The organism is Streptomyces sp. NPDC001373 (genome assembly GCF_042895815.1).
In the GTDB taxonomy this organism is placed as follows: Bacteria; Actinomycetota; Actinomycetes; order Streptomycetales; family Streptomycetaceae; genus Streptomyces.
Genome location: NZ_JBIAWQ010000004.1, coordinates 1 through 54,537, shown reverse-complemented (window position 1 = coordinate 54,537; position 54,537 = coordinate 1). Strand labels below are relative to the sequence as shown.

Here is a 54,537-nt window from a genome sequence, read left to right as displayed (position 1 = left end):
TGGTGGAACCACTGCTGGCGCTGCTGCGCCGAGCCGTGGGTCCAGGACTCCGGGGTGACCCGGCCCTGGAACTTCTCCTGGATCCGGTCGTCCCCCACCGCGGCCGCCGCGTCCAGCCCGTCGCGGATGTCCTGGTCGGTGAGGTTCGTGATCAGAGGCCGCCCCGTGGACTCGTCCGGGGTCCGCGTCGCGTTGTGCGCCCACACTCCGGCGTAGCAGTCGGCCTGGAGCTCGACCTTCACCGCATTGCTGTTCGCGCCCGTCTGCCCGTTCTGGGCCCGCGCCAGCGTGCCCGTCAGGTTCTGGACGTGGTGCCCGTACTCGTGGGCGATGACGTACGCCTGCGCGAAGGGGCCGCCGTGCGCCCCGAAGGTGGTCCGCAGCTCCTCGAAGAAGCCCAGGTCCAGGTAGACCTGCCGGTCCGCCGGGCAGTAGAAGGGCCCGACCGCCTGGGTGGCCGCCCCGCAGGCGGTGTTCACCCTGCCGGTGAAGAAGACCGTCGAGGCGGGGGTGTACGTCCCGCCGCGCCGCCCGAACTCCTGCCTCCAGTAGTCCTGTGTGCTGTTCACCACGGCGACGAGCCGGCAGTCCTCCCGGGCGTTGGCGTCGCTGCCCTTCTTGCAGGACTGCTGGACCCGGGCGGCCGAGGAGGCCGTCGAGACCGGCTCCGGACTCCCGGCGGACAGCCCCAGCTGGTCCGGCCCCACCCCGAAGATCAGGCCCAGGACCAGGGCGATCAGTCCGACGACCCCGCCGCCGACGGTGGCCCGGCCGCCCGGGACGCGGCTGCTGCGCACGTCCTTCACCTCGGACGTGTCCAGATCGGCGTCGTCGTCGAACTGCATGCCCCACCGTCCTCCACGCGTGGCCAACCCCTTCATCCTGATACGTGCCCGGCCCGCCCAGGGCGGGCCTTCGGCCGGACGGGTGAGGGGCGGGCCCCGAAAAGTGGTTGCGCACCCCCGTTAGAATGGCTTCATGGCAAATCTCCTCGCGGATTAGCGGCGTCGAAGAACGCGCGTCCCGCCCCGCCTTCCGCCGTCCATACCGCCCTGGAGTATTTCCGTGATCACCGCCACCGGCATCGAGCTGCGCGCCGGCGCCCGCGTCCTCATCGAGTCCGCTTCCTTCCGCATCGCCAAGGGCGACCGCATCGGCCTCGTCGGCCGCAACGGAGCGGGCAAGACCACCCTCACCAAGTGCCTGGCCGGCGAGGGCCAGCCCGCCGCCGGCAGCATCGCCCGCTCCGGCGAGGTCGGCTACCTCCCGCAGGACCCGCGCACCGGCGACCTCGACGTCCTGGCCCGCGACCGGATCCTCTCCGCCCGAGGCCTCGACGTCCTGATCAAGAAGATGCGGATGAACGAGGAGCGCATCGCCAACGGCTCCGGCGCCACCCGCGAGAAGGCCCTGCGCCAGTACGAGCGCCAGGAGACCGAGTTCCTCACCAAGGGCGGGTACGCCGCCGAGTCCGAGGCCGCGACCATCTCGGCCGCCCTCAGCCTCCCGGACCGGGTCCTCGGCCAGCCGCTGCACACCCTCTCCGGCGGTCAGCGCCGCCGCGTCGAGCTCGCCCGCATCCTCTTCTCGGACGCCGACACCCTGCTCCTCGACGAGCCCACGAACCACCTCGACGCCGACTCGATCATCTGGCTGCGCGACTACCTGAAGAACTACCGCGGCGGCTTCGTCGTGATCTCCCACGACGTCGACCTGGTCGAGACCGTGGTCAACAAGGTCTTCTACCTCGACGCCAACCGCTCGGTCATCGACATCTACAACATGGGCTGGAAGCTCTACCAGCAGCAGCGCGAGGCCGACGAGAAGCGCCGCAAGCGCGAGCGCCAGAACGCCGAGAAGAAGGCAGCCGCCCTCAACTCGCAGGCCGACAAGATGCGCGCCAAGGCGACCAAGACCGTCGCCGCCCAGAACATGGCCAAGCGCGCCGAGCGCCTGCTCTCCGGCCTGGAGGCGGTCCGCGTCTCCGACAAGGTCGCCAAGCTGCGCTTCCCGGACCCGGCGCCCTGCGGCAAGACGCCGCTGACCGCCGAGGGCCTGTCGAAGTCGTACGGCTCCCTGGAGATCTTCACCGACGTCGACCTCGCCATCGACAAGGGTTCCCGCGTGGTCATCCTCGGCCTCAACGGCGCGGGCAAGACCACCCTGCTGCGCCTGCTCGCGGGCGCCGAGCAGCCCGACACGGGCCAGGTCACCCCCGGCCACGGCCTCAAGCTCGGCTACTACGCACAGGAGCACGAGACGCTCGACCCGGACCGCACGGTCCTGGAGAACATGCGCTCCTCCGCCCCCGACCTGGACCTGGTCGACGTGCGCAAGACGCTCGGCTCCTTCCTGTTCTCCGGCGACGACGTGGACAAGCCGGCGGGCGTGCTCTCCGGCGGCGAGAAGACCCGTCTGGCCCTGGCCACCCTGGTCGTCTCCTCGGCGAACGTGCTGCTCCTCGACGAGCCCACCAACAACCTCGACCCGGCCAGCCGCGAGGAGATCCTCGGCGCGCTGCGCACGTACAAGGGTGCGGTCATCCTCGTCACCCACGACGAGGGCGCCGTGGAGGCCCTGGAGCCGGAGCGGATCATCCTGCTCCCGGACGGGGTCGAGGACCTGTGGGGCCCGGACTACCGGGACCTGGTCGCCCTCGCCTGAGACCCCGCCGCCGGGTTGATCCAGTCCCGTATGGATCATTCGGCGCAGACGTGATCCATCATCTGAGTGAGACGGTCTCGTACCGCCGCCCTCTGTACAGCGACCCCGGCCGCATCCTCACGGATACGGATCCGGGGTCGACTGCTTCCGGCACCCCGCCCCTGACCTGGTGATTCCTCTCGGTGACGGAGGAATGTGACGGAGGTCATGCAGCGGAAGAGGAGATTCCGTTCTGCTCGGGTGTCCACGGGCTGAGAAATGCCGTCCGACCGACCTTGCTGAATGGGTGGCCAGGAAGCCGGGGAGGGGTGATCATGAGAAGCACAGAGCGCACTTCCCATGAGGAGGCACGGGTGGCCGAGACTCTGAAGAAGGGCAGCCGGGTGACCGGCGCCGCGCGCGACAAGCTCGCGGCAGACCTGAAGAAGAAGTACGACTCCGGTGCGAGTATCCGGGCGCTGGCCGAAGAGACCGGCCGGTCCTACGGATTCGTCCACCGGATGCTCAGCGAGTCCGGAGTCACGCTGCGTGGTCGCGGTGGCGCGACGCGCGGCAAGAAGGCGGCCGCGGCCTGACCCTGGCCCACAGGCCGGGGGCGGTGCCGAGGACCGTCCGACAGATCTGTTCCGTTCCATGTTGTCCGAAGCTGTACCGCTGCTGTTCCGTACATGGTTCCTTCGGTGACCCCCGGTCGGCCCCCAGGCCGGCTGGGTGGTTACTGTGCAGTCACTTAGGCCGGGCGTCCGGCCCTGACTGCACACCGGAGGCACCAGATGGCTCTGCTCGACAAGGATGGCGTACGGCTCACCATCGACGACACGGTCGCCACGGTGACGCTGACCAATCCGGCCAAGCGAAACGCTCAATCCCCCGCGCTCTGGCGGGCGTTGGCGGAGGCCGGACGGTCGCTGCCCGGCACGGTCCGGGTCGTCGTGCTGCGCGGCGAGGGCAAGTCCTTCTCCGCGGGGCTCGACCGGCAGGCGTTCACCCCCGAGGGTTTCGAGGGCGAGCCGTCCTTCCTCGATCTGGCGCGCGGTTCCGACGAACTGCTCGACTCCACGATCGCCGAGTACCAGGAGGCCTTCACCTGGTGGCGCCGCAATGACATCGTCTCCATCGCCGCCGTGCAGGGGCACGCCATCGGCGCCGGCTTCCAGCTCGCACTCGCGTGCGACCTGCGGGTCGTCGCGGACGACGTGCAGTTCGCCATGCGCGAGACCAGCCTGGGCCTGGTCCCCGACCTGGCCGGCACCCAGCCGCTGACCGCCCTGGTCGGCTACGCCCGCGCGCTCGAGATCTGCGCGACGGGCCGCTTCGTGCACGCCGAGGAGGCCGAGCGGGTGGGCCTGGCGAACCTGGTCGTCCCTGCCGACGAGCTCGACGCCGCCGTCCAGGACCTCACCACCGCCCTGCTGGCCCCGCCGCGCGACGCGGTCATCGAGACCAAGGCCCTGCTGCGTACGGCCGGCTCGCGCCCCTACGACGACCAGCGCGCCGCCGAACGCGCCGCCCAGGCCCGCCGCCTGCGCGACCTGGCGGGCCTGTCGGACTGATGCCCCCGGGGGCTCCGCGCCGGACCCCGTCGCGCTCGATCGCCGCGCGGGCCGGATCGCGCGCAGCGGGGTTCCGGCCCCGCCGGCGTTCGAGGCGCGGGGTGGCGGGAGCCGGCCCCCGCGGTCAGAAGCCGTGGCGGGAGCCGCCGTCCACCGGGAGCATCACACCCGTGAGGTAGGAGGCCGCCGGCGAGAGGAGGAACGCCGCCGTGCGGCCGAACTCCTCCGGCGTGCCGTAACGCCGCAGCGGGATCCGGGACTCGTGCAGGGAGCGCGCGGCGGCCGCGTCGCCGGACAGCGCGTCCAGCTCCCGCACCCGGTCGGTGTCGATCCGGGCCGGCAGCAGACCGATCACGCGGATCCCGCGCGGCCCCAGGTCCACGGAGAGGGACTTCGCGAAGCCCGCCAGCCCCGGCCGCAGGCCGTTCGAGATGGTCAGGCCGGGGATCGGCTCGTGCACCGAGCCCGACAGGACGAAGCCGATGACCCCGCCCTCGCCCAGCTCCGCGGCCGCCGCCCGGGCCAGCCGGACCGCGCCCAGGAAGACCGACTCGAACGCTGCCGTCCACTGCTCGTCGGTGTTGTCCGCCGCGACGCCCGGCGCCGGTCCGCCGACGCTGATGAGGATGCCGTCGAGCCGCCCGAAGCGCGCCTTGGCCTCGGCCACCAGTCGCCCGGCGGACCCGGGGTCGGAGTTGTCCGCCGCCAGGCCCACCGCGTCCGGCCCCAGTCCGGCGGCCGCGGCCGCCGCCCGCTCCTCGTCCCGGCCGGTCAGCAGCACCTTCGCGCCCTCGGCGGCCAGTTCTCGCGCGGAGGCGAAGCCCAGGCCGCGGGTGGCACCGGTGACGATGTAGACACGGTCCTTCAGTCCAAGATCCATACGGCCAACCTACGCCGAAGCGGGCTCCGGCGACACGGCCCCGGCCGAGGCCGCCGCGGCCGCCTCGCGGTCGCGCCGCTCCCGGCGGACCAGCACCATCCATCCCACCGGCACGGCCGCCGCGAACAGCCACCACTGCACGGCGTACGCCATGTGCGGGCCGATCGAGTCGTGGTCGGGCTCCGCCACCGCCTCGGGGCCGCCGCTCCGCGGCAGCGGGGAGGTGAGCTCCAGGTAGCCGCCGAGGACCTGCTTGCCCAGGGCGGCGGCCTGCTGTTCGCTGTTGACCAGCATCACCTGGCGGTCGGGCAGGCCCTTGCGGTCCTTGATCCCGCTGTCCCCGCTGGTCTCGTCCGCCTTGAGCCGTCCGGCGACCGTCACCTCGCCCGAGGGTGCGGCCGGCACCGGCGGGTAGGCGGTCGGGTCGTCCCCGCCCGGCACCCAGCCCCGGTTGACCAGCACCACCCGTCCGTCGCCCAGCACCAGCGGGGTCACGACCTGGAAGCCGACCTTGTCGTTGTTCGAGGTGCGCATCCGGACCACGACCTCGTGCGCTGAGTCGTACGTACCGGTGGCCGTGACGGCGCGCCAGTAGTCGGACCGCGGGACGGTGTGGCCGGGCGAGGTGACCTCGGTCACCGGCACGGGCTTCGCGGAGAGGTTCTTCGCGATCAGCTCGTTCTGGGCGACCCGGTGCTCATGGCGGTGGAACTGCCAGAACCCCAGTTTGATCATCACGGGGATGAGGACGAGGGCGATGAGGGTGAGGCACACCCACTGCCGGGTCAGCACAAAGCGGTACACGCCCACGACGGTACCCGCAGGGCGGGGGACCCCGGCAGCCGGGTGGCCTTCCGGGGTCCGGGGAGGAAGGAGGGGGGACGGTCAGACGCGGTCGACGATGCCCACCTTCCCCTCCGCGCGGGCGCAGTGCCCGCCGCAGAACCACTGCCCCTCGACCTCGACGCCCTGCCCGATGATCTGGACCCGGCAGTGCTCGCAGATGGGCGCCATCCGGTGGATGGCGCAGGAGAAGCAGTCGAAGACGTGCACCGCGCCCTGCGCGTGCACCTCGAAGGACATGCCGTAGTCGTTTCCGCAGACCTCACAACGTGCCATGCGCCGCATGCTTCGCGGGCCGGCGGCCCCGAACAAGATCCACGGGGGTGAGTCGCCGACCTGGCACCCGCCCGGAGCAACGCCCGCCGCTACTGCTCCCCGGAGGGTGCCACGTCCCGCAGCAGCTGCGTGAAGGCCGCCTCGTCCACCACCGGGGTGCCGAAGGACCTGGCCTTGACCGTCTTGGAGGTGGCCGAGTCGGGGTCGTTGGTCACGAGCAGGCTGGTGAGCCGCGACACGCTCGTCGCGACGTGCAGCCCGGCCTCCACGGCCCGGTCCTCCAGCAGCTCCCGGTCCACCGAGGTGTCACCGGAGAAGGCGACCCGCATGCCCTGCTTCAGCGGCTTGCCGTCCTCGAACCGCCCCGGGTTGGGGTACGGGGAGGGCGGCAGCTTCCGCGAGGCGCGCCAGCTGCCCCCGTACGAGGCCTGGTAGCCGACCCGGGGCGTGGCGGGGGTGTCCGACCACTCCGTCAGCGGGCGGCACTCCAGCAGGGGGAGGCGCACGCCGTCCCGCGCGGCCGCGTGCAGCGACGGGCGGAAGGCCTCCGCGAGCACACGGGCGTCGTCGAGCGCGTGGTGGGCGCGCTGCTGGACCACGCCGTAGTGCGCGGCGAGGGACTCCAGCTTGTGGTTGGGCAGCGGGAGGTCCAGTTCCTTCGACAGGGCGATGGTGCACAGCCGTTGCCGCACCGGCGCGGCCGACGAGGCCCGCGCGTACTCCCGGGCGATCATCTGCCAGTCGAAGATGGCGTTGTGCGCGACGAGGACACGGTCCGCGAGCCGCTCGGCGAACTCCCCGGCGATGTCCTCGAAGAGGGGCGCGTCCGCCAGCATCTCGCTGGTCAGGCCGTGGATCCAGACCGGGCCGGGGTCCCGGCGCGGGTTGACGAGGCTGTACCAGTGGTCCTCGACGTTGCCCTGCGCGTCGAGCCGGTAGACGGCCGCGGAGACTATCCGGTCGTCGCGAGCGAGCCCGGTCGTCTCCACGTCGACGACCGCGTACCCCTGGGGGTACGCGGTCGGCCACGTCGTGTCTGCGGTCGTACGGTCGTCGAGCATGGTCATAGAGGATACGGGCAGACACTGACGGTCGTGGCCCGCCGCCGGCGGCTCCCGGGCGGGACGTGAGCTCCGCCACCTCCGGCCCGCGGACCCGGCCTGGCTCAGGGCTCCCGGAGCAGGGATTCCGTCAGGGCCCGTACCGACAGCAGGAACAGCCGCTCCGGGTCCGCCGGGCGGGCCAGGGCGCGGGCCAGGTCCGGGTCGTCGGCGGCGGAGCCGGGGGGAGGGTCCCACAGCTCGCCCTCGCCGGGGGACTGGACGGGGGAGCGCTCGCGGTTGCGTTCCACCAGGACGAAGCCCACCACCTGGAACTGGACGGCGCGCACGGCGTCGGCTGCGCGGGCCCCGCGCAGCCCCGCCGCCCGCACCTCGGCGACCAGCGCGCGCTGGGCCGGCAGGAACATCCGCTCGGTCAGGCCGCGTTCGTGGACCATGCCGATCAGGTGCGGCCGCTCCCGCAGCTCGCGGCGCATGCTGCGGGCGACGGACACGATGCGCTCGGCGGGGGTGGCGCCGGCGGGCCGGATGGCGCCCATGTCCCGGACGGTCCGCTCGACGAGCGCGTCGAGGAGCTGCTCGCGGTTGCCCACGTGCCAGTAGATCGAGGTGACGGCCGTCCCGAGCTCGGCGGCCAGCCCGCGCATGGTGAGGGCGTCCGGGCCGCGCCGTCTGACCAGCGCGGCGGCGGCCTCCAGTACCGCCTCGCGGGTGAGCGGGCTCCTCGCCATCGGCGTCCTCCCCGGGTACCGGTGATCCGACGTATCGTCAGATGTCTTGTGTGCAGCCCTCTTTACCCTTCATCGGCGGCGGTGTAACTGTGTTACAGAACCCCTCCCCCGGCCCCGTCCGGGGGGACCCTCAGAAGGGTGGTGCGGAACATGGCACGCGTACGGTACGGAGCGCGCACCGAGGCGGAGACCGCAGCGTCGCGCGAGAAGAGCTCGAACCTCCCCGACATCTGGTCCACCGGAGTCGTGGCCGTCTGGGAGACCGACCCGGACGCGGTGGCGGCCGTCCTGCCGCCACCGCTGAAGCCCGGCGAACGGCCGCTCGTACGGGCCGGCATCAGCAAGGTCGACCTGCCCGGCTACCCGCTCGGCGCCGGCTCGGTGGCCGTTGCCGCCCGGCACGACGGGGTCGAGGGCTGGTACCCGCTGGTCATGCCGATGACCCACGAGCGCGCCCTCACCGGCGGCCGCGAGGTCTTCGGCGAGCCGAAGAAGCTGGGCGAGGTCACCGTCGAACGCGAGGGACTGGTCGTGCGGGCCTCCCTCGCCCGGCACGGCATCGCCTTCGTGGAGGTCCGCGGGGCGGTGGACCGTGAGCTGCCGGTGCCCGAGCCGGCGCAGAAGACCGACTTCTACTTCAAGTTCCTCCCGGCCGTCGACGGCTCGGGCTTCGAGGACGACCCGGTCCTCGTGCACTGCACGCGCAACGAGAAGATCCGCAGGCTGGAGCACCTCACCGGTGACGTGGTCCTGCGCGAGTCGATGTTCGACCCGGTCGCCGACCTTCCCGTACGCCGCCTCGTGGAGCTCACCATCGGGGAGAAGACCACCGACCAGAAGGGCCGGGCCGTCGTGCGGGTCAGCGCGCAGGCGCTGATCCCGTACCTCCACCAGCGCTACGACGATCCGCAGCAGGTCTTCGACGGCCCGCCCGAGGGGAGTGCGTGAGATGCGGCTCGAACCCGGACAGGTGGCCGTCGTCACCGGCGCCGCGAGCGGGATCGGCCTGGCCCTGGCCCGCCGCTTCGCCGCCGAGGGGCTCAGGGTGGTCCTCGCCGACGTCGAGGAGGGCGCCCTGCGCAAGGCCGCCGAGGACCTGCGGGCGGAGGGCGCCGAGGTGCTGGCCCGGAAGGTCGACGTCGGCGACCGCGACTCCGTCGTCGCCCTCGCCGACGCCGCCTACGAGGCCTTCGGCGCGGTCCACGTGCTGTGCAACAACGCGGGCGTCGGGTCGGGCGCCGAGGGCCGGATGTGGGAGCACGAGCCCAACGACTGGAAGTGGGCCTTCTCCGTCAACGTCTGGGGTGTCTTCCACGGCATCCAGGCCTTCGTCCCCCGCATGATCGCGGGCGGCGCCCCCGGACACGTCGTCAACACCTCCTCCGGCGACGGCGGCATCGCCCCGCTGCCCACCGCCTCCGTGTACGCCGTCACCAAGGCCGCCGTGGTCACCATGACCGAGTCCCTCTACGCCCATCTCAAGGCGGAGGGCGCGGCCGTCAGCGCCTCGGTCCTCTTCCCCGGACCGCACATGCTGCGCACCGGACTGTGGGAGTCGCACCGCAACCGCCCCGAGCGCTACGCGAAGGAACGCCCGCGCAGGTCCCCGTACCGGACCCTGGACCAGTACGAGTCCGCCATGCGCGCGGCCGGGCACGAGGTGCGCTTCACCCCGGTCGAGGACGTCGCCGGGCACGTCGTCGACGGCATCCGCGCCGACCGCTTCTGGATGCTCCCGGCCGGCGAGCACAGCGACCGGCAGATCCGCGCCCGGTCGCAGTCGATGCTCGACCGCGCCAACCCCGCCTACCTGGAGAGCTTCATCCTCGACTGAGGAGCGACAGCGTGAACGCGTACGAAGACCCGTACCTGATCATCTCCTCCGACTGCCACGCCGGACTGCCCACCGAGCAGTACCGCCCCTACCTCGACTCCCGCTTCCACCGCGCCTTCGACGAGTTCCTCGGCCTGCGCGACGCCCGCCGCGAGGAGGCCACCCGCCTCGGCATCCGCAACGAGGCCTTCGCCGAGAAGTGGTTCCACGACCACGAGGAAGGGCTGAGGGGCGGCTGGGACTCCGCCCAGCGCCTGAAGGAGCTCGACGGCGACGGGGTCGCCGCCGAGGTCGTCTTCCCCGACGCCGACGCCGTGGACAGTCGGACCGCCGCCCCCTTCGGCGTGGGCCTTGGCCTCTCCGGCGACCAGGACCCCGAACTCGGCATGGCGGGCGCGCAGGCCCACAACCGCTGGCTCGCCGAGTTCGTCTCCCGCGCCCCCGAGCGGCACTGCGGCGTCGCGCTGCTGCCCGTCACCGCCGAAGCGGACAAGGTGGTCGCCGAGATCCACCGGGCGAAGGAGTCCGGCCTCGGCGCCCTGATGATCCCCTCGATGTGGGTGGACAAGGCCCCGTACCACGACCGCCGCTACGACCCGGTCTGGGCGGCGGCGGCCGAGACCGGCATGCCCGTCGTCACCCATTCGGGCGCCGCCCCGCGCCACGAGTACGGTGACCACCTCGGCATCTACGTCTCCGAGGTCACCTGGTGGCCCGCCCGCCCGCTGTGGTTCCTGCTGTGGTCCGGGGCCTTCGAACGCCACCCGGGCCTGAAGTTCGGCGTCGCCGAGTCGGGCTGCTGGTGGCTGCCGAACCAGTTGTGGTTCATGGACCGCCTCTACCTCGGCGCGCACGGCGGCAAGAAGCTCTCGCCCTTCGCCGAGCTGAAGCGCCCGCCGAGCGAGTACCTCGACCGCCAGGTCTTCGTCTGCGCCACCAACACCAAGCGGCGCGAGCTGGCCCAGCGCTACGAGATCGGCGTGGACAACGTCCTGTGGGGTTCGGACTTCCCGCACCCCGAGGGCACCTGGCCCGACACACGCGGCTGGCTGGCGAGGACCTTCCACGACATCCCCGTCGACGAGACCCGGCGGATGCTGGGCCTGGCGGCGGCCGAGGTCTTCGGCTTCGACACGGCGAAACTCGCCCCGCTCGCCCGCCGCATCGGCCCCACCCCGGCCGAGCTGGGCCAGAGCGCGGACCAGGCGGCGGTGGAGGCCTCCTGGGCCCGCTCCCGCGAGACCGGCCGGCACTGGCTCACCGGCGAGGACTTCCCGGTCCTGGGGGTCTCGTCATGACCGAGGACCGCTACACGGTCATCTCGGCGGACTGCCACGCGGGCGCCGACCTGCTGGACTACAAGCCGTACCTGGCCCAGCGTCACCACGACGCGTTCGACGCCTGGGCCGCCACGTACGTCAACCCGTACGAGGACCTCCTCGCGGACACCGCCGACCGCAACTGGAACTCCGCGCGCAGGCTCGCCGAGCTGGAGGCCGACGGCATCGTCGCGGAGGTCGTCTTCCCGAACACCGTCCCGCCGTTCTTCCCCAAGGCCTCCCTGATGGCCCAGCCCCCCTCGGCGGCCGAGTACGAACTGCGCTGGGCCGGGCTCCAGGCCCACAACCGCTGGCTGGCCGACTTCTGCGCGGACGCCCCGGGCCGGCGGGCGGGGGTGGCGCAGATCCTCCTCAACGACGTGGACGCGGCGGTGAGGGAGATCCGGCGCGCCCGGGAGGCCGGGCTCACGGGCGGCATCCTGCTGCCCGGCGTCCCGCCCGGCTCGACCGTGCCCGAGCTGTACTCGGAGGCGTACGACCCGATCTGGGCGGTCTGCGACGAACTGGACGTCCCGGTCAACCACCACGGCGGCTCGGCGTCACCGCCGCTGGGCGACGAACCCGCCGCCCGCGCCGTCTTCATGGTGGAGACCACCTGGTTCTCGCACCGGGCCCTGTGGCACCTGGTCTTCGGCGGCGCCTTCCGCCGCCACCCGGGCCTGAAGCTGGTCCTGACGGAACAGGGGTCGGGCTGGATCCCGGGCGTGCTCCGGATGCTGGACTACTACCACGGCCGCCTGGTCGCGGCCTCGGGCACGGCGGAGTCCAAGTTCGGTGCGGGGCTCGCCGACTCCATGGGCAAGGGTCCCAGCGAGGTCTGGCGGGACAACTGCTTCGTGGGGGCCAGCTTCATGCGCCCCCACGAGGTCCCGCTGCGGGAGCGGATCGGCCTCGACAAGATCATGTGGGGCAGCGACTACCCCCACGACGAGGGCACCGCCCCGTACTCCCGCGAGGGCCTGCGCATCGCGTACGCGGGGCTGCCGAGGGAGGAGGTCGCGGCGATGGCCGGCGGCAACGCCGCCCGGGTGTACGGCTTCGACCTGACCCTGCTGGACGCGGTCGCGGCGAAGTGCGGTCCGCTGGTCTCGGAGATCGCCGAACCCCTGTCGGAGGTCCCGCCGGACGCCACCAGCCCGGCCTTCGCCCCAGGGGGTTCGGTCCGGGTCTGGTGACGCGGCGGTCCCGCCGGGGCGGACCGGCGGGGGTCCGGCCGCCCCATCCGCCCCGGCGGGATCCGGTCCGGGCCGTCCGCGACGGGGTGCCCGTCCGCCGCACCGCAGGGCCGCCCGCCGCCCGGAGGGCGGCGGTTTCCGCCCCTGCCCGCGCACTGCCCCTTGTACCCGGGGTAACCGCGTCGGATACTGATCGGTAACAACCCCTAGCGGCACCCCTGAACCCGCCCTAAGGTGCGCCCATGCCCAATCTGCCCGATGTCGTGCTGTGGTCCATACCCGCCTTCGTGCTGCTCACCGTCATCGAGGTGGTCAGCTACCGGCTCCATCCCGACGAGGACGCCGCCGGCTACGACGCCAAGGACGCGGTCACCAGCGTCACCATGGGGCTCGGCAGCATCGGCTTCGACCTGCTCTGGAAGATCCCGGTCGTCGCGGTGTTCACCGCCGTCTACGAACTGACCCCGCTGCGGGTGCCGTTCCTGTGGTGGACCGCCCTGCTGATGCTCCTCGTCCAGGACTTCCTCTACTACTGGCAGCACCGGCTCCACCACGTCATCCGCATCCTGTGGGCCTGCCACGTGGTCCACCACAGCAGCCGGAACTTCAACCTCACCACCGCCCTGCGCCAGCCCTGGACCAGCGCGACCACCTGGTGGTTCTACCTGCCGATGGTCGCCCTCGGCGTGCACCCCGCCGCGGTCCCGTTCTGCTACGGCATCAACCTGCTCTACCAGTTCTGGGTGCACACCGAGCGCATCGGGAAGCTGCCGCGCCCCTACGAGTACGTCTTCAACACCCCCTCCCACCACCGCGTCCACCACGCCTCCCAGGGCGGCTACCTGGACCGCAACTTCGGCGGCATCCTGATCGTCTGGGACCGGATGTTCGGCTCCTGGGTCGGAGAGACGGACCGGCCCGTCTACGGGCTCACCAAGAACATCAACACCTTCAACCCCCTGCGCGTCGCCACCCACGAGTACGCCGCCATCGCCCGCGACGTCCGCGCCGCCCGCAGCTGGCGCGAGCGTGCCGGGCGGGTGTTCCGCGGTCCCGGCTGGCAGCCCGCCCCGGCCGCCGCCCCGCAGCCGGAGAAGGCCCCGGAGCCCGCCGCGTGAGCGCCGTCCAGTCCCGTACGTCCGCACCCGCCGGTGCCGGCACCGGCGGGCGGATCCTGCTCGGCGCCTTCGTCCTGGCCTCCGCCGTCGACCTCGGGGCGCTGCTCGCCGGCTGGCACCCCGGGCACGTGGTCGCCAAGCCGCTGCTGATGCCGCTGCTCGTCGCGTACGTGCTCACCCTCCGCGCACCCCGGCTGCTCGTCGCCGCGCTGCTGTTCGGCTGGGGCGGGGACCTCGCCCTGCTGTTCGACGCCGAGCCGGCCTTCCTCGTCGGCATGGGCTCCTTCGCCGCCGGGCACGTCTGTTACCTCATGCTTTTCCATGAACGCAGTCTGTTCGGCCGGGGCCGGACGAGCCCCGCGCTCGGGGGCGCGTACGCCGTGGCGCTCGTCGGGACCGTCGCGCTGCTGTGGGGGGACCTGCCGACGGGGCTGCGCGTCCCCGTCGCCGGCTACAGCCTGCTGCTGGCCTCCATGGCCTACCGCTCCAGCGCGCTCGGCCGGGTCGCGGGAGTGGGCGGGGCGCTGTTCCTGCTGTCCGACACCCTCATCGCGACCGGGGTGGCCGAGTGGCCGCAGCTCCCGCGCCCCGACTTCTGGATCATGGCGACGTACCTGGCGGCCCAGTACCTGCTGGCCTCGGGCACACTCGGCCGGAGGCAGGCGTACGGTAGGGAAGTCATACAAGACTGAACTACCCCGGAGGGCTGCACCACCATGCGCGCCACCGTCATCCACGCCCCGCACGACATCCGCGTGGAGGAGGTGCCCGACGCTGCGATCCAGCGCCCCGAGGACGCCGTCGTCCGCGTCCTGCGCGCCTGCATCTGCGGCAGCGACCTGTGGGCCTACCGCGGCGAGGCCCAGCGCCAGCCGGGCCAGCGGATCGGGCACGAGTTCCTCGGCGTCGTCGAGGAGACCGGCTCCGCCGTCTCCGGCCTGAAGGCCGGCGACCTGGTCGTGGCCCCGTTCATGTGGTCCGACGGCACCTGCGACTACTGCTCCGAGGGCCTGTACACCTCCTGCGTGCACGGCGGCTTCTGGGGCTCGGTCGGTTTCGACGGCGGCCAGGGCGAGGCCGTGCGGGTCCCGCACGCCGACGGCACCCTGGTGAAGCTGCCCGCCGCGGCCGCCTCCGACGACCACCTGCTGACCGGCCTGCTCGCGCTCTCCGACGTCATGGGCACCGGCCACCACGCGGCCCTGGGCGCGGGCGTCCGCGCGGGCTCCACCGTCGCCGTCGTCGGCGACGGCGCGGTCGGCCTGTGCGGGGTGCTCGCGGCCAGGCGCCTCGGCGCCGAGCGGATCATCGCCCTGGGCCGCCACAGCGCCCGCACCGACATAGCGAAGCTCTTCGGCGCCACCGACGTGGTCGCCGAGCGCGGCGAGGCCGCCGAGGCGGCGGTCCGCGAGCTGACCGGAGGCCAGGGCGCGCACGCGGTCATCGAGGCGGTGGGCACCGAGCAGTCCATGCGCACGGCCGTGAACATCACCCGCGACGGCGGCGCCATCGGCTACGTCGGCGTCCCGCACGGCAGCGGCACCGGCCTGGACCTTGGTGTGATGTTCGACCGCAACATCACCCTGCGCGGCGGTGTGGCGCCGGTGCGCGCGTACATCCCGGAGCTGCTGGAGGACGTGCTGAGCGGCGCCATCGACCCGGCGCCCGTCTTCGACCGGGCCGTGTCCCTGGACGAGGTCCCCGACGGCTACCGCGCGATGGACGACCGCAGCGCCCTCAAGGTCCTGATCAAGCCCTGACGGCGGGGGGGGCGGACGCGTGAGGGGCCGGGCGGGTGATCCCCGCCCGGCCCCTCGCCGTGGCGCCCCTGCCGTTACGGCTTGACGGCCTTCAGGGCGTCGACCACGCCCGCGCCGTAGAAGCCGGTCTGGCCCCACTTGGCCTCGCAGGTGGTGGCGTCGATCAGGTTGCCCGTGCCGTCGTAGATCTTGTCGGGGCAGGCGGTCTTCGTCGCCTGGGCCTTGAGCATCGCCTGGAGCTGGGACGGCGTGGCCCCCGGGTGCGCGCTCTTGAGCAGGGCCGCGACGCCCGCGACGTGCGGGGTGGCCATCGAGGTGCCCTGCTTGTAACCGTAGCCGCCGCCCGGCAGGGTGGACAGCACGCGGCCGTTGGCGTCGGGGGTGGCCGGGACCTGCCACTTGTCGCCGCCGGGGGCGGCCACGTCGACGACCCCGAGGCCGTAGCTGGAGTAGTAGGAGCGGAAGCCCTTGTCGCCGGTCGCGCTGACGGTGACCACGCCCGGCAGCTGCGCGGGCAGGTCCAGGCAGACCTTCGGGTCTATGGTGCGCGGCGACGGGGTGGCGTCGTCCGGACTGGTGTCGTCGGTGATCGAGTCGGCGGCCAGGTCCCAGTTCTCGTTGCCGGCGGCGGCCACGTTCAGCACGCCCTTGCGCTCGGCGTACCTGCCGGCCCGGGTGAGGGCCTCGACCAGCGCCTTCTGGTCGTCGTCCGTCTTGCAGTTGAAGTACCAGGGGTCGACGTAATAGCTGTTGTTGGTGACCGCGATCCCCTTCTCGGCGGCGAACATGAACCCGCAGACGACCGCCTCGGTGTAGAAGAGGCTGGTCCCGGGCTCGCTCACCTTGATCGCGGCGACCTTGACGCCGGGCGCGACCCCGCTGACGCCAACCCCGTTGCGCGCGGCGGCGATGGTGCCCGCCACGTGCGTGCCGTGGTCGCTGCCGTCGGGGTACGGCCGCCAGGCGCCGTCGGTGGTGTCCGCGACGCCGCCGACGCAGTTGGCGGACTGCCCCTTGGAGAAGTTCGGGGCGAGGTCGGGGTGGGTGTCGTCCACGCCCGTGTCGATGACGCCGACGGTGACGTCCCGGCTGCCCGCGTTGACCTTCTGGGCCTGGTCGGCCCTGATCGCCCGCAGGTCCCACTGGTTCGCTTCCAGGGGCTCCTGGCCCGGCTCGGCCCGGGCCGCGGCCCGCGCGGCGTCGGCGTCGCTCAGCCTCTGGGTCGTGCCCTCCTCGGTGGTCTGCACGGTCTGGAGGGGGGCCGTACGGGTGGCTCCCACGGACACGAACAGGTTCCGCTGGGCCCGCAGCTGCCCGGCGAAGTCCGGGTTCTGGGAATGTGCGACGACGACGCCGATCTGTTCATAGGACGTCACCACCGTCCCGCCGGCCTGCTCGATGGCCTTTTTGGCCTGCCGGGCCGTCCCGTACGCGGTCAGGTTCGCCACGTACGAGAGCGCGGGGCCGGTGGCGGTGGCCTTCGCGGCCGTCGCCGGGCCCGCCGTGTCGCCCAGCGGTGCGGCCGAGGCAGCCACCGAGGGCAGGAAGGCGAGTGAGGCCGAGAGCGCCAGGCCGACCGGAACGGCGAGGGCCCGCCGACGGCCGGATCCCAGATGAGCCATGGGTTCTCCACATCATCCGTGAATGAGCAGCCCGCACGCGGTCGCGTCGGACGCGTTCATGACACGCGAACCTAGCGTCGACGTTCCCCTTTGCGCCATCAGTTCGACGAATCAGCCGTTCGAAAAGCGGAACCGCCGAAGAAACGGCGGGTGTTGAACCGTCCCGGCACGGCGGCCGTGCCGTTGACCGGGGGGCTCAGCACCACCGCCCCCCACACGGAGGTTGTTTTGACCGTCCCCACCGCACCCGCGTCACAAGGAGAACCCCCCGTGACCACGCAAGCAGCGCCGCCGCCGGGCGGCGCGGGACCCGCCCCGGCACAGGTGTCGGCCGAAGAGTTCGCGCGCGTCCAGCAGAGCCCCGAGTTCGCCGAACTGCGCAGCTCCTACCGCTCCTTCGCCTTCCCGCTCACCGTGGCCTTCATCGCCTGGTACCTGCTCTACGTCCTGCTGTCCAACTACGCGGGCGGCCTCATGGGGACCAGGCTCTTCGGCAACGTCAACGTCGCCCTCGTGCTCGGCCTCGCCCAGTTCGCGACGACCTTCCTCATCGCCTGGCTGTACTCGCGGCACGCCGCCGCCCGGCTCGACCCCAAGGCACGGGCCATCAAGAACCGGCTGGAGGGCGGAGCGTGAACGCCGTCCCGCACCTGACGACCGCCGCCGGCGCCACCGAGCACCGCCCGCTGATCATCACCCTGTTCGGGCTGTTCGTCGTCGCCACCCTCGTCATCACCGTCTGGGCCGGCCGCCAGACCAAGGACGCCGCCGACTTCTACGCGGGCGGCCGCCAGTTCACCGGCTTCCAGAACGGCCTCGCCATCTCCGGCGACTACATGTCCGCCGCGTCCTTCCTCGGCATCGCCGGAGCCATCGCCCTCTTCGGCTACGACGGCTTCCTCTACTCCATCGGCTTCCTCGTCGCCTGGCTCGTGGCCCTGCTGCTGGTCGCCGAGCCGCTGCGCAACTCCGGCCGCTACACCATGGGCGACGTGCTCGCGTACCGGATGCGCCAGCGGCCCGTCCGCACCGCCGCCGGCACCTCCACCATCGTGGTCTCGATCTTCTACCTGCTCGCCCAGATGGCCGGCGCCGGCGTGCTCGTCTCCCTGCTCCTGGGCATCACCGCCGATGGCGGCAAGATCGCCGTGGTCGCCCTGGTCGGCGTCCTGATGATCGTCTACGTGACGATCGGCGGCATGAAGGGCACCACCTGGGTCCAGATGGTCAAGGCCGTCCTGCTGATCGCGGGCGCCATGCTGATCACCTTCCTGGTGCTGCTGAAGTTCGACTTCAACGTCTCCGCCCTGCTCGGCCAGGCCGCCGAGCACAGCGGCCAGGGGACGAAATTCCTGGAGCCCGGACTCAAGTACGGCAAGGACCCGCTCACCAAGCTGGACTTCCTCTCCCTCGGCCTCGCCCTGGTCCTGGGCACCGCCGGCCTGCCGCACATCCTGATCCGCTTCTACACGGTGCCCACCGCGAAGGCCGCCCGTAAGTCCGTGAACTGGGCCATCGGCATCATCGGCGCCTTCTACCTGATGACGATCGCCCTCGGGTTCGGCGCCGCCGCCCTGCTCGACCGCGACGCCATCATCAAGTCCAACAAGGCCGGCAACACCGCCGCCCCGCTGCTCGCCCAGGCCGTCGGCGGCGGACCCGACTCCACCGGCGGCGCCGTCCTCCTCGCGGTGATCTCCGCAGTGGCCTTCGCCACCATCCTCGCCGTGGTCGCGGGCCTCACCCTGGCCTCCTCCTCGTCCTTCGCGCACGACATCTACGTCAACGTCATCCGCCGGGGGCAGGCCACCGAGAAGGAGGAGGTGCGCGCCGCCCGCCTCTCCACCGTGGTCATCGGCGCCGTCGCGATCTTCCTCGGGGCCCTGGCCCGCGACATGAACGTCGCCGGCCTGGTCGCCCTCGCCTTCGCGGTCGCCGCCTCCGCCAACCTTCCGACGATCCTCTACAGCCTCTTCTGGAAGCGCTTCACCACCCAGGGCGCGCTGTGGTCCATCTACGGAGGCCTGGTCTCGGCGGTCGGCCTGGTGCTCTTCTCCCCGGTCGTCTCCGGCAAGCCCACCTCGATGTTCAAGGACGCCGACTTCTACTGGTTCCCGCTGGAGAACCCGGGCATCATCTCCATCCCGCTCGGCTTCCTCCTCGGGTGGCTGGGAACCGTCCTGTCCAAGGAGGAGGCGGACCCCGGGAAGTTCGCCGAGCTGGAGGTGCGCTCCCTCACCGGAACAGGGGCGCACTGAGACCGTCCGAACACCGTACGTGGCCGCGTCGTACTTCCGTACGACGCGGTCGTGTTACGTCTCGTTCATTCGGGCACCCCTCGGGGACACACAGGTCGCGTAGGCTCAATTCCACAGAACCGCTAGATCCGGACAGGGGAGGGGGCCCACAGTGCTTCTCGACACGTACGGCCGCGTGGCCACTGACCTGCGCGTCTCACTCACCGACCGGTGCAACCTGCGCTGTACCTACTGCATGCCCGAAGAGGGCCTGCAGTGGCTGGGGAAGTCCGATCTGCTCAGCGACGACGAGATCGTCCGGCTGATCCGCATCGCCGTCACGCACCTGGGCATCACCGAGGTCCGCTTCACCGGCGGCGAGCCGCTGCTGCGGCCCGGCCTGGTCGGGATCGTCGAGCGGTGCGCGGCCCTCGAGCCCCGCCCCAGGATGTCGCTGACCACCAACGGCATCGGCCTCAAGCGCACCGCGCAGGCCCTCAAGGCCGCCGGCCTGGACCGAGTGAACGTCTCACTCGACACTCTGCGCCCCGAGGTGTTCAAGGCCCTCACGCGGCGCGACCGCCACCACGACGTCATCGAGGGCATGGCCGCCGCCCGCGAGGCCGGCCTGACCCCCGTCAAGGTCAACGCGGTCCTGATGCCCGGCCTCAACGACGACGAGGCCCCCGACCTGCTCGCCTGGGCCGTGGAGAACGCCTACGAGCTCCGCTTCATCGAGCAGATGCCGCTCGACGCCCAGCACGGCTGGAAGCGCGACGGCATGATCACCGCCGGGGACATCCTCCAGTCCCTGCGCACCCGCTTCACCCTCACCGAGGAGGGCGCCGACGAGCGCGGCTCCGCCCCCGCCGAGCGCTGGCTGGTCGACGGCGGCCCGGCCACCGTCGGGGTCATCGCCTCCGTCACCCGCCCCTTCTGCGGCGCCTGCGACCGCACCCGGCTCACCGCCGACGGGCAGGTCCGTACGTGCCTGTTCGCCACCGAGGAGTCCGACCTGCGTTCCGCGCTGCGCTCGGGCGCCCCGGACGAGGAGATCGCCCGCCTGTGGAAGGTGGCGATGTGGGGCAAGAAGGCCGGCTCCGGCCTCGACGACCCGTCGTTCCTCCAGCCCGACCGCCCGATGTCGGCGATCGGCGGCTGACCGTCCCCCACGCACGCCGCCGACGGCCCTCCCGCAGCCGGGAGGGCCGTCGGCGTTCAGCGCTCCGAGCCCTCCGGCTGCACCCACGCGTCGAGCTCCACGACATCCTTGAGGAACCCGCGGACGTCCAGGAATCGGGACAGGTGCGCCCGGTGCTCCTCGCACGCCAGCCACGTCTTGCGCCGCTCCGGCGTGTGCAGCTTCGGGTTGTTCCAGGCGAGGACCCAGACCGCCGCGTCACGGCAGCCCTTGGCGGAACAGGTGGGGGTTTCGGTTTCACCGCTGGGGGATTCGAGGGGAGTCACGGCTCAACCCTAGTCACCGTCCGGACGCGCCCGACGGAAGGGCGACGCCGGGCAGCCACGGGGGGAGCTGCCCGGCGTCGGTCCGTCGCTCCGACGGGGGATGCGGAGCGCGTAGGCAGTATGTCACGCAGGACCGGGTGGGGTGCACCGGAACTTCATGATTGATCTGAGGTTTTCCTGAGGTTCTCCGCCTCCAGTGCGGGGCGCACAGGGGCGGGTACGAAGTGCGAGGGCAGCGAGGGCGTCGACTCGCGCCCGGCGTTCGCGATGACCACCGCGATGTAGGGGAGCAGGAGGCCCGCCGCCAGCGTCACGAGGGCCACATGGCGTTCCACGTTCCACAGGATCACCGTGGCGACCACCGACAGGGTCCTGATCCCCATCGAGATCACGTACCGGCGCTGGCGCCCCCGTACGTCCTCGGCGAGCCCCATACGGGCCCCGGTGATCCGGAAGACCTCGGCCCCGTTCCGCTTCGTCCGCTGCATGCCCCCACGGTACGCCGCCCCCGACCCTGGGGGGAGGGAGGGGGTGCCGCCCGGAGCGCACCGCCCGACATGCGCGGCCCGCCCCCCGGGCCGACACTGGCCCCACACGCGCACCCGCGCCGCGAGGAGGGCTTTCGACATGTCTTGGTTGTGGGCGATCATCGTCGGTTTCGTGCTGGGCCTCATAGCCCGGGCCGTCCTGCCGGGCAAACAGCACCAGCCGCTCTGGCTGACCACGGTCTTCGGCATCATCGGCGGCGTCCTCGGCAACGCCGTGGCGACGTGGATCGGTGTCCACGACACCCGCGGCATCGACTGGACCCGGCACCTGCTCCAGATCGCCGGAGCCGTCGCCATCGTCGCGCTGGGGGAGATGGTCTACCTGTCGCTGCGCGGCGGCAAGCGCCACACGGTGTAGCCCATGACGAAGGGGCCGGCCCGGACACGACGTCCGGACCGGCCCCTCGCCGTGGTGCCGTCAGGCGCCGGTCACCTCGACCGCCGCCAGGTTCTTCTTGCCGCGGCGCAGCACCAGCCAGCGCCCGTGCAGCAGGTCCGACGCGGCCGGGACCGCGTCCTCGGCGGTGACCTTCACGTTGTTCACGTAGGCGCCGCCCTCCTTCACGGTCCGGCGGGCGGCGGACTTGCTGGCGACCAGGCCGGTCTCCGCGAACAGGTCCACCACGAGGCCGACCTCCGCCACCTTCGCGTGCGGCAGCTCGGACAGGGCCGCGGCCAGCGTGGCCGCGTCCAGGTCCGCCAGCTCGCCCTGGCCGAACAGCGCCTTCGAGGCGGCGATCACGGCCGCGCACTGGTCCGCGCCGTGCACCAGCGTGGTCAGCTCCTCCGCGAGCGCCCGCTGGGCGGCCCGCGCCTGCGGGCGCTCGGCGGTCTGCGCCTCCAGCTCCTCCAGCTCCTCACGGGACCTGAAGGAAAGGATCCGCATGTAGGTGGAGATGTCCCGGTCGTCCACGTTCAGCCAGAACTGGTAGAAGGCGTACGGGGTGGTCATCTCCGGGTCGAGCCAGACGGCCCCGCTCTCGGACTTGCCGAACTTGGTGCCGTCCGCCTTGACCATCAGCGGGGTGGCCAGCGCGTGCACCTGGGCCTGCGGCTCCAGGCGGTGGATCAGGTCGAGGCCGGCCGTCAGGTTGCCCCACTGGTCCGAGCCGCCCTGCTGGAGGACGCAGCCGTAGCGGCGGTACAGCTCCAGGAAGTCCATGCCCTGGAGCAGCTGGTAGCTGAACTCGGTGTAGCTGATGCCCTGGTCGGACTCCAGGCGCTTGGCGACCGAGTCCTTCGTCAGCATCTTGTTGACGCGGAAGTGCTTGCCGATGTCCCGCAGGAACTCGATCGCGGACATGCCCGCGGTCCAGTCCAGGTTGTTCACCATGACCGCGGCGTTCTCGCCCTCGAAGGACAGGAACGGCTCGATCTGGGTGCGCAGGCGCGTCACCCAGTTCGCGACGGTCTCCGGGTCGTTCAGCGTCCGCTCGGCCGTCGGGCGCGGGTCGCCGATCTGCCCGGTCGCCCCGCCGACCAGCGCCAGCGGGCGGTGGCCCGCCTGCTGGAGCCGGCGCACGGTCAGCACCTGCACCAGGTGTCCCACGTGCAGCGAGGCCGCCGTCGGGTCGAAGCCGCAATAGAACGTGACGGGACCGTCCGCGAAGGCCTTGCGCAGCGCTTCTTCATCGGTGGACTGGGCGAACAGCCCGCGCCACTTCAGTTCGTCGACGATGTCCGTCACGGTCTCTCGACTCCTTACGAAATGTGGAAATGCCGTGCTCAGTCTAGGTGCGTCAGACGCCCTTGCTGACCGAACTCATGTTGAAGTCCGGGATGCGGACGGCGGGCATCGCGGCCCGTGTGAACCAGTCGCCCCACTCGCGCGGCAGGGTCTTCTCGGTGCGTCCCGCCTCGGAGGCCCGCGACAGCAGGTCCACCGGGGACTCGTTGAACCGGAAGTTGTTCACCTCGCCCGTGACCTGCCCGTTCTCCACCAGGTAGACCCCGTCCCGGGTCAGGCCCGTCAGCAGCAGCGTCGCCGGGTCGACCTCGCGGATGTACCAGAGGCAGGTCAGCAGCAGGCCCCGCTCGGTGCCCGCCACCATCTCCTCCAGCGACTTCTCCCCGCCGCCCTCCAGGATCAGGTTCCCGAAGGCCGGGGAGAGCGGCAGCCCGGTCAGTGCGGCGCTGTGCCGGGTCGTGGTCAGCCGGGCCAGCTCGCCGCCGCTGATCCACTCGGTCGCCGGGACCGGCAGGCCGTTGTCGAAGACCGAGGCGTCGTCGCCCGAGCTGTGCGCGATCACGAACGGCGCCGACTCCAGGCCCGGCGCGTCGGGGTCGCTGCGCAGGGTCAGGGGCAGCTGCGAGAGCCGCTCGCCGATCCGGGTGCCGCCGCCGGGCTTGGAGAAGACCGTCCGGCCCTCCGCCGCGTCCCGGGCCGCCGCCGACCACATCTGGTAGATCAGCAGGTCGGCCACGGCCGTCGGCGGCAGCAGGGTCTCGTACCGACCGGCGGGCAGCTCGACCCTGCGCTCGGCCCAGCCGAGGCGGACGGCGAGCTCCGCGTCCAGGACGGTCGGGTCCACGTCCTTGAAGTCGCGGGTGGCGCGGCCGGCCCAGGCGGAGCGCAACCGGCCGTCGGCGGTCGCAGTCGACTTGGCGTTGAGCTCCAGGGTGCCGTTCGGCTGGTCGTGGCGCAGCCGCAGGCCCGTCGAGGTGCCGACGTACGTGGAGACCAGCTCGTGGTTCGCGAAGCCGTAGAGCTCCCGGCCGCCCGCACGGGCGCGGGCGAAGGCCTCGCCGAGGGCCGGGGCGAAGTCCGCGAACACGGCCGAGGAGGTCTCGTCCGGGGCGTCCGCGAAGTCCGGCGAGGCCGGGGTGCCGGTCACCAGCGGCTGGGCGTCCTCGGCGGGACCGGCGGCCCGCGCGGCCGCCTCGGCGGCCCGTACGAGCGGCTCCAGGTCGGCGGCGGTGACGGCGGAGCGCGAGACGACCCCCGAGGCCGTCCCCTGCCCGCCGTCGACGGTGGCGATGACGGTGAGGTTCCGGCCGCGGGTGACGCCGTTGGTGGTCAGTGCGTTGCCGGCCCAGCGCAGGTTGGCGCTGGACTCCTCGTCGGCGATCACGACACAGCCGTCGGCGGTGGACAGTTCCAGGGCCCGCTCGACGATCTCGTGGGGCTTCGTACGGCTCATCGGCCGGCCTCCTGCGTGGTGTTCAGGATGTTCACGTCGCGGAAGAGGGCCGACGGGCAGCCGTGGGAGACCGCCGCGACCTGGCCCGGCTGGGCCTTCCCGCAGTTGAAGGCGCCGCCCAGGACGTAGGTCTGCGGACCGCCGACCTTCTCCATCGAGCCCCAGAAGTCGGTGGTCGTGGCCTGGTAGGCGACGTCGCGCAGCTGCCCGGCCAGCCGGCCGTTCTCGATCCGGAAGAAGCGCTGCCCGGTGAACTGGAAGTTGTAGCGCTGCATGTCGATCGACCAGGAACGGTCGCCGACCACGTAGATCCCGCGCTCCACCCCGCCGATCAGGTCCTCGGTGGACAGCCCGCCCGGATCCGGCCGGAGCGAGACGTTCGCCATCCGCTGGACCGGGACGTGGCCGGGGGAGTCGGCGAAGGCGCAGCCGTTGGAGCGGCCGAGGCCGGTCAGCTTCGCGATCCGCCGGTCGGTCTGGTAGCCGGCCAGCACCCCGTCCTTGACCAGGTCCCAGCTCTGGGCCTCGACGCCCTCGTCGTCGTAGCCGATGGTGGCCAGGCCGTGCTCGGCGGTGCGGTCACCGGTCACGTTCATGATCGACGAACCGTACTTGAGCGAGCCCAGCCGGTCGAAGGTGGCGAAGGAGGTGCCCGCGTACGCCGCCTCGTAGCCCAGGGCCCGGTCGAGCTCGGTGGCGTGGCCGATGGACTCGTGGATGGTGAGCCAGAGGTTGGACGGGTCCACGACCAGGTCGTACCGGCCCGCCCGCACGCTGGGGGCGCGCATCTTCTCGGCCAGCAGGCCGGGGATCTGCTCCAGCTCGGTGTTCCAGTCCCAGCCGGTGCCGGTCAGGTACTCCCAGCCGCGCCCGGCGGGCGGGGCGATGGTGCGCATGGAGTCGAACTCGCCGGTGGTGGCGTCGACGGCGACGGCGGTCAGCTGGGGGTGGACGCGCACCCGCTGCTGGGTGGTCGTGGTGCCCGCGGTGTCGGCGTAGAACTTGTTCTCGTGGACGGCGAGCAGCGAGGCGTCCACGTGCGCCACGCCCTCGGCGGCCAGCAGCCGGGAGCTCCAGTCGGCGAGCAGGGCCGACTTCTCGGCGTCCGGCACCTGGAAGGGGTCCACGTCGTAGGCGGAGATCCAGGTCTTGTCGGCGTGTACCGGCTCGTCGGCGAGCTCGACCCGCTCGCCGGAACCCGCGGCCTTGATGACCTGGGCCGACAGCTTCGCCATGGCCACGGCCTGCGAGGCCACCTTGGCCGCGCCGTCCATGGTCAGGTCCACGCCTGACGCGAAGCCCCAGCTGCCGCCGTGCACCACCCGCACCGCGTAGCCGAGGTCGGTGGTGTCGGAGCCGCCGGAGGGCTTGGCGTCCCGCAGCCGCCAGGAGGCGCTGCGGATCCGCTCCAGGCGGAAGTCGGCATGGTCGGCGCCCAGCGCGCGCGCTCGCGCGAGCGCCGCGTCGGCGAGCGCCCGCAAGGGCAGCGCGGTGAAGGCCGCGTCGATGGAATGGGCCACGGAGGTCCTCCCGGGGTCGGGGACGGTCTGCTCGATCATGTCGCGATCGGTCCTCAGGTGACCACAGGTTTCTGTAGGTATTCGACAGAGCGTGCCGCAAGGCCCTGTCGGAGCCCGATTCTCCGGATGTCGTACGGGGCCTATAGGTTTTGCTACTCAGACAGCTAAGCGAAAGGGTGGTCCGTTGAGCCGCTCGGTTCTCGTCACCGGAGGAAACCGGGGCATCGGCCTCGCCATCGCCCGCGCCTTCGCCCAGGCCGGCGACAAGGTCGCTATCACGTACCGCTCGGGAGAGCCGCCGCAGGAGCTCGCCGACCTGGGCGTGCTGGCCGTGCGCTGCGACATCACCGACTCCGAGCAGGTGGAGCAGGCCTACAAGGAGATCGAGGCCAAGCACGGCAACGTCGAGGTACTGGTGGCGAACGCCGGCATCACCAAAGACACGCTGCTGATGCGGATGTCCGAGGAGGACTTCGCCTCCGTCGTCGACACCAACCTCACGGGCACCTTCCGTGTCGTGAAGCGGGCCAACCGTGGCATGCTGCGGGCCAAGAAGGGCCGCGTGGTCCTGATCTCCTCGGTCGTCGGCCTGCTGGGCGGCGCCGGCCAGGCCAACTACGCCGCCTCGAAGGCGGCGCTGGTGGGCTTCGCCCGCTCGCTCGCCCGCGAGCTCGGCTCCCGCAACATCACCTTCAACGTCGTCGCCCCCGGTTTCGTGGACACCGACATGACGAAGGTGCTCAGCGACGAGCAGCGCGCGGGCATCCTGGCGCAGGTGCCGCTGGCGCGCTACGCGCAGCCCGAGGAGATCGCGGCCGCCGTGAGCTTCCTGGCGTCCGACGACGCCGCGTACATCACCGGAGCCGTCATTCCCGTTGACGGCGGATTGGGCATGGGTCACTGATCACCATGAGCGGAATTCTCGAGGGCAAGCGGATCCTCATCACCGGCGTGCTGATGGAGTCCTCCATCGCCTTCCACGCCGCCAAGCTGGCCCAGGAGCAGGGCGCCGAGGTCATCCTCAGCGCCTGGCCGCGCCCGTCGCTGACCGAGCGCATCGCCAAGAAGCTGCCCAAGCCGGTCAAGGTGATCGAGCTCGACGTCACCAACGACGAGCACCTGGCCCGCCTGGAGGGCCTCGTCCGCGAGGAGCTCGGCGGCCTCGACGGAGTCGTGCACTCCATCGGCTTCGCCCCGCAGGACGCGCTCGGCGGCAACTTCCTGAACACGCCGTTCGAGTCGGTCGCCACCGCGATGCACGTCTCGGCGTTCTCGCTGAAGTCGCTGACCATGGCCTGCAAGCCGCTGTTCCCGGCGGAGGGCGCGGCCGTCGTCGGCCTGACCTTCGACGCGCAGTTCGCCTGGCCGCAGTACGACTGGATGGGCCCGGCCAAGGCCGCGCTGGAGGCCACCAGCCGCTACCTCGCCCGTGACCTGGGCAAGGAGAACGTCCGCTGCAACCTGGTCTCGGCCGGTCCGATCGGCTCGATGGCCGCCAAGTCCATCCCGGGCTTCGGCGAGCTGGCGGACACCTGGAACCAGCGCTCCATGCTGGCGTGGGACATGAGCGACCCGGAGCCGGCGGGCAAGGGCGTCGTGGCCCTGCTGTCGGACTGGTTCCCGAAGACCACGGGCGAGATCGTCCACGTGGACGGCGGCCTGCACGCGATGGGCGCCTGACCTTCCCGGCCGGACCCCCGCGTCCGTACGGCGGTGGCCGCGCCTCCCTCCGGGGAGGCGCGGCCACCGCCGTTTCCGCCTGCCGCGGCACGGGCCGTGCGGGTGTCCTCGATCAGACGTTCGCCGTCCGACCGGATCTTTCCGAGTCGAAAACCGGGACACATGCCTGCAAACTGACCTGGCCGGGATCTTCCCGGCAGGTTCGGGGAGGAGGTGCGGGAGTGCGCGCGAGGCCGAGCCGAGCGGTATCGCTCCTGGTCACCTCGGTGGCCCTGACCGGACTCCTGATCCCGGGAGCCCTCGCGCAGCCCGGCGGGCCGGGGCCCGCCCCCGGGCCCGAGGCGGCGGCCCCGGCCGCCGTGGACCTCGCCGAGATCCCCGCCGAACCACCCGTACGGCCCGAACGGCCCGCCGCACGCGAGCTCTACGGCTCCGACTGCGACACCGAGATCGACGGCTCGCAGGTGATCGCGTACTGCCACAACGGCTACCCCGAGACCGACCTGCTCCGGCTGCATGTGGAGTGCGAGCGCTGGTGGGACATCGACGGGGACAGCGCCCTCGTGCCCCTGGACCCGGCCGGCCGCATCCGGCTGACCGGCCGCTGCTGGAAAGAGGTCCGCACGGCCTGGGTCAGCCACCAGCGCCCCTGAGGGGCGGTCAGCGGGTGCTCTTGCCGCGGCAGGCGAACGGGTAGCCCGCCGCCTCCGAGGCGGCCGCGTCGCCGTCCCCGCGCCGGATCGCCGCGATCAGGCGGGCGTGGTCCAGGTGGTCGGCCGGGTGCAGCTCGGTGCCCACGTCGGCCCGCAGCCACTCCGCCACCAGGTCGCCCAGGTCCGCGTAGAGCTCGATCAGCACCTCGTTGTGCGAGGCCGTCACCACGGCCATGTGCAGGGCGACGTCCGTGCTCACGAACACCTCCGCGTCCCCGCTCGCCCAGGCCTCCTCGCGCCGCGCCAGCAGTGACTCCAGCTGGACCAGGTCCCGCTCCGTGCGCCGCTCCGCCGCCAGCCGGGCCGCCGAGGACTCCAGCGTCGAGCGCAGCTCCGCGATGTGCCGGGGGTCGGCCCCCGCGAAGCGCCGGTGCATCACCCCGGCCAGCTCGCTCGTGGCGAGCACGTACGTACCCGACCCCTGGCGGATGTCCAGGAGTCCGTTGTGCGCGAGGGCCCGGACGGCCTCCCGCACGGTGTTGCGGGCGACGCCCAGCAGCTCCACCAGCTCGGGCTCGGTGGGGATCCGGCTCCCGACCGGCCACTCGCCGGAGGTGATCTGGTTCCTGAGCTGGGCGATCACCTGGTCGACGAGCGCGGAGCGCCGGGGCGAGGTCAGCGGCATGCGGGCGGGGCCTCTCGAGTACTGCTGGACGGGCTGCGGGACGGCATCAAGTGTGACAGCACCGAACTGGACAACCAATCATCCCATGATTCTATGATGACGGGATGCGCGACGAAGACCTCCAGACCCTGAGCCGCCCGGCGACCCCGCGCGGCTCCGCCGGACACCCCTCCACCGCCCGGGCCGGCACCCCCGCCGACCCCAGGTGGCTCGGCCCCGTGCTCGTCGTCGGAATCGTGCTGGCCGCCCTCAACCTGCGGCCCGCCATCACCAGCCTCGGCGCCCTCTTCGAGGAGGCTCGCGCCGGCCTCCACATGAGCGGCGCCGTCGCCGGACTGATCACCTCCGTCCCCGCGCTCTGCTTCGCCGTCTTCGGCGTCACCGCGCCCCGGCTCTCCCGCCGCTTCGGCCCGGCCGCCGTGGTCTGCGCCGGCATGGCCGCCGTCGCCGCCGGCCTGGTGATCCGCCCCTTCGCGGACAGCGCCGCCGCCTTCCTCGCCGCCAGCGCCCTGTCCCTGGCCGGCATAGCCCTGACCAACGTGCTGCTCCCGGTCATCGTCAAACGCTGGTTCCCGGACCGCGTCGGCACCATGACCGGCCTCTATTCCATGGCCCTCGCCGCCGGCACCTCGCTCGCCGCCGCCGCGACCGTCCCGCTGACCTCCGCCCTCGGCGGGGGCTGGCGCACCGGCCTGCTGGTCTGGGCCGCCCTCGCCGTGGCCGCCGTACTGCCCTGGCTGCCCGTCGCCGCCGCCGGCCGCCGCGAGAAGGCCGCGGCGCCCGCCGCGGCGGCGCGCGAGGACGCCGGCCCCTCGGTCGTGCGCAGCCGCACCGCCTGGGTCCTCGCCTGCTACTTCGGCCTCCAGGCCACCGGCGCCTACGTCACCATGGGCTGGCTCCCGCAGATCTTCCGCGACGCCGGGGTCTCCGCCTCCACGGCCGGCGTGCTCCTCGCCGTCACCATGGTCATGGGCGTCCCCCTGGCCTTCGTCATCCCCGGTCTCGCCGCACGGATGCGCCACCAGGGCCCCATCGCCGCCGTCCTCGGCCTCTTCGGCCTCGCCGGCTACCTCGGCCTCCACCTCGCCCCCGCCGGCGGAGCCTGGGCCTGGGCCCTCCTGCTCGGCATCTCCAACTGCGCCTTCCCCCTCGTGATCACGATGATCGGACTGCGCGCCAAGTCCCCGGCCGGCGTCGTCAAGCTCTCCGCCTTCGCCCAGAGCACCGGCTACCTGATCTCCATCCCCGGCCCGCTGGTCATCGGCACCCTCTACCAGCACAGCGGCGGCTGGGACCTGCCCCTCGCCCTCATGGCCGGCCTCCTCGTCCCGCAGATCGCCCTCGGCGTCCTCGCCGGCCGGGACCGCACGATCGAGGACGAATGCGGCATGCGAGACTGAGCGCCATGTCGCCCGTACTCGAACCCAACCCCCAGGACAGCCACAAGAAGCTCGGCCTCGTGCTGGGAGCCATGGCCCTCGTGACCGTGATCGTGGCCGTCATCGCCACCCTCGCCTCCCCCTGACGCGCCGCCCGCCGGCCCGGCCGGGCCCCCGATGGTGGGGTTGACCCCACCATCCCCTAGGGGGTCAGGATCAGGGTCGGCTGGGGTGTGCCCCGGATGGGAACCGCCGCACCGGATCCATAGATTCGAAGCAGCGAGACAGTCCCAGCCGAAGAACCCGGAGGCGGCCATGCCGGCCACCACGCCCACCCCGTCCCTCCCCGCCCGGCCCCGCCGCCGCGGCGCGTACGTCCACACCAGCGCCCGGCTGCACTGGTGGACCCTGGCCCTGCCCGCCCTCGCCTTCGGCCTGCTCCTGCTGCTGCTCGCCGGCTCCGGCCAGGCCCAGGCGGCGACCGGCCAGCCCTCCGGACTGGTCCAGGTCACCCAGCAGCTGCTCCGCGCCGTCGTCTGACCCGTGCCGCACGCGCCGTCGGACGATACGCGCGCGCCGGAGCACGCCCTCCCGAGCGGGGGACGGCCCCCTCAACACCCTGCGCCCCGTGGCCCGTTTCGTGCGAAGCTGGGCCCATGAGCGCCGACACACCCCGCAGGATCGCCCTCCTCCGGCACGCCAAGGCCGACTGGCCCCAGGTGGCCGACCACGACCGCCCGCTGGCGGACCGCGGCCGCAGGGACGCGCCGGCCGCCGGGCGGAAGCTGGCCGAGACCGGCATCACCTTCGACCTGGCCCTCTGCTCCACCGCCGTACGCACCCGGGAGACCTGGAAGCTCGCCGTCCAGGAACTCCCGCACCGTCCCCGGACCGTCTACGAGGAGCGGGTCTACGACGCCTCACCGGGCGAGCTCATCGCCCTGCTGAACGAGACCCCCGACGAGGTCGGCGACCTCCTCGTCATCGGCCACAACCCCGGCATGCACGCCCTGGCCGAGATCCTCTCCGGGCGCGCGGAGGGCGACACCCAGACCCGGATGAACCGCACGGGCTTCCCTACCGCCGCCCTGGCCGTCGTCTCCTTCACCGGCTCCTGGAAGTCCGTCGAGCCCGGAGCGGGCACCCTGCTGGACTACTGGACCCCCAAGGAGCACTGAGCGTCGCGGCCCCGGGGGCGCACCCCGGGCCCGCGCACGTCCTCAGCCCATCGGGCAGCGGGCCGGCAGCTCCGCGAAACCCGCGTCCCGGGCCTCCCACAGCTCCGGGTAGAACCGCCGGTACACCGACGCCCGCAGATGGGCCGTCCCGCTGCTGCCGCCCGTCCCCGGCCGCCCGCCGATCTGCCGCTCCACCAGCAGCGCGTGGCAGGCCCGCCACTCCGTCCACACCTCGTCGTGGTCGACCAGGGCCTCCGCCAGCTCGGCCAGCTCCGCGAACTCCACCGGGTCGCCGTCCAGCGGCCCCGCCCCCAGCCGCGCGTACGCCTCCCAGCGCTCCTCGCGCGTCCCGACCGCGAACCCGGCCTTGGCCAGCAGCGCCACGAAGGCCTCCCACAGCGTGGGCTCCGCCAGCCGCGCGTGCAGCCGCTCCCGCTCCTCGGGAGCCAGCCCCGCGATGGCCCGCCGCCCGTACTCCCCGCGCACCCAGTCGGCCCCGCACAGCCCCGCCACCTCCACGTACTGCGCCGACTGCTGGCCGCTGCTGCTGCCCAGCACGCCCCGGAAGGCGTGGAACTCGCGCGGCGGCATCGCCCGCAGCGGATGGAGCGCGGCGATCAGGGCCCGGGTCACGGACACGCTGCGCCCCAGCCGGGCCCGGGCGGCCCGCGGATCGCCCTCCAGCATCCGGTCGCGGGCGTCCGCCAGGTCCCGCAGCAGCTGCCCGAACCACAGCTCCTGCACCTGGTGGACCGTGATGAACAGCAGCTCGTCGTCGACCCCGTCGGCCAGCGGCACCTGGAGCGCCAGCAGCTCCGGCAGGCGGAGGTAGTTCGAGTAGGTGACGGTCGCGGTCTCAGACATCGGAGTCCTCCGGGGCGCGCAGTCCGTGGGCGGCGAACGCGTCCGTGACGCCGGGCAGGTCGAACGCGTCGACCTGGGCGCACAGCCGCAGGGTGGAACGGGAGATCGTCTGGATGCGGTCCACGCCCGCGCTGCCGCCGTAGCTGTCCGAGAGGACGGCCTCGACGCGCTCCTCGTCCAGACCGGCCAGGCGCAGCGACACCCGCACCGGCTCCAGGTCCCAGTCGAGCGCGGCGCGGATCATCGCGGGCAGGGCGCGGGCCGCCAGCACCCGGCGCCGCCCGTCGAGCCGGGCCCACAGCTCCAGGAAGAACGCGGAGAAAAACCGGTGGTGGCGGCCCTCGTCCTTGGCGTGGTCGCGCATCAGCTCCCGTACCGTGCTCACCACGGTCGGGTCCTGCGGCACCTCGTTCAGGACGGCCGTGATCAGCGTCTCGAACACCACCGCCTGCAGCTGCCCGGCCAGCACCGGTTCCTCGGGCAGCAGCTGCCGACCGGTGTCCTGGAGCGCCGTGACGAAGCCGCCGTAGTCCACGTCCGGGACGGCGATGCCGGTGACGGCGGCCACCTGGTCGGCGAGGTCCAGGCTGTACAGGGCGTGGTAGCCCTCGTCGCAGTACACCTTGAAGGCGTCCATCCGCAGCGCGGTCGGGAAGTGCAGCCCCGAGATGCCGTTGGCGACGGGCTCGGCCGCCCCGTTGACCACCCGGGTCTCCAGGTGGGTCGTCGAGTGCAGGAACTGGTACAGGTGCCGGACCGAGACCTCGCGGACCCGCTCCGGGGCCAGCGCCTTCACCTCCGGGTGCGCCAGGTGCGGCACCAGGGCGTCGGGGAAGAAGACCCGGCCCTGTTCCGCCTCGGCGTGGAACATCCGCCGTACTCCGCCGCGCACGCCGGCGGTCTCGTACCAGCGGTCGAGGGGACCCGGTGCCGTACTCATGGGCGGTTTCCGTTCCGTGGGGCGGGGGAGGGGGTGTCGTGCGGGCCCGCCTGCGGGGTCAGGCCCAGGTGGGCGGCGATCCGCCGGACCGCCTCGGCGACCAGCGGGGCCTCGACGGTGTGGCACAGCCGGAACCAGCCCGGCTCGGGCGAGCGGAAGGCACCGCCCGGCAGGATGCTGACCTTCGCCTTCTCGAACAGCTCCCGCCACAGCAGCTCCTCCGCGGCGAAACCGGTGCCGGGCAGCCACCGCCCGAGGTCCAGCCAGACGGAGAATCCCGCGCCCGCGGGGGCGTACGGGATCCCGTACGCGTCCAGCAGCCCGGTGAGGTGCCCGTACGAGGTGCCCAGCCGGAGCCGGCCCGCCGCGAGGAAGGAGGCGACCCACTCCGGGTCCGCCAGCAGCTCCGCCAGGGTGTGCTGGGTGGCGGTGGAGACCGGCGCGAAGTACGCCAGCGCCCGGGCGGCCGCCCGCACCCCGGCGTCCCGGGTGTGCAGCACCCCGGTCTTCAGACCGGGCAGTCCGAAGTCCTTCGCGAAACCCCACACCACATGGGTGCGGTCGGCCCAGTCCGGGTTGACGGCCGGGTCGGCGGCGCTGGTGAAGGGCTGCCCGCCGAAGACGGCGTGGGCGTAGATCTCGTCCGAGACCAGGTCCACGTCGTGCTCGCGGACCACCCGCAGCAGACCGGCCAGCACCTCGGGCCCGTGCACCTCGCCGATCGGGTTGGAGGGGGAGGACAGTGCCACGGCACGTACGGTGATCCCCTGCTCCCGGGCCCCGCGCAGCGCCCGGTCCACCGCGGCGGCGGTCAGCCGGAACCCGTCGGCGGGGTCGAGCGGCGCGGGGAGGATCCGGGCGCCGGAGCGGCCGCCCAGATCCGTGTCGAACGCCCCGTAGTAGGGGGCGGGCACCACGATGGCCTCGCCCGGGTCGCACAAGGCGGAGGCGATCGCGTCCAGCGCCCCGGTGGCACCGCTGATCACCACCAGGTCCTCCGCGTCCAGCGGCGTGCCCACGGTCGCCGAGAGCAGCCCGGCGACGCGCTCGCGCAGCAGGCCGGTGCCGTGCAGCGGCGCGTAGCGGGCCACGGACTCGGTCATCGCGGGGAGCTGCGCCAGCCGGCCTTCGAGCAGGTCCCACAGCAGCCGGTTCTCGGCGGTACCCAGGTTCAGGTAGCCGTCGGGGCGGGTGAGGGCGTCGTACGGCTCGGCCTCCGCGCGGAAGTGGGCCTCGGCGATGGCCGGGGTGTCGGCGAGGAGCCGGGCGGCCTGCCGGGAGACGGGACGGGAGCCCATCAGGTCGCCCTCCCGCTGTCGACGCCGGTGCCGGTGAGCAGGCCGGGGTGCACGCCGAGGCCCATCGAGGCGTCGATGACGGCGCCGTGCAGCGGCGTGGAGTGCTCGCCCGCCAGCCACCGCACCTGCTCCGCGATCTCCTCGGAGGTGATCATGCGGCCCTTGGGCAGCCGCGCGGAGAGGGCGGCCCGCTCCTCGGGCGACAGCTTGTCCAGGGTGCTCGCCTGGAACATCGTGGTGTCGACTGCGCCCGGGCAGAGGGCGAACACGTCCACCGGCGAGTGCGCCAGATCGGCGGCGAGGTGGCGGGTCAGATAGGTCAGGGCCGCCTTGCTCATCCCGTCGGCCGGGTGGAACCCGGGGAACTGGAAGATCCCCCCGCCGACGCTGGACACGTTGACGATCTTCCCGAAGCCCCGCTCCAGCATCCCGGGCAGCACCTGCTCGATGAGCCACAGCGGACCGACCGCGTTGATCTGGAAGAAGGCCGACGCCTTCTCGTGCCCGGGTCCCTCGGTGTAGTGCTCGATCGTTTTCGAACCGACCGCGGCGTTGTTCACCAGCACGTCCACCGGGCCCGGCAGCCGGTCGAGCAGCAGCTCGTGGTCCTCCCACTCGCCCTGGGCGAAGGGGAAGGCCTCCACCTTGGCGCGCCCGGTGAGGGCCAGCTCACGCACCAGTTCCTCGGCCCGCGCCCGGCCGTTGCGGTAGGTGAACCAGACCGTCCAGTCCTCCTCCCGCGCGAATCTCTCCACGCAGGCCCGGCCGATGCCGCCCGAGCCTCCGGTGATGAGCACACTTCGAGTCATCAACGTCCCCTTGAACAAAGGAGCCGATCGGGCCACCGCTGTCGCGGACCGGTGGAGCGTTCGGCGTTTGAGACCCAAGTGCAGTACATGCGGAGCAAGTCCGGATCAACGCCGCCTCGACTCCGCCTCGCGCGGACGGTCCTCGCGGCCGGCGGCCGCCGGACATGACGAACGCCCGGCCGGAGGGATCCGGCCGGGCGCAGGGGGGACGGGGGGCCGCTCAGGCCAGGTCGGCCGCTTCCACTTCCTCACGGGTGATGCCGAGCAGATAGAGCACGGCGTCCAGGAACGGCACGTTCACGGCGGTGTGGGCCGCCTCGCGGACCACCGGCTTCGCGTTGAAGGCCACGCCCAGACCGGCCGCGTTCAGCATGTCCAGGTCGTTCGCGCCGTCACCGATCGCGACCGTCTGGGCCAGCGGCACCCCGGCCTCCGAGGCGAAGCGGCGCAGCAGCCGGGCCTTGCCGGCCCGGTCCACGATCTCACCGGTGACCCTGCCGGTCAGCTTGCCGTCGACGATCTCCAGGGTGTTGGCCTGGGCGAAGTCCAGCCCCAGCTGCTCACGCAGGTCGTCGGTGACCTGGGTGAACCCGCCCGAGACCACGCCGACCTGGTAGCCGAGGGTCTTCAGCGTCCGCACCAGGGTCCGGGCGCCGGGGGTCAGCCGCACCTCGGCGCGGACCTTCTCCACGACGGACTCGTCCAGCCCCGCCAGCAGCGCGACCCGGGCGTGCAGGGACTGCTCGAAGTCCAGCTCCCCGCGCATGGCCCGCTCGGTCACCTCGGCGACCTCGGCCTCGCAGCCGGCGTGCGCGGCGAACAGCTCGATGACCTCGTCCTGGATCAGGGTCGAATCCACGTCCATGACCACCAGCCGCTGCGCCCGGCGGTGCAGCCCCGCCGAGACCACGGCCACGTCGACGCCGATCTGGGCGGCGGTGGTCGCCAGGGCGGTGCGCAGCGGCTCCGTCTCGGCGCCCGAGACGGCGAACTCGACCGCCGTCACCGGGTACTTGGCGAGCCGGAAGATGCGGTCGATGTTGCCGCCGGTCGCGGTGATCCGGGCGGCGATGGTGGCCGTGGACTCCGCGGTGAGCGGGTTCCCCAGCACGGTGACGTGGGACCGGCCGACACCGCGCGGGCGGTTGTCACCGGTACCGGAGATGATCTCGGCCGACAGCTTCAGCGACTCGGCCCAGCTGTGGACCGTGGCCCGCAGCTCGCCCTCGGAGCCGGCGGCGGGCTTGGTGACGAGGACGCACAGGACGATGCGGCCACGGGTGACGACCTGCTCGATGTCGACGACGTCGACGGAGTAGGCGGCGAGGGTGTCCATTAGCCCGGCGGTGATCCCGGGACGGTCCTTGCCGAAGATCTTGACGAGGAGGGTGGGGACGTCGGAGGTCTGCGAAGCGCTCATGGTGCCCTCACCGTATCTGCCCGACCCCCCGTCCCGGCTCCCCGTCCCACCCTTTGAACGCCCCGCGAGCCCTTCCCCACGCCCCCGCCGGGGCCCGGCCGCCGTCTGCGTGCGGTACCGCGGCGGTGATCGTGGACAGCAGCGCGTCTCCCCGGCGGATGCGGCGGATGCGACACATGCGGCTACCCCCGAGACCGAGCCGAGCGGGGCGAGAAGTCCTGTATCGCACTCTCCGGGTGCCTTTCGACCCCCTCCACGGGCAGACGTGGACGCCTGTGGAAGGCCCGGATTCCACATGTGGCCGCAGGCCTGAAATAGTTCCCCCGGATGTTCGCCATCCCTAGACTCCCTGACGTCGTTCTCCCTGGACGCCAGGGGGATTCTCGGGGGACCTTAAGTGGGGCTGGAGTGCCGGAACTCGTACTGGAATTGAACGGAAGGACCTGGACGCTCGATCCGTCCAGGTCGTACTCGCTGGGGCGCGATCCCCAGGGAGACGTGGTGATCGATGACGCCCGCGTGTCCTGGCGGCACGCCACCATCAGCTGGAACGGCCGGGTTTGGGCCATCGAGGACCACGGCAGCACCAACGGCACCTACGTGCACGGCGCGCGGGTCCAGCAGACGGAGCTCGTGCCCGGTACGCCGGTCCACCTGGGCAACGCGACGGACGGCCCGCGGCTGAATCCGAGCGCCGGCATGGCGGCCCAGCAGCAGCCGGCCTACCAGGCCCCGGCCGCGCACAACCAGGCCCCGGCGTTCCAGCCGCCGGCCCAGCAGCAGCCGCAGCAGCCCGCCTGGGACCAGCAGCAGGCCCACCAGCAGCAGCCGCAGCAGTACCAGGCCCCGCAGCAGCACCAGCAGCACCAGCCGCAGCAGCCGTTCGTGCCGCAGCAGCAGGGCGGCGTTCCGCAGCAGTCCGCGGCGCCCGGCTACAGCAGCGACCACCGCAGCCCGACGACGTTCCACCAGATCGCCGTCGGCCGTGTCATGCGCATCGGCCGTGCCCTGGAGAACGAGCTCGTCGTCTCCGACCTCCAGGTCTCGCGCCACCACGCGGAGTTCCGCTCCACCAACGGCCGCTTCGAGATCCACGACCTCGGCAGCCACAACGGCACCTACGTCAACGGCCAGCCCCTGCAGAAGTCCGGCAGCGCGCTGCTCGGCCCCACCGACATCGTCGGCGTCGGCCACTCGACCTTCCGGATCGTCGGCGACCGGCTCGAGGAGTTCGTCGACACCGGTGCCGTCTCCTTCTCGGCCCGCCACCTCACCGTCACGGTCGACGGCGGCAAGCAGATCCTCAAGGACGTCACCTTCGGCGTCCCGGAGAAGTCGCTCATCGGCGTCATCGGCCCCTCAGGCTCCGGCAAGTCGACGCTCCTGAAGGCGCTCACCGGCTACCGGCCCGCCGACCAGGGTGACGTGCTCTACGACAACCGCAACCTGTACAAGCAGTTCGCGGAGCTCCGCCAGCGCATCGGCCTGGTCCCGCAGGACGACATCCTGCACAAGGAGCTGAAGGTCTCGACCGCCCTGAAGTACGCGGCCAAGCTCCGCTTCCCGGGCGACACCGCCGAGTCCGAGCGCGACGCCCGCATCGACGAGGTGCTGCGCGAGCTCAAGCTCGACATCCACAAGGACAAGAAGATCACCTCGCTCTCGGGCGGCCAGCGCAAGCGCGTGTCCGTGGCCCTGGAGCTGCTCACCAAGCCCTCGCTGATCTTCCTGGACGAGCCGACCTCCGGCCTCGACCCGGGCATGGACCGCGACGTCATGCAGCTGCTGCGCACCCTCGCCAACGACGGCCGCACGGTCCTCGTCGTCACCCACTCCGTGGCCGAGCTGGCCCTCTGCGACAAGCTGCTGGTCATGGCCCCGGGCGGGTCCGTCGCCTACTTCGGCCCGCCGGACGAGGCGCTGAACTTCTTCGGCTACACCACCTGGGCCGACGTGTTCTCCGCCTTCGAGAACTACCGCGACTACGACTGGGCCGGCCGCTGGAAGGGTTCGCAGCACTACCAGCTGTACGCCGCCGACCTCGACGCGGTCGCCCCGCAGCAGGTCGCGATGCCGCCGCAGCAGATGATCCCGCCGAAGCCGCAGGCCTGGGGCTCGCAGCTGTGGACGCTGATCCGCCGCTACGTCTCGGTGATCGCCTCCGACAAGGGCTTCCTCGCCCTGATGGTGCTGCTGCCCGCGGTCCTCGGCATCGTGTCCACGGTGATCCCCGCGAAGTTCGGCCTGGCCCCGCCGACGCCGCCGTCCCGCTTCAACGGCGACGCGGGCACGATCACCCTGATCCTCGCGGTCGGCATGTGCTTCTCGGGCGCGGCCAACTCGGTCCGTGAGCTGATCAAGGAACGCGTCATCTACGAGCGGGAGCGCGCGACCGGCCTGTCCCGGTCGGCGTACCTCATGTCGAAGGTGATCGTCCTCAGTGTGATCACGATCATCCAGGGCGCGATCATCTGCGCCATCGCCTTCACCCCGCGCAAGCTGCCGGCCGAGGGCCTGTTCATGAACCCGGCCGTCGAGCTCTGTGTCTCGGTCACCGCGCTCGGCATCACCGCGATGATGTTCGGCCTGGTGATCTCCTCGCTGGTGAAGACCGCCGAGAAGACCATGCCGCTGCTCGTGATGTTCGCGATCGTCCAGGTCGTCTTCACCGGCATCCTGTTCCAGCTGTACGACAAGGTCGGCCTGGAGCAGTTCGCCTACCTGATGCCCTCCCGCTGGGCCGTCGGCGCCGCCGGCACCACCCTGAACCTGGGCAAGCTCATGGCGCCGTGGGACCCGCAGAACCCCACCAACACCGACCCGCTGTGGGACCACACCACCGGCCAGTGGTTCGTGGACGTCATCGTCCTGCTGCTGCAGGGCGTGATCTGCGGCTTCGCCGTGGCGCGCCTGCTGCGCCGCCACGAGCCCGAGGTCATGCGCAAGTAGGCACCGCACGTCGTGCCGGACCCCCGCGGCCCGGCACGGCAGACGCCTCAGGGCGGCACCCGGAACGTCCGGGGGCCGCCCTGAGGCGCATGGGGGGTGCGGGGGTGCGCAGGGCCTAGTAGGCGCTGTTCACGTTGTCCATCGAGCCGTAGCGGTCGGCGGCGTAGTTGCACGCGGCGACGATGTTCGCGACCGGGTCGTACAGGTCGAACTTGGTGCCCTTGACGTGGTACGTGTTGAAGGTCGGCTGGATGACCTGGAGCAGCCCCTTCGAGGGGATGCCGTTCTTCGCGTTGATGTCCCACAGGTTGATCGCGCGGGGGTTGCCGCTGGACTCGCGCATGATGTTGCGGTGGATGCCGGCGTAGGTGCCGGGAATGCCCTCGCGCTTCATGATGAAGAGGGCTTCCTTGATCCAGCCGTCCAGGTTGTTCGCGAAGACCGGGGTACGGGCGGCGGAGCGGCTGGCCGCCTCCTTGGCCTCGCGGTCCTTCTTCGCCTGCGCCTCGGCCCGGGCCTTCGCCGCGTCCTTGGCCTTCTGGTCCGCTACGGCGTGCTGGGCGCCGAGGTTCTGCTGGATCGACTGGGTCCACGCCACCGGGGCGACGGCCACCGTCTGCGTCTGCTGCGTCTCCTGGGCGCCGTTGCCGGCCGGGACCACGGAGAAGGCGAGCGCGGCGGCACCGAGGGTGGCGACACCGGCGATCGACAGCTTGTACGCCTTCGTCAGACGACTGTGACCGGGAGTGCTGGAAGCAGACATGCGGGGCAACCTCTTCGAATAGCGGGGGCCGCAGGAAGGCGCCGGGCGGATCCGGGATCCGTCGACGCCTTGCGACGGCAGCCATTCTTAGCGGCGGCAAAATCCTGTGGCAAAGGTGTGACGTACGATCCCCGGTAGTGGATCAGGGTCCCGGCCGGGCTCGGGACTTTCGGCCCGGAGGCCAGTCCGCACAGCACTGACGCGGGCCTTACGTCTCCACTACGCGGCTTCGTAAGTGATGTGCGTCCTATGCCGGGCCTCACATCGAACCCGTGACAGTCTCACTCGGAGTTGCAACGGCAACGCTCTGTGTGACCGAAGCCCGCCTCCAGGAGGACCCCGCGGCGCCACCACCTCCTCCCCAGGGCGGACACGCCGCCCCCGGACCCCTCCCCGGGCCGTACGCCACCCGGCCCGAAGACCTACGACCGGAGCCCGATCCCGCAGGTCAGGGCCGCCGGTACGGTGACCCCATGCACAACGGACCCTGCACCGGGCTCGCGGCCGTCAGCACCGCCCTCCTCGCCATGAGCCGCCGGCTGGAGGTCCAGGACGTGCTGCGCACGATCGTCGTCTCGGCCCGCGAGCTGCTCGACGCCGAGTACGCGGCCCTGGGCGTCCCCGACGACCACGGCGGCTTCGCCCAGTTCGTCGTCGACGGCATCACCGAGGACCAGTGGCGCCGCATCGGCCCCCTGCCCCGCCAGCACGGCATCCTCGCCGCGATGCTCCACCAGGACGCCCCCCAGCGCCTGGCCGACGTCCGCCTGGACCCCCGCTTCGAGGGCTGGCCCGCCGCCCACCCCGACATGTCCGACTTCCTCGGCCTGCCCGTCCGCGACGGCGAGGAGACCCTCGGCGCCCTCTTCCTCGCCAACAAGAGGAAGGCCTCTGGAGGAGAGCACGGCCGGGAGCCGGGCTTCACCGACGAGGACGAGGAACTCCTCTCCCTCCTCGCCCAGCACGCCGCCATCGCCCTCACCAACGCCCGCCTCTACGAGCGCAGCCGCGAGCTCACCATCGCCGAGGAGCGCTCCCGCCTCGCCCACGAGCTGCACGACGCCGTCAGCCAGAAGCTGTTCTCCCTGCGCCTGACCGCCCAGGCCGCCGCCGCCCTCGTCGACCGCGACCCGGCCCGCGCCAAGGGCGAGCTCCAGCAGGTCGCCGCCCTCGCCGCCGAAGCCGCCGACGAACTGCGCGCCGCTGTGACCGAGCTGCGCCCGGCCGCCCTCGACGAGGACGGTCTCGTCGCGACCCTGCGCGACCACGTCCGCGTCCTGGACCGCGCCCACAGGGCCCGGGTCACCTTCACCTGCGACGGCGTACGGGCCCTGCCCGCGGCCCAGGAAGAGGCACTGCTGCGCGTCGCCCAGGAGGCCCTCCACAACGCCCTGCGGCACTCCGGGGCGGACCGTGTCGAGGTCACCCTCGCCCGCGCCCCCGACGGCGGGGCCGTCCTGCGCGTACGGGACTGGGGCCGGGGCTTCTCCCCTCCCACCGTCCGCAAGGCCGGCCGCCACCTGGGACTGGTCTCCATGCGGGACCGCGCGGCCGGCGCCGGCGGCAGGCTGGAGGTCCGCTCCGAGCCCGGAGCGGGCACCACGATCGAGATGGAGGTCCCCGGTGGCTGACACCCCCGGCCGCATCCGCGTCCTGCTCGTCGACGACCACCAGGTGGTCCGGCGCGGCCTGCGCACCTTCCTGGAGGTACAGGAGGACATCGAGGTCGTGGGCGAGGCCGCCGACGGGGCGGAGGGCACCGCCCGCGCCGAGGAGCTGCGGCCCGACGTCATCCTGATGGACGTCACCATGCCGGGCACCGACGGGATCGAGGCCCTGCGCCGCCTGCGCGACCTCGGCAACCCCGCCCGCGTCCTCGTCGTCACCAGCTTCACCGAACAGCGGACCGTGGTCCCCGCCCTGCGGGCCGGGGCCGCCGGATACCTCTACAAGGACATCGACCCCGACGCCCTGGCCGGCGCCATCCGCTCCGTCCACGCCGGGCACGTCCTCCTCCAGCCGGAGGTCGCCGAGGCCCTGCTCGCGGCCCAGGACCAGGGCGCCCCGGCCGCCCGCCCGGGCTCCCTGACCGAACGCGAACGCGAGGTGCTGGGCCTGATCGCCGACGGCCGCTCCAACCGCGAGATCGCCCGGGCGCTGGTCCTGTCCGAGAAGACCGTCAAGACGCACGTCTCGAACATCCTGATGAAGCTGGACCTCTCCGACCGCACGCAGGCCGCGTTGTGGGCGGTCAGGCACGGGATCACCCGCTGAGCGGGCGCGGCCCCGGGCAGGTCATGGGCTGAACCGAGATTCATACGGTCGGGTGTATGTAGCCCACATGGCGTATCCGGCCGACGGGGGGAGCGTTCTCCATGGCGTGCCGCGGCGGCTGGTCGCGGCAGACGTAATGGAGGACGAGAAGTGAAGAACTACAAGAAGGCCGCAGCCGCCACCATGATCGCGGGCGGGCTCGTCGCCTTCGGCGCCGGTGTCTCTTCGGCGCACGGCGGTGCGTCCGCGGAGGGCGAGGCCCTGAACTCGCCCGGCGTGGTCTCCGGGAACCTGGTCCAGGTCCCCGTGCACGTCCCCGTGAACGTGGCCGGCAACACCGCCAACGTCGTCGGCCTGCTCAACGGCGCCTTCGGCAACACGGGCGTCAACAGCTGACCCCACCCCCGAACTGCGGCCCCGCCTCCCCCCTCTCCCCGGGAAGCGGGGCCGCGGCCGTACCGGCCCCGCAGGAAAGGGCCCGGTACACCGACCGGAACACCGTTCCGGTCAGGGCAACCAGCGTCCGTGCTCCTCCACCGGAGCGTTGTACGCGGCCACCAGCGCCCGCCGGGCCACCCGCTCCACCGGCCGCAGCGCCTCGGCCCGCGCCGCCATCTCCGAGGCCGCCACCGCGCCCCCGTGCCCCCGCTCGTACGCCAGCGACACCATGAGGTCCACCCGCTGCGCCAGCGCCAGCACCCGCACCGCCCGCGCCGGATACCCGGGCGCCAGCACCTCCCGGCCCGCCTCCGCCCGCGCCCGGTACGCCGACAGCGCCGCCTCGGCCACCGGCCCCGACCCCGCCACGTCCAGCCGCGTCAGCACCACCGCCGCCTCGCGCAGCGCCTCGGCCAGCTCCCGCTCCGCCTCACCCAGCGACGGAACGTCCGCCGGCGGTGCCTCCCGCACCGGCAGGCACCGCCACACCACCGAGACGTGCACGTCGCCCGCCGGACCGGCCTCCTCGACCTCCGGCACCAGCCCCACGGCGGCCCCCGCGCACACCACCGCCTCCTCGGCCTCCAGCGCCCGCGCGTTGAACTCCGGCGGCCCGCTCAGGCCCAGCGGATGCCCCGGCGCCGGCAGCGCCACCCGCATCCCCGTCACCCCAAGAGCGCGCAGCCGCCCCAGCGCCAGCGTGAGCCCCACCGGACCCGGCTCGCCCGGCAACCCCGCCACGCGGTGCACGGCGTCCTCGCCCACGATCGACGACGCGGCCTCGTCCGGCGAGACACGACCGGCCAGCAGAGCGTTCCCCCAGGCGACCAGCCGCCCTGAACGCGGTTCGAAAAGCATCCCCCCACTCTACGGATCCGGCCCCGTACCGGGCCTGCGGCCCGGACCCCTCCCCGAGTGGCGTAGGTTTTCCCCTGGGGTTTTCCCCTGGGGCTGCGCCTGCCGGCGCACAGAGAACCGTGACTGCAAGGGGTGACAACACGCTCATGAGCGATGTTCTGGAGCTGGTGGACGTATCCGTGGTCCGCGAGGGCCGGGCTCTGGTGGACCAGGTCTCCTGGTCGGTGAAGGAGGGGGAGCGCTGGGTCATCCTCGGCCCCAACGGCGCCGGCAAGACCACGCTGCTGAACCTCGCCTCCAGCTACCTCTTCCCCACCAAGGGCACGGCCACCATCCTCGGCAGCACCCTCGGCAAGCCCGGCAGCGACGTCTTCGAGCTGCGCCCGCGCATCGGCGTCGCCGGCATCGCGCTCGCCGACAAGCTCCCCAAGCGGCAGACCGTCCTGCAGACCGTGCTCACCGCCGCCTACGGCATGACCGCGACCTGGCAGGAGGAGTACGAGGAGGTCGACGAGCAGCGCGCCCGCGCCTTCCTCGACCGCCTGGGCATGTCCGACTACCTCGACCGCAAGTTCGGCACCCTCTCCGAGGGCGAGCGCAAGCGCACCCTGATCGCCCGCGCCCTGATGACCGACCCCGAGCTGCTCCTGCTCGACGAGCCCGCCGCCGGCCTCGACCTCGGCGGCCGCGAGGACCTCGTGCGCCGCCTCGGCCGCCTGGCCCGCGACCCCATGGCCCCGTCCATGGTCATGGTCACGCACCACGTCGAGGAGATCGCCCCCGGCTTCACGCACGTGCTGATGATCCGCCAGGGCAAGGTCGTCACCGCCGGCCCCATCGACCTGGAGCTGACCTCGCGCAACCTGTCGCTCTGCTTCGGTCTCCCGCTGGTCGTCGAGCGCAACGACCACGACCGCTGGACCGCCCAGGGCCTGCCCCTGCGCTGACGCACCCCGGCGCCCGGAGGATGGCCTTCGCGCCCTGTCCAGGCCGCGCCCACCCGACCTACCATGACCATGTGGACATCGACGCATGGGTGTGGTGGCTCATCGGCGCGGTCGGACTGGGCATCCCCCTCGTCCTCACCGCGATGCCGGAGTTCGGCATGTTCGCCGTCGGCGCCGTCGCCGCCGCCGTCACGGCGGCCCTCGGCGGGGGAGCGGTGGCCCAGGTCCTGGTTTTCGTCGCCGTCTCGGTCGCGCTGATCGCCGTCGTCCGGCCGATCGCCAACCGGCACCGCGACCAGCGGCCCCAACACCGCACCGGCATCGAGGCGTTGAAGGGCAGGTCCGCCGTCGTCCTCGAACGGGTCGACGGCAGCGGCGGCCGCATCAAGCTCGCCGGCGAGGTCTGGTCCGCCCGGACGCTCGACTCCCACAGCAGTTTCGAACCCGGCCAGTCCGTTGACGTCGTGGACATCGACGGCGCGACCGCGGTCGTCATGTGAGCAAGCAGCCCACCCGCGGCCCCGGGGTCTGCGAGACTCCGCTCAACGGGGCAGCACAGACAGCCGGAAGGGCACGGGGAACCGCATGCAACCGATCATCATCGTCCTGATCATCCTGGTGGTACTGGTCTTCATCGCCCTGGTCAAGACGATCCAGGTGATCCCGCAGGCCAGCGCCGCCATCGTCGAGCGGTTCGGCCGCTACACGCGCACCCTCAACGCGGGCCTCAACATAGTCGTCCCGTTCATCGACTCCATCCGCAACCGGATCGACCTCCGCGAGCAGGTCGTCCCCTTCCCGCCGCAGCCGGTCATCACCCAGGACAACCTGGTCGTCAACATCGACACCGTCATCTACTACCAGGTGACCGACGCCCGCGCCGCGACGTACGAAGTGGCCAGCTACATCCAGGCCATCGAGCAGCTCACCGTCACCACGCTGCGCAACATCATCGGCGGCATGGACCTGGAACGGACCCTCACCTCCCGCGAGGAGATCAACGCGGCGCTGCGCGGGGTCCTCGACGAGGCCACCGGCAAGTGGGGCATCCGCGTCAACCGCGTCGAGCTCAAGGCCATCGAGCCGCCGACCTCCATCCAGGACTCGATGGAGAAGCAGATGCGCGCCGACCGCGACAAGCGCGCCGCGATCCTCCAGGCCGAGGGCGTCCGGCAGTCGGAGATCCTGCGCGCCGAGGGCGAGAAGCAGTCCTCCATCCTGCGCGCCGAGGGCGAGGCCAAGGCCGCCGCCCTCAAGGCCGAGGGCGAGGCCCAGGCCATCCGCACGGTCTTCGAGTCCATCCACGCCGGCGACGCCGACCAGAAGCTCCTCGCCTACCAGTACCTCCAGATGCTCCCGAAGATCGCCGAGGGCGACGCCAACAAGCTCTGGATCGTGCCCAGCGAGATCGGGGACGCGCTCAAGGGCCTCTCGGGCGCCATGGGCAACTTCGGCCCCCTGGGCGGAGGTCCGACGGGCTTCAACCCGCAGAACACCGGCAAGGGAGCCCCCGGCGCCGACAACGGGGCGGAGCGCCGGGAACAGCCCCCCATCGACTGACGCCGCCCTCCCCTTCGTGCATGATCGGTGAGGCCCCTCGACCTTCATGGCGGGGAGGCGACTCACTCACACAAAGGGGATGGCTCCGTCCATGTCCATGTCCCTCTGGGAATCACTCGCGGTCCTCGCGGCCGGAATCGGCGCCGGCACGATCAACACCATCGTCGGTTCCGGCACGCTGATCACCTTCCCGGTGCTGCTCGCCACCGGCCTGCCCCCGGTGACCGCCAATGTCTCCAACACCCTCGGCCTGGTGCCCGGTTCCCTCAGCGGAGCCATCGGCTACCGCAGGGAACTCCGCGGACAGCGCGCCCGCGTCCTGCGGCTGGGCGCGGTCTCCCTCGTCGGCGGGCTCGCGGGCGCAGTCCTGCTCCTGACCCTGCCGTCGGACTCCTTCGACACGATCGTGCCCGTCCTCATCGGCCTGGCCCTCGTCCTCGTCGTCCTCCAGCCCAAGCTCGCCGCCGCCCTGCGCCGCCGCCAGGAGGCCGCCGGAGGCGACACCGGACACCCCGACGGTGGCCCGGCCCTGCTCACGGGCATGTTCCTCGCCAGCGCGTACGGTGGCTACTTCGGCGCCGCCCAGGGAGTCCTCTACCTCGGCCTGATGGGCCTGCTGCTCCACGAGGACCTGCAACGCATCAACGCCGTCAAGAACGTGATCGCCGCGCTGGTCAACGGCATCGCGGCCGTCTTCTTCCTCTTCGTCGCCGAGTTCGACTGGACGGCCGTCCTGCTCATCGCCGTCGGCTCCACCCTCGGCGGCCAGATCGGCGCCAGGGTCGGCCGCCGGCTCTCCCCGACCGTCCTGCGCGGCGTCATCGTGGCCATCGGCCTCCTGGCCATCGTCCAACTGCTGCTCCGCTGAACGGCGTAGAAAAAATACGCCACCCCGTGCGCGGCACAAAGCGGCGCACGGGGTGGACGGGGCACGCGGCGCGGACCGGACTCAGGCGGAGCGCGCCAGCCACTCGGGCAGCCCCTCCTGCTCTCCCACCCCCAGCGCGAGCAGCATCGCATCCGCCGGCGACGGCACGAACGGCTTCCGCAGCAGGGGCATCCCCGCCTCCTCCGGAGTCCGCGCCGCCTTGCGGTGGTTGTCCTCGGCGCAGGACGCCACCGTGTTCAGCCAGGTGTCCCCGCCCCCCTGCGCCCTCGGCAGCACGTGGTCCACGGTCGTCGCACGCTTTCCGCAGTACGCGCACCGGTGCTGGTCACGGACCAGCACCCCCCGCCGCGACCAGGGAGCATGTCTTCGGAACGGCACCCGGACGTACCTGCACAGCCGGATCACCCGGGGCATCGGAAGGTCCAGCGCGGCCGCACGCACACGCAGCTCGGGATGCGACTGCTCCACCACGGCCTTGTCCTGGAGCACCAGAACGACGGCCCGGTTCAACGACACCGTCGACAGCGGCTCGAAGCTCGCGTTCAGTACCAGCGTGTCCCGCATCTCGCCCACCTCCCGTGTGCAGGCCCGCGACCATCCTGGCGACAGGGCCCACAACCACTCTGGCCGCGCGCGCCACGCGGGACAACGCAATAAAAATGCCCGGTCCCGGCCTCATTTAGACCAGGACCGGGCCAACGCCGGGCGAACGGTCAGCTCGCCGGCGCCTCGTACTCACCGATCAGCTGCGCACGGCCGAGCGCGTGGAACCGCAGATGGAAACCGACCGCGGCACACGACGCGTCCGCGTCCGGGCCGAGCTTCTCCCGGTCCACGGCGTACACCGTGAACACGTACCGGTGCCGCTCCCCGGCCGGCGGGGCCGCACCGCCGAAGTCCTTCGTCCCGTAGTCGTTGCGCACGTGCACCGCACCGGCCGGCAGCCCCTCGAACTTCCCGCTGCCCGCACCGGCCGGCAGCTCGGTGACGGACGCCGGGACATCGAAGAGCACCCAGTGCCAGAAGCCGCTGCCCGTCGGCGCGTCCGGGTCGAAGCAGGTCACCGCGAAGCTCTTCGTCCCCTCGGGGAAACCCTCCCAGCGCAGCTGCGGGGAGAGGTTCCCGCCCGCCAGCACCTGCGCGTCGCCCAGATCCGCACCGGGCGCGAGATCGGCACTGGTCACCGTGAAGGCGGGCACCTCGGGGTGGAAGGCGTGGGGAAGAGGAGCCCTGTTCCGCTCGGTCACTGCTGTACTCCTTGATCGAAGAAGTCCTACGGACCCGAGACTAGAACCAGTTGCGCTGCGAACCGACCGAGGCGATCCACTGGTTCAGGTACGCCGCCCAGTCGGTCCCCTCGTACGAGTGCAGACCCACCTGGAAGCAGCGGTAGGTGTCGCTGCCCTCGCTGAACAGCCCCGGCTTCTTGTCCATCTCCAGCACGACGTCCATCTCGCGCCCGTCCGAGACGAAGGTCAGCTCCACCTGGTTCAGGCCCCGGTACTGCGACGGCGGCAGGAACTCGATCTCCTGGTAGAAGGGCAGCGTCTGGCGCGTCCCGCGGATGTGCCCGCGCTCCATGTCCGCGCTGCGGAAGGAGAAGCCCAGCTGCCGGAACGCGTCGAGGATCGCCTGCTGCGCCGGCACCGGGTGCACGTTGATCGGGTCCAGGTCACCGGCGTCCACCGCGCGGGCGATCTCCAGCTCGGTGCTCACCCCGATGCTCATCCCGTGCAGGGGGTGACCCTCGAAGTGCGTGATCGGCGTCTCCGCCGGGATCTCCAGCGCGAAGGGCACCACGTGCAGGGCGTTCGGCTGCACCTTGAAGGCACCGCCCAGGCGCTGCTTGGTGAAGACGACGTCCTGCTTGTACTCGTGGTCGCCGCCCTCCACCTCCACCCTCGCCTGGAGTCCCACCGACAGCCCCTCGATCTGCTGCTCCACGGACCCGCCCTGGATCCGCACCTCACCCTGGACGATCCCGCCCGGCACCACGTTCGGCTCGGTGATGATCGTGTCCACCGAAGCGCCACCGGCACCCAGGCTCGCGAGCAGCTTCCTGAAACCCATGTCAATCTCCCCTATACGGATACGGTTCCCAGAGGCGGCGGCCGGCCCGGCCGGCCGCCCGTCCCATCCCCCTACCACTGCGGAACCTTAGGCCCCGGTTGCACGGGCGCGCGGTCCACTACGCTCGGCCGAATGAGCGCGCGCCCCGACCGTACGCCCCTGGCCCGGTCCTTCTTCGACCGCCCGGTCCTCACGGTGGCCCCCGACCTGCTGGGCCGGACCCTGGTCCGCCGCACCCCGGACGGCCCGGTGGAACTGCGCATCACGGAGGTGGAGGCGTACGAGGGCGAGGCCGACCCGGGCTCCCACGCCTACCGCGGCCGCACCGCCCGCAACGCGTCGATGTTCGGCCCGCCCGGACACGCGTACGTCTACTTCATCTATGGCATGTCAAGGCAGTCAGCATGAACGTTGATCTCCTCTCCCATCCCGCTGAAGAGGTCGCCCCCAAGCTGCTCGGATGCGTCCTCACCTGCAAGACCCCCGAGGGGACTGTGAGCATCGCCATCACGGAGGCCGAGGCCTACTCCGGTACGGCTGACCCAGCTTCCCATGCCTACCGGGGCCGGACTGCCCGCAACGCCACCATGTTCGGGCCCGCAGGGCACCTCTACGTCTACCGGTCCCACGGTCTCCACTGGTGCGCCAACGTCGTCACTGGTACGGACGGCATCGCCTCGGGTGTCCTCATCCGGGCAGGCAGGGTCATCGAGGGCGAAGACCTGGCGCGCAAGCGGCGAGGGGAGAGGGTCGAGAGCCCACGTCTTGCCCGAGGTCCGGGGAACGTCGGCCAGGCACTCGGCATCACGGCGGAGCACAACGGCGCAGACCTCCTGGCAGGTACGTCGGTCATGCTCTCCGAGGGCGAGCCCGTACCTGCCGCGCTCATCCGGGTCGGTCCTCGGGTAGGCGTGAGCAAGGCCCACGACTGGCAACACCGGTTCTACCTAGCCGGTGATCCGACGGTCTCGGCGTACAGGCTGAGCCCGCGAGCCAAACCGGCCACGGAAGCCTGACCCGCTGTGCGCCTCGCTGGCGGCTCGCCGGCGAGTCGGTGCGGAGTTGGGTCAGGCGCTGCATGATCGTCCGCGAGCGCGGCCCGTGACGCGTACCCGGCGAACTCGTTCAGGTACGCCAGAACATCTCGGCCGTCGCGTAGTACGAGACTTCCCGCGGTCGTCTCGATGGTGACCAACGCGGCGTCGTAGATGGTGAACGTACTCAGAGGGGTTCGGGGCGTCGGTGCCCCTACGGGGATCACCCCGATCTGAACGTTCGGGAGGTAGGACAGGGACGCCAGCCGGTCCATCTGCTCGGCCAGTGCCAGTGGGGAGACGACCGGCCAGCGAACCGCCTGCTCGGTCAGAACGAACGTGAACCGCTTCGAGGCGTCGTAGAGGACGGCTTGCCGTCCCAGCTTCCCCGCCACGGCCTTGCTCGTGTCGGCCGTCGAGTGGGCCAGGCTCGCCCGTACATACTCCGGTGTTGCGAGCAGCCCGGTGACCATCGAGAGCAGGAAGTACCGCATCTGCGTGGAGGACGCTTCGAGCGACTTCAGCTCGGCCTGTCTCGTACCGAGTCCCTTGCGCCGAAGTTCTCGGAGGTTCCGCCACTCGGTGTTCGCCATCCTGGCGAGGGCGGAGACCTCGGCGACCAGCCCCGGCGGAGCGTCCAGCGCTCGCAGGATCTGCTCGACGTCGACCAGGGACGGGCGTGTCCGGCCGTTCTCGATGCGAGACACCTTCGACTGGGACATGTTGCAGCGCGCCGCGAGGCGGTCCCCTGACAGGCCGGCTCGCTTGCGCAAGTCCCGCAACAGAGAGGCGAGTTCGGTACCGGACTCGCCAAGCTGCTCAGCCTCGAACGTCACTCCGCCACGCGCTCCGCGTACTCCAGGAAGGGAACCGACTCGGCAACGGCGATGCGCTGCCACTCGACGAACGGCGCGGGGTCACCCTCGTACAGCTCCCGGCTGATCTGTGTGCCGTCGCCCTCGTAGTGCATCAGGACGACCGTCGAGCGGTCGAACATCCAGAAGTCCTCGACATCCGGCAACGGGTTCTCTCGCTCGGTCACGTCAAGGATGCGGACGTCCTCCCCGGCAAGCACGTGCGGGGCGTAGTACCGGGAGAACTCGAAGCGCAGGTACTCGGAGAGCGGTCGAGTCAGGACGTGCACTCGCCCCTTGCTCTTCCCCTCGCCACGAAGCCGCTTCAGGTCTTCCGTGTACGCGGACGAGTAGGCGTGCGGGTCGACGCGCTCGCCTGCGCGGAAGGCTTCAAGCTCTTTCGCCTCCTGTGGCACGAGGTACTGGGGCAGAGCCTCCAGTCGCCACGCTTCCATCTGGAAACCCCGGAGCATCGCCCGCCAGTCGTCACCATCCAAGAGCACGAACGGCCTCCCGAAGAACGCTCTCGGGGATCTCCACGAGCCCTTCCCCTTGCGGGGGAATGAAGGCGTCGGACACATCACCCTGAACCACGATGGAGCCGGAAGCGGTGCGGTAGACGTTCGGGCAGTCGTCCTCTCCACACGTGCCGTTGCCGTTGCCAGTGAGCCGAGTCAGTTCTTCGCGTGCCATGCGGAACCCCCTTGACTTGTCGGCCCGGTCAGGCCGCCTGAGGCGACCGTACGGGGGGCGATCGCGACCGTCCATGCACAGACGTGACTCATGCACGTTGTTGCATGAACTGGGGAGCGAGAGGTGCGCACAGAGGATCCGAGGGATGTCCGGCTCCTTCCCGCTGGGTATGACGACGGGCCCCGCCCGACGCTCGTCAGACAGGGCTCGTCTTCACTTGGCGCCGACAGACAGCCGGCTTGGCCTTCCGCGATCGGATCTCAGGGGTTCCGGAACGTGATCCGGCAGTGCTCGCCCTTGAAGGATCGGACCCCCCGACCGCGCGGCATCAGCTCGACTCGCTCGCAGACCTGCATGACGACGGTCCGCACGTAGTCGATGCGGTCGGGGTCCTCGTAGTCCAGTTCCTCCCACAGGTACTCGACGTCGCCCAGGTCGACACGCACCCGCTGTGATGCCAGGTCTGCCAACTCGGACCGGATCTTGGTCAGGTCGGCGTCACACCTGCCGATGCCCGTCCGCAGGGTCGACGCGTCGATGTCCCCTACGGCGAACATCTCCGCCAGGGCGGTGCGCCTCTCGGATGCAGCCGTCTCCTCGGCCAGCAGCTCGGCCTCTCGCTCCTCGTCCGCGGCATCCGTGGCCGGTGCAGCGTTCCACTCCTCGGCCCTGTCGATGACCTTCCTGACGACGAAGGAGTCGAGGGGGTCCGCAGGGCAGGTGATGCACCGGCCACCCGAACAGGTGTAGATGCGGTACCGCTCGCCTGCCGCATTCTTCTTGCTCCACCCTTGAGTGACGACGGCCTGACACTTCGAGCAGCGGACCACGCCGGACAGCAAGGCCTTGCGCTTGCCGCCGCCGCCCGTGTTGCGCTCGGGGTCGCTCAGGTAGCGGACCAAGGCCCGGAATATGCCCTCGGAGACGATCGCCTCCCAGTTGCCCGCGCCGGTCTCCTCGGTCCGCCGCACGCGCGTACCGTCCGGCTTCTCGACCCACTGTGAGTACGTCTGGATTCCCGCGTTCCTCGGCTTCAAGAGGACCATCCGAAGGTTCGAGCTGCGCCACTCCTTGCCGTGTGGCGAGAGCAGCCCACGCGTGTTCCAGTCCTTCGCGATGGACCAGAGGGTGACGCCGGCCAGGACATCCCGGTACGCCTGCCGCAGGGCCTCCGCCTCTGCTTCCCGGTGCCTGCCGTCCCGCTCGAAGCCGAAGGGGCGAGTACTCCAGAAGGGCCTCCCCGACTCCCTGCGCCGCTGGTGTCCGAGTACCTGACGCTCGACTCGCATCTCTGTCTCGTTGCGAGCCACCACAGCGCCGATGCGAGCGGCCAGACGGCCGGACGGGGTGGACAGGTCGAGCACGCCCTGCGCCTGTGCGGCGGCCAGCGTGACGCCGGTCGCCTCGGCCAGGTCCACCAGATCCTCAAGGTCCCAGGGGGTGCGGTACATACGGTCGTAGTGGCGGGACACGATGGCGTCCGCCTTGCCGTCCTCCACCAGAGCCTTCACGCGTTCCCACTCCGCGCTCCGCTTGGTTCCCCGCTTCGTCGAAGCCGACGTGTCCTTCTCGACGATCGTGGCTACGACCGACCAGCCCTTCCGGTCGCAGAGCGCCTGACTCAGCTCGACCTGTTGTGTCAGGTTCCCACCCTTGGATTCCTCGCCCCTCGGGGTGGGGCTGAGCCTGGCGTAGATGATCGCTCGCACTGCCTGTCTCCTGCTTGTCGTCGCTTTGCCGATGCTGCCGGATCAACGACATACATGCCTAGTGAGTTACCTACAGCATGTGGTTCAGACTCAACCTCGTCTGCGGCCCCCCGGGCCACGCGAGCGGCGTACTGCTGCGCGCGGGAGAGGTGACGGTGGGCGCCGACCTGGCTGCCAAACGTCGGGTTACGGCCAGAAACCCGCGAGAACTGGCCAAGGGGCCGGCCCGACTGGCCACGGCCCTCGACGTGGACCGCTCCCTCGACGGCACCGACCTCTGTGGGGGCCCCGATTCCCCCCTCTCCCTCCTCGCCGGCACGGCCACCCCGCCCGAGCAGGTCGGGAACGGCCCGCGCACGGGAGTGGGCGGCGCCGGCGCGGCCCATCCGTACCGCTACTGGATCACCGGCGACCCCACGGTCAGCCCGTACCGCGCCCACGCGCCGCGCCGCCGTTCGACTTGACTCGATCTTTGGCGACGCCTAACGTAGCCCGAGCCGCTGGAACGGGGCACTGCCATCGCAGACCCCGCGGGAGCGGCCAACCCACTACCTACGACGCGCCCCTGGCGGGGTCGATTTCGGCGTGCCCGAATTCGGATCCGACAGCTCGATTATGAGTTGCAGGGGATAAGCGCTAACGTGGTGGAGCGCCGAAAGGCAAAGGCCCCCAACGGCCACCGAATTCAAATCCAAGCCGGAAACGGCGCGGAAATGATCTGGTAGAGTTGGAAACGCAGGAAAGAACGAAAGCCCGGAGGAAAGCCCGCGAGGGTGAGTACGAAGGAAGCGTCCGTTCCTTGAGAACTCAACAGCGTGCCAAAA

The 54,537-nt window shown here is 71.6% G+C and carries 58 protein-coding genes and 1 pseudogene (1 of these 59 only partly in view); 32 read left to right on the top strand and 27 right to left on the bottom strand.

The window, feature by feature from the left end; all coding sequences use genetic code 11:
* Window positions 1–845, bottom strand: the 5' portion of a protein-coding gene (locus ACFY15_RS11220; protein WP_390685903.1) for a neutral zinc metallopeptidase. 46 nt of this gene lie to the left of the window's left edge; the window shows 845 of its 891 coding nt (coding positions 1–845); its start codon is at window positions 843–845; the stop codon falls past the left edge of the window.
* Window positions 846–1,065: 220 nt separating this feature from the next.
* Here ACFY15_RS11220 and ACFY15_RS11215 point away from each other — a divergent pair, with 220 nt between their 5' ends.
* From ACFY15_RS11215 to ACFY15_RS11205, 3 genes are all read left to right on the top strand, one after another.
* Window positions 1,066–2,664, top strand: coding sequence for an ABC-F family ATP-binding cassette domain-containing protein (locus ACFY15_RS11215; RefSeq protein WP_366451223.1), 1,599 nt, complete (start codon window positions 1,066–1,068; stop codon window positions 2,662–2,664).
* 353 nt (window positions 2,665–3,017) lie between these two features.
* Complete coding sequence (locus ACFY15_RS11210) at window positions 3,018–3,239, top strand: helix-turn-helix domain-containing protein (RefSeq protein WP_007263382.1); 222 nt, start codon at window positions 3,018–3,020, stop codon at window positions 3,237–3,239.
* A 198-nt stretch (window positions 3,240–3,437) separates the two neighbouring features.
* Complete coding sequence (locus tag ACFY15_RS11205) at window positions 3,438–4,217, top strand: enoyl-CoA hydratase/isomerase family protein (RefSeq protein ID WP_042818142.1); 780 nt, start codon at window positions 3,438–3,440, stop codon at window positions 4,215–4,217.
* 124 nt (window positions 4,218–4,341) lie between these two features.
* Here ACFY15_RS11205 and ACFY15_RS11200 read toward each other — a convergent pair whose 3' ends face one another.
* The 5 genes from ACFY15_RS11200 to ACFY15_RS11180 all read right to left on the bottom strand — a co-directional run bounded on the left by ACFY15_RS11200 (window position 4,342) and on the right by ACFY15_RS11180 (window position 8,008).
* The gene (locus ACFY15_RS11200) at window positions 4,342–5,097 is read right to left on the bottom strand and encodes an SDR family oxidoreductase (RefSeq protein ID WP_390685905.1); all 756 of its coding nucleotides are present in this window, start codon (window positions 5,095–5,097) and stop codon (window positions 4,342–4,344) included.
* A gap of 9 nt (window positions 5,098–5,106) precedes the next feature.
* On the bottom strand, window positions 5,107–5,901 hold the full coding sequence (locus tag ACFY15_RS11195) for an SURF1 family protein (RefSeq protein WP_390685906.1): 795 nt from the start codon (window positions 5,899–5,901) through the stop codon (window positions 5,107–5,109).
* Between the two features lie 81 nt (window positions 5,902–5,982).
* Window positions 5,983–6,216 carry a hypothetical protein gene (locus ACFY15_RS11190; RefSeq protein WP_079431638.1) on the bottom strand — a complete coding sequence of 78 codons (234 nt, stop codon included), beginning with the start codon at window positions 6,214–6,216 and terminating at the stop codon, window positions 5,983–5,985.
* Window positions 6,217–6,305: 89 nt separating this feature from the next.
* Window positions 6,306–7,283, bottom strand: coding sequence for a DEDDh family exonuclease (locus ACFY15_RS11185; protein WP_390685907.1), 978 nt, complete (start codon window positions 7,281–7,283; stop codon window positions 6,306–6,308).
* 98 nt (window positions 7,284–7,381) lie between these two features.
* On the bottom strand, window positions 7,382–8,008 hold the full coding sequence (locus ACFY15_RS11180; RefSeq protein ID WP_390685908.1) for a TetR/AcrR family transcriptional regulator: 627 nt from the start codon (window positions 8,006–8,008) through the stop codon (window positions 7,382–7,384).
* A 150-nt stretch (window positions 8,009–8,158) separates the two neighbouring features.
* Here ACFY15_RS11180 and ACFY15_RS11175 point away from each other — a divergent pair, with 150 nt between their 5' ends.
* The 7 genes from ACFY15_RS11175 to ACFY15_RS11145 all read left to right on the top strand — a co-directional run bounded on the left by ACFY15_RS11175 (window position 8,159) and on the right by ACFY15_RS11145 (window position 15,235).
* Window positions 8,159–8,956 carry an acetoacetate decarboxylase family protein gene (locus ACFY15_RS11175; protein WP_390685909.1) on the top strand — a complete coding sequence of 266 codons (798 nt, stop codon included), beginning with the start codon at window positions 8,159–8,161 and terminating at the stop codon, window positions 8,954–8,956.
* Window position 8,957: 1 nt separating this feature from the next.
* Window positions 8,958–9,842: an SDR family NAD(P)-dependent oxidoreductase gene (locus ACFY15_RS11170; RefSeq protein WP_390685910.1), complete on the top strand. Its 885-nt coding sequence runs from the start codon at window positions 8,958–8,960 to the stop codon at window positions 9,840–9,842.
* Window positions 9,843–9,853: 11 nt separating this feature from the next.
* Window positions 9,854–11,140, top strand: a complete 1,287-nt coding sequence (locus ACFY15_RS11165; protein WP_390685911.1) for an amidohydrolase family protein — start codon at window positions 9,854–9,856, stop codon at window positions 11,138–11,140.
* Entirely contained in the window at window positions 11,137–12,357 is a 1,221-nt protein-coding gene (locus ACFY15_RS11160; RefSeq protein ID WP_390685912.1) for an amidohydrolase family protein, read from the top strand. Before ACFY15_RS11165 ends, ACFY15_RS11160 begins: the two co-directional genes overlap by 4 nt.
* A 242-nt stretch (window positions 12,358–12,599) precedes the next feature.
* Window positions 12,600–13,475: a sterol desaturase family protein gene (locus tag ACFY15_RS11155; protein WP_390825397.1), complete on the top strand. Its 876-nt coding sequence runs from the start codon at window positions 12,600–12,602 to the stop codon at window positions 13,473–13,475.
* Entirely contained in the window at window positions 13,472–14,167 is a 696-nt protein-coding gene (locus ACFY15_RS11150) for a lysoplasmalogenase (RefSeq protein WP_390825396.1), read from the top strand. Before ACFY15_RS11155 ends, ACFY15_RS11150 begins: the two co-directional genes overlap by 4 nt.
* A 24-nt stretch (window positions 14,168–14,191) precedes the next feature.
* A complete protein-coding gene (locus tag ACFY15_RS11145; RefSeq protein WP_390685915.1) occupies window positions 14,192–15,235 on the top strand; it encodes a zinc-dependent alcohol dehydrogenase family protein in 1,044 nt (347 codons plus the stop codon).
* Between the two features lie 74 nt (window positions 15,236–15,309).
* Here the strand turns inward: ACFY15_RS11145 and ACFY15_RS11140 are convergent, their stop codons facing one another.
* The gene (locus ACFY15_RS11140; RefSeq protein ID WP_390685916.1) at window positions 15,310–16,857 is read right to left on the bottom strand and encodes a S8 family serine peptidase; all 1,548 of its coding nucleotides are present in this window, start codon (window positions 16,855–16,857) and stop codon (window positions 15,310–15,312) included.
* Window positions 16,858–17,127: 270 nt separating this feature from the next.
* Between ACFY15_RS11140 and ACFY15_RS11135 the strand changes: the two genes are divergently transcribed.
* The 3 genes from ACFY15_RS11135 to moaA all read left to right on the top strand — a co-directional run bounded on the left by ACFY15_RS11135 (window position 17,128) and on the right by moaA (window position 20,256).
* Complete coding sequence (locus tag ACFY15_RS11135; RefSeq protein WP_390685917.1) at window positions 17,128–17,493, top strand: DUF485 domain-containing protein; 366 nt, start codon at window positions 17,128–17,130, stop codon at window positions 17,491–17,493.
* The gene (locus ACFY15_RS11130) at window positions 17,490–19,115 is read left to right on the top strand and encodes a cation acetate symporter (RefSeq protein WP_390685918.1); all 1,626 of its coding nucleotides are present in this window, start codon (window positions 17,490–17,492) and stop codon (window positions 19,113–19,115) included. Before ACFY15_RS11135 ends, ACFY15_RS11130 begins: the two co-directional genes overlap by 4 nt.
* A gap of 151 nt (window positions 19,116–19,266) precedes the next feature.
* Entirely contained in the window at window positions 19,267–20,256 is a 990-nt protein-coding gene (gene moaA / locus ACFY15_RS11125) for a GTP 3',8-cyclase MoaA (RefSeq protein ID WP_390685919.1), read from the top strand.
* A 56-nt stretch (window positions 20,257–20,312) separates the two neighbouring features.
* On the opposite strand, the gene ACFY15_RS11120 is transcribed toward moaA, so the two are convergent.
* Complete coding sequence (locus ACFY15_RS11120) at window positions 20,313–20,561, bottom strand: hypothetical protein (RefSeq protein WP_390685920.1); 249 nt, start codon at window positions 20,559–20,561, stop codon at window positions 20,313–20,315.
* A gap of 155 nt (window positions 20,562–20,716) precedes the next feature.
* Window positions 20,717–21,049, bottom strand: coding sequence for a DUF3099 domain-containing protein (locus ACFY15_RS11115; protein ID WP_390685921.1), 333 nt, complete (start codon window positions 21,047–21,049; stop codon window positions 20,717–20,719).
* A 139-nt stretch (window positions 21,050–21,188) separates the two neighbouring features.
* On the opposite strand from ACFY15_RS11115, the gene ACFY15_RS11110 reads away from it, so the two are divergent.
* Window positions 21,189–21,467 (top strand): GlsB/YeaQ/YmgE family stress response membrane protein, encoded by a 279-nt coding sequence (locus ACFY15_RS11110; protein WP_366451204.1) that lies wholly within the window; start codon window positions 21,189–21,191, stop codon window positions 21,465–21,467.
* 60 nt (window positions 21,468–21,527) lie between these two features.
* Here the strand turns inward: ACFY15_RS11110 and tyrS are convergent, their stop codons facing one another.
* From tyrS to ACFY15_RS11095, 3 genes are read right to left on the bottom strand one after another with little or no spacing between them, the layout of a single operon-like run.
* Complete coding sequence (gene tyrS, locus ACFY15_RS11105; protein WP_390685922.1) at window positions 21,528–22,796, bottom strand: tyrosine--tRNA ligase; 1,269 nt, start codon at window positions 22,794–22,796, stop codon at window positions 21,528–21,530.
* Window positions 22,797–22,848: 52 nt separating this feature from the next.
* Window positions 22,849–24,249, bottom strand: a complete 1,401-nt coding sequence (locus ACFY15_RS11100) for a metallopeptidase TldD-related protein (RefSeq protein ID WP_390685923.1) — start codon at window positions 24,247–24,249, stop codon at window positions 22,849–22,851.
* On the bottom strand, window positions 24,246–25,808 hold the full coding sequence (locus ACFY15_RS11095) for a TldD/PmbA family protein (RefSeq protein WP_390685924.1): 1,563 nt from the start codon (window positions 25,806–25,808) through the stop codon (window positions 24,246–24,248). The genes ACFY15_RS11100 and ACFY15_RS11095 overlap by 4 nt, the downstream gene beginning before the upstream one ends.
* Before the next feature lie 145 nt (window positions 25,809–25,953).
* Between ACFY15_RS11095 and fabG the strand changes: the two genes are divergently transcribed.
* From fabG to ACFY15_RS11080, 3 genes are all read left to right on the top strand, one after another.
* Window positions 25,954–26,673, top strand: coding sequence for a 3-oxoacyl-[acyl-carrier-protein] reductase (fabG, locus tag ACFY15_RS11090; RefSeq protein WP_366451201.1), 720 nt, complete (start codon window positions 25,954–25,956; stop codon window positions 26,671–26,673).
* A 5-nt stretch (window positions 26,674–26,678) separates the two neighbouring features.
* Window positions 26,679–27,449: an enoyl-ACP reductase FabI gene (fabI, locus tag ACFY15_RS11085; protein WP_365150385.1), complete on the top strand. Its 771-nt coding sequence runs from the start codon at window positions 26,679–26,681 to the stop codon at window positions 27,447–27,449.
* A 221-nt stretch (window positions 27,450–27,670) separates the two neighbouring features.
* On the top strand, window positions 27,671–28,102 hold the full coding sequence (locus ACFY15_RS11080) for a hypothetical protein (protein WP_390685925.1): 432 nt from the start codon (window positions 27,671–27,673) through the stop codon (window positions 28,100–28,102).
* Window positions 28,103–28,109: 7 nt separating this feature from the next.
* Here ACFY15_RS11080 and ACFY15_RS11075 read toward each other — a convergent pair whose 3' ends face one another.
* A complete protein-coding gene (locus tag ACFY15_RS11075; RefSeq protein WP_390685926.1) occupies window positions 28,110–28,787 on the bottom strand; it encodes a FadR/GntR family transcriptional regulator in 678 nt (225 codons plus the stop codon).
* Between the two features lie 104 nt (window positions 28,788–28,891).
* On the opposite strand from ACFY15_RS11075, the gene ACFY15_RS11070 reads away from it, so the two are divergent.
* From ACFY15_RS11070 to ACFY15_RS11055, 4 genes are all read left to right on the top strand, one after another.
* Complete coding sequence (locus ACFY15_RS11070; protein ID WP_390685927.1) at window positions 28,892–30,187, top strand: CynX/NimT family MFS transporter; 1,296 nt, start codon at window positions 28,892–28,894, stop codon at window positions 30,185–30,187.
* 5 nt (window positions 30,188–30,192) lie between these two features.
* Window positions 30,193–30,312, top strand: coding sequence for an SGM_5486 family transporter-associated protein (locus ACFY15_RS11065; RefSeq protein WP_344154728.1), 120 nt, complete (start codon window positions 30,193–30,195; stop codon window positions 30,310–30,312).
* Window positions 30,313–30,481: 169 nt separating this feature from the next.
* Window positions 30,482–30,706, top strand: coding sequence for a hypothetical protein (locus ACFY15_RS11060; protein ID WP_390685928.1), 225 nt, complete (start codon window positions 30,482–30,484; stop codon window positions 30,704–30,706).
* Window positions 30,707–30,822: 116 nt separating this feature from the next.
* Window positions 30,823–31,344 (top strand): SixA phosphatase family protein, encoded by a 522-nt coding sequence (locus ACFY15_RS11055; RefSeq protein ID WP_390685929.1) that lies wholly within the window; start codon window positions 30,823–30,825, stop codon window positions 31,342–31,344.
* A 42-nt stretch (window positions 31,345–31,386) separates the two neighbouring features.
* Here ACFY15_RS11055 and ACFY15_RS11050 read toward each other — a convergent pair whose 3' ends face one another.
* The 5 genes from ACFY15_RS11050 to serB form a co-directional block, all read right to left on the bottom strand.
* Entirely contained in the window at window positions 31,387–32,208 is an 822-nt protein-coding gene (locus tag ACFY15_RS11050) for a tryptophan 2,3-dioxygenase family protein (RefSeq protein WP_390825395.1), read from the bottom strand.
* On the bottom strand, window positions 32,201–33,148 hold the full coding sequence (locus tag ACFY15_RS11045) for a diiron oxygenase (RefSeq protein WP_390825394.1): 948 nt from the start codon (window positions 33,146–33,148) through the stop codon (window positions 32,201–32,203). Before ACFY15_RS11045 ends, ACFY15_RS11050 begins: the two co-directional genes overlap by 8 nt.
* Window positions 33,145–34,446, bottom strand: a complete 1,302-nt coding sequence (locus tag ACFY15_RS11040; protein WP_390825393.1) for an aminotransferase class I/II-fold pyridoxal phosphate-dependent enzyme — start codon at window positions 34,444–34,446, stop codon at window positions 33,145–33,147. Before ACFY15_RS11040 ends, ACFY15_RS11045 begins: the two co-directional genes overlap by 4 nt.
* A complete protein-coding gene (locus ACFY15_RS11035; protein WP_390685933.1) occupies window positions 34,446–35,255 on the bottom strand; it encodes an SDR family NAD(P)-dependent oxidoreductase in 810 nt (269 codons plus the stop codon). The genes ACFY15_RS11040 and ACFY15_RS11035 overlap by 1 nt, the downstream gene beginning before the upstream one ends.
* Window positions 35,256–35,475: 220 nt before the next feature.
* Entirely contained in the window at window positions 35,476–36,675 is a 1,200-nt protein-coding gene (gene serB, locus ACFY15_RS11030; protein WP_390685934.1) for a phosphoserine phosphatase SerB, read from the bottom strand.
* A gap of 408 nt (window positions 36,676–37,083) precedes the next feature.
* On the opposite strand from serB, the gene ACFY15_RS11025 reads away from it, so the two are divergent.
* Window positions 37,084–39,624: an FHA domain-containing protein gene (locus ACFY15_RS11025; RefSeq protein WP_390825392.1), complete on the top strand. Its 2,541-nt coding sequence runs from the start codon at window positions 37,084–37,086 to the stop codon at window positions 39,622–39,624.
* A 115-nt stretch (window positions 39,625–39,739) separates the two neighbouring features.
* Here the strand turns inward: ACFY15_RS11025 and ACFY15_RS11020 are convergent, their stop codons facing one another.
* Entirely contained in the window at window positions 39,740–40,387 is a 648-nt protein-coding gene (locus ACFY15_RS11020; RefSeq protein WP_390685936.1) for a transglycosylase SLT domain-containing protein, read from the bottom strand.
* Window positions 40,388–40,860: 473 nt separating this feature from the next.
* Here ACFY15_RS11020 and ACFY15_RS11015 point away from each other — a divergent pair, with 473 nt between their 5' ends.
* The 3 genes from ACFY15_RS11015 to ACFY15_RS11005 all read left to right on the top strand — a co-directional run bounded on the left by ACFY15_RS11015 (window position 40,861) and on the right by ACFY15_RS11005 (window position 43,057).
* Window positions 40,861–42,018, top strand: coding sequence for a GAF domain-containing sensor histidine kinase (locus tag ACFY15_RS11015; RefSeq protein WP_390825391.1), 1,158 nt, complete (start codon window positions 40,861–40,863; stop codon window positions 42,016–42,018).
* Window positions 42,011–42,661 carry a response regulator gene (locus tag ACFY15_RS11010; protein ID WP_390685938.1) on the top strand — a complete coding sequence of 217 codons (651 nt, stop codon included), beginning with the start codon at window positions 42,011–42,013 and terminating at the stop codon, window positions 42,659–42,661. The genes ACFY15_RS11015 and ACFY15_RS11010 overlap by 8 nt, the downstream gene beginning before the upstream one ends.
* A 150-nt stretch (window positions 42,662–42,811) precedes the next feature.
* Window positions 42,812–43,057 carry a chaplin gene (locus ACFY15_RS11005; RefSeq protein WP_390825390.1) on the top strand — a complete coding sequence of 82 codons (246 nt, stop codon included), beginning with the start codon at window positions 42,812–42,814 and terminating at the stop codon, window positions 43,055–43,057.
* Window positions 43,058–43,168: 111 nt separating this feature from the next.
* Here the strand turns inward: ACFY15_RS11005 and ACFY15_RS11000 are convergent, their stop codons facing one another.
* Complete coding sequence (locus ACFY15_RS11000; RefSeq protein WP_390685940.1) at window positions 43,169–43,957, bottom strand: hypothetical protein; 789 nt, start codon at window positions 43,955–43,957, stop codon at window positions 43,169–43,171.
* A 146-nt stretch (window positions 43,958–44,103) separates the two neighbouring features.
* On the opposite strand from ACFY15_RS11000, the gene ACFY15_RS10995 reads away from it, so the two are divergent.
* The 4 genes from ACFY15_RS10995 (at window position 44,104) to ACFY15_RS10980 (ending at window position 47,332) form a co-directional block, all read left to right on the top strand.
* Entirely contained in the window at window positions 44,104–44,904 is an 801-nt protein-coding gene (locus ACFY15_RS10995; protein WP_390685941.1) for an ABC transporter ATP-binding protein, read from the top strand.
* Between the two features lie 71 nt (window positions 44,905–44,975).
* On the top strand, window positions 44,976–45,404 hold the full coding sequence (locus ACFY15_RS10990; RefSeq protein ID WP_390685942.1) for an NfeD family protein: 429 nt from the start codon (window positions 44,976–44,978) through the stop codon (window positions 45,402–45,404).
* Window positions 45,405–45,489: 85 nt separating this feature from the next.
* Entirely contained in the window at window positions 45,490–46,464 is a 975-nt protein-coding gene (locus tag ACFY15_RS10985; protein WP_390685943.1) for an SPFH domain-containing protein, read from the top strand.
* A gap of 97 nt (window positions 46,465–46,561) precedes the next feature.
* Entirely contained in the window at window positions 46,562–47,332 is a 771-nt protein-coding gene (locus ACFY15_RS10980) for a sulfite exporter TauE/SafE family protein (protein WP_390685971.1), read from the top strand.
* 81 nt (window positions 47,333–47,413) lie between these two features.
* On the opposite strand, the gene ACFY15_RS10975 is transcribed toward ACFY15_RS10980, so the two are convergent.
* From ACFY15_RS10975 to ACFY15_RS10965, 3 genes are all read right to left on the bottom strand, one after another.
* Entirely contained in the window at window positions 47,414–47,917 is a 504-nt protein-coding gene (locus tag ACFY15_RS10975) for an HNH endonuclease (RefSeq protein WP_390685944.1), read from the bottom strand.
* Window positions 47,918–48,066: 149 nt separating this feature from the next.
* On the bottom strand, window positions 48,067–48,600 hold the full coding sequence (locus ACFY15_RS10970; RefSeq protein ID WP_390685945.1) for a YbhB/YbcL family Raf kinase inhibitor-like protein: 534 nt from the start codon (window positions 48,598–48,600) through the stop codon (window positions 48,067–48,069).
* Between the two features lie 40 nt (window positions 48,601–48,640).
* Window positions 48,641–49,423 (bottom strand): sporulation protein, encoded by a 783-nt coding sequence (locus ACFY15_RS10965; RefSeq protein WP_042817243.1) that lies wholly within the window; start codon window positions 49,421–49,423, stop codon window positions 48,641–48,643.
* 132 nt (window positions 49,424–49,555) lie between these two features.
* Here ACFY15_RS10965 and ACFY15_RS10960 point away from each other — a divergent pair, with 132 nt between their 5' ends.
* A complete protein-coding gene (locus tag ACFY15_RS10960; RefSeq protein ID WP_390825389.1) occupies window positions 49,556–49,831 on the top strand; it encodes a DNA-3-methyladenine glycosylase in 276 nt (91 codons plus the stop codon).
* Entirely contained in the window at window positions 49,828–50,439 is a 612-nt protein-coding gene (locus ACFY15_RS10955; protein ID WP_390825388.1) for a DNA-3-methyladenine glycosylase, read from the top strand. Before ACFY15_RS10960 ends, ACFY15_RS10955 begins: the two co-directional genes overlap by 4 nt.
* Here ACFY15_RS10955 and ACFY15_RS10950 read toward each other — a convergent pair.
* The 4 genes from ACFY15_RS10950 to ACFY15_RS10935 form a co-directional block, all read right to left on the bottom strand.
* On the bottom strand, window positions 50,367–51,293 hold the full coding sequence (locus ACFY15_RS10950; protein WP_390825387.1) for a helix-turn-helix domain-containing protein: 927 nt from the start codon (window positions 51,291–51,293) through the stop codon (window positions 50,367–50,369). The genes ACFY15_RS10955 and ACFY15_RS10950 overlap by 73 nt on opposite strands.
* Window positions 51,290–51,814, bottom strand: coding sequence for a DUF6879 family protein (locus ACFY15_RS10945; protein WP_390825386.1), 525 nt, complete (start codon window positions 51,812–51,814; stop codon window positions 51,290–51,292). Before ACFY15_RS10945 ends, ACFY15_RS10950 begins: the two co-directional genes overlap by 4 nt.
* Window positions 51,798–52,004: a hypothetical protein gene (locus ACFY15_RS10940; protein ID WP_390825385.1), complete on the bottom strand. Its 207-nt coding sequence runs from the start codon at window positions 52,002–52,004 to the stop codon at window positions 51,798–51,800. Before ACFY15_RS10940 ends, ACFY15_RS10945 begins: the two co-directional genes overlap by 17 nt.
* Before the next feature lie 260 nt (window positions 52,005–52,264).
* On the bottom strand, window positions 52,265–53,713 hold the full coding sequence (locus tag ACFY15_RS10935; protein ID WP_390825384.1) for a recombinase family protein: 1,449 nt from the start codon (window positions 53,711–53,713) through the stop codon (window positions 52,265–52,267).
* Between the two features lie 68 nt (window positions 53,714–53,781).
* Between ACFY15_RS10935 and ACFY15_RS10930 the strand changes: the two are divergent.
* Window positions 53,782–54,177 (top strand): annotated as a pseudogene (locus ACFY15_RS10930) (DNA-3-methyladenine glycosylase); the annotation flags it as partial.
* Window positions 54,178–54,537: the final 360 nt, after the last annotated feature.

Bases quoted from the DNA above. Each gene is read 5' to 3' on its own strand.
- ACFY15_RS11205 (WP_042818142.1), top strand. From the start codon at position 3,438: ATGGCTCTGCTCGACAAGGATGGCGTACGGCTCACCATCGACGACACG.
- ACFY15_RS11200 (WP_390685905.1), bottom strand. From the start codon at position 5,097: ATGGATCTTGGACTGAAGGACCGTGTCTACATCGTCACCGGTGCCACC.
- ACFY15_RS11190 (WP_079431638.1), bottom strand. From the start codon at position 6,216: ATGGCACGTTGTGAGGTCTGCGGAAACGACTACGGCATGTCCTTCGAG.
- ACFY15_RS11185 (WP_390685907.1), bottom strand. From the start codon at position 7,283: ATGACCATGCTCGACGACCGTACGACCGCAGACACGACGTGGCCGACC.
- ACFY15_RS11180 (WP_390685908.1), bottom strand. From the start codon at position 8,008: ATGGCGAGGAGCCCGCTCACCCGCGAGGCGGTACTGGAGGCCGCCGCC.
- ACFY15_RS11175 (WP_390685909.1), top strand. From the start codon at position 8,159: ATGGCACGCGTACGGTACGGAGCGCGCACCGAGGCGGAGACCGCAGCG.
- ACFY15_RS11170 (WP_390685910.1), top strand. From the start codon at position 8,958: ATGCGGCTCGAACCCGGACAGGTGGCCGTCGTCACCGGCGCCGCGAGC.
- ACFY15_RS11160 (WP_390685912.1), top strand. From the start codon at position 11,137: ATGACCGAGGACCGCTACACGGTCATCTCGGCGGACTGCCACGCGGGC.
- ACFY15_RS11155 (WP_390825397.1), top strand. From the start codon at position 12,600: ATGCCCAATCTGCCCGATGTCGTGCTGTGGTCCATACCCGCCTTCGTG.
- ACFY15_RS11145 (WP_390685915.1), top strand. From the start codon at position 14,192: ATGCGCGCCACCGTCATCCACGCCCCGCACGACATCCGCGTGGAGGAG.
- ACFY15_RS11140 (WP_390685916.1), bottom strand. From the start codon at position 16,857: ATGGCTCATCTGGGATCCGGCCGTCGGCGGGCCCTCGCCGTTCCGGTC.
- ACFY15_RS11115 (WP_390685921.1), bottom strand. From the start codon at position 21,049: ATGCAGCGGACGAAGCGGAACGGGGCCGAGGTCTTCCGGATCACCGGG.
- ACFY15_RS11110 (WP_366451204.1), top strand. From the start codon at position 21,189: ATGTCTTGGTTGTGGGCGATCATCGTCGGTTTCGTGCTGGGCCTCATA.
- ACFY15_RS11100 (WP_390685923.1), bottom strand. From the start codon at position 24,249: ATGAGCCGTACGAAGCCCCACGAGATCGTCGAGCGGGCCCTGGAACTG.
- ACFY15_RS11095 (WP_390685924.1), bottom strand. From the start codon at position 25,808: ATGATCGAGCAGACCGTCCCCGACCCCGGGAGGACCTCCGTGGCCCAT.
- fabI (WP_365150385.1), top strand. From the start codon at position 26,679: ATGAGCGGAATTCTCGAGGGCAAGCGGATCCTCATCACCGGCGTGCTG.
- ACFY15_RS11075 (WP_390685926.1), bottom strand. From the start codon at position 28,787: ATGCCGCTGACCTCGCCCCGGCGCTCCGCGCTCGTCGACCAGGTGATC.
- ACFY15_RS11070 (WP_390685927.1), top strand. From the start codon at position 28,892: ATGCGCGACGAAGACCTCCAGACCCTGAGCCGCCCGGCGACCCCGCGC.
- ACFY15_RS11065 (WP_344154728.1), top strand. From the start codon at position 30,193: ATGTCGCCCGTACTCGAACCCAACCCCCAGGACAGCCACAAGAAGCTC.
- ACFY15_RS11060 (WP_390685928.1), top strand. From the start codon at position 30,482: ATGCCGGCCACCACGCCCACCCCGTCCCTCCCCGCCCGGCCCCGCCGC.
- ACFY15_RS11055 (WP_390685929.1), top strand. From the start codon at position 30,823: ATGAGCGCCGACACACCCCGCAGGATCGCCCTCCTCCGGCACGCCAAG.
- ACFY15_RS11050 (WP_390825395.1), bottom strand. From the start codon at position 32,208: ATGTCTGAGACCGCGACCGTCACCTACTCGAACTACCTCCGCCTGCCG.
- ACFY15_RS11045 (WP_390825394.1), bottom strand. From the start codon at position 33,148: ATGAGTACGGCACCGGGTCCCCTCGACCGCTGGTACGAGACCGCCGGC.
- ACFY15_RS11040 (WP_390825393.1), bottom strand. From the start codon at position 34,446: ATGGGCTCCCGTCCCGTCTCCCGGCAGGCCGCCCGGCTCCTCGCCGAC.
- ACFY15_RS11035 (WP_390685933.1), bottom strand. From the start codon at position 35,255: ATGACTCGAAGTGTGCTCATCACCGGAGGCTCGGGCGGCATCGGCCGG.
- serB (WP_390685934.1), bottom strand. From the start codon at position 36,675: ATGAGCGCTTCGCAGACCTCCGACGTCCCCACCCTCCTCGTCAAGATC.
- ACFY15_RS11020 (WP_390685936.1), bottom strand. From the start codon at position 40,387: ATGTCTGCTTCCAGCACTCCCGGTCACAGTCGTCTGACGAAGGCGTAC.
- ACFY15_RS11015 (WP_390825391.1), top strand. From the start codon at position 40,861: ATGCACAACGGACCCTGCACCGGGCTCGCGGCCGTCAGCACCGCCCTC.
- ACFY15_RS11000 (WP_390685940.1), bottom strand. From the start codon at position 43,957: ATGCTTTTCGAACCGCGTTCAGGGCGGCTGGTCGCCTGGGGGAACGCT.
- ACFY15_RS10995 (WP_390685941.1), top strand. From the start codon at position 44,104: ATGAGCGATGTTCTGGAGCTGGTGGACGTATCCGTGGTCCGCGAGGGC.
- ACFY15_RS10985 (WP_390685943.1), top strand. From the start codon at position 45,490: ATGCAACCGATCATCATCGTCCTGATCATCCTGGTGGTACTGGTCTTC.
- ACFY15_RS10980 (WP_390685971.1), top strand. From the start codon at position 46,562: ATGTCCCTCTGGGAATCACTCGCGGTCCTCGCGGCCGGAATCGGCGCC.
- ACFY15_RS10975 (WP_390685944.1), bottom strand. From the start codon at position 47,917: ATGCGGGACACGCTGGTACTGAACGCGAGCTTCGAGCCGCTGTCGACG.
- ACFY15_RS10965 (WP_042817243.1), bottom strand. From the start codon at position 49,423: ATGGGTTTCAGGAAGCTGCTCGCGAGCCTGGGTGCCGGTGGCGCTTCG.
- ACFY15_RS10960 (WP_390825389.1), top strand. From the start codon at position 49,556: ATGAGCGCGCGCCCCGACCGTACGCCCCTGGCCCGGTCCTTCTTCGAC.
- ACFY15_RS10955 (WP_390825388.1), top strand. From the start codon at position 49,828: ATGAACGTTGATCTCCTCTCCCATCCCGCTGAAGAGGTCGCCCCCAAG.
- ACFY15_RS10940 (WP_390825385.1), bottom strand. From the start codon at position 52,004: ATGGCACGCGAAGAACTGACTCGGCTCACTGGCAACGGCAACGGCACG.